Origin of the sequence: Rhizobium mesoamericanum STM3625 (assembly GCF_000312665.1) — a bacterium.
Classification (GTDB): Bacteria; Pseudomonadota; Alphaproteobacteria; order Rhizobiales; family Rhizobiaceae; genus Rhizobium; species Rhizobium mesoamericanum.
This window is the reverse complement of sequence record NZ_HF536772.1, coordinates 446,986-498,697: the sequence shown is the minus strand read 5'-3', so window position 1 is coordinate 498,697 and position 51,712 is coordinate 446,986. Positions and strand designations below refer to the sequence as shown.

The window sequence follows — 51,712 nt, the reverse complement described above, 5'->3', positions numbered from 1 at the left end:
CATCGAGCATCTCGTCGACGCCCTGCATTCGCTCTGGTCACGCTGCGCGCTCGCCCGGCACGTGGCCTAAAGAGCCGCTATTCGGGAATAGTGAGGGCCGCCGTCAGGCGGCCTTTTCGTTGAGGGTTACCAGTTCGGCGGCGAGCCTGCGGGCTTCCGTATCGGCAGCAAAGACGTCGTCCATCGTCGTCGCTTCGCTAGTTGCGATCATCTTATCCATTACTGCTTCGGCAATGTCTGCCATGGCCAGGAAGCCGATCCGTTCTTCCACGAAGGCGTGAAACGCAACTTCCTCGGCCGCATTCATGATTGCGCCCTGAAGGCCGCCCCGTTCCAACGCGGTGCGCGCCAGTCTCAGCGCGGGGAAGCGTTCTTCATCCGGCGCCTCGAAGTCGAGGCGCGAGAGCTTGGCGAAATTGAGCCGCTCGACGTTCAGCTTCGGCCGGCGCGGATAGTCGAGTGCGTAGCCGATCGCCGTGCGCATATCAGGGCTGCCGAGCTGGGCGATGATCGAACCGTCCGTGTAGCCGACCATGGAATGAATGATCGATTGCGGATGCACGATCACTTCGATCTGGTCCGGGCGAACATCGAAGAGGTGCTTCGCCTCGATCATCTCCAGCGCCTTGTTGAACATCGAGGCACTGCCGACCGAGATCTTCAGCCCCATCGACCAGTTGGGATGTGCACGCGCCGTCGCCGCGGTCACGTTTGCCATGTCGGCGCGCGACCAGGTACGGAAGGGGCCACCCGAGGCCGTTAGGATGATCCGTTCAACAGCGTGCCGCTGGTCTTCGTCGAGTGATTGGAAGATTGCGCTGTGTTCGCTGTCGACCGGGATCAGCCGTCCGCCGCCTTTCGCCACGGCATCGACGAAGAGATCGCCGGCGGAAACCAGACATTCCTTATTGGCGAGCGCGATCGTGGCGCCCTTGCGGGCAGCGGCAAGCGTCGGCGCCAGGCCGGCCGTGCCGACAATCGCGGCCATGACCCAATCCGCATCAAGGTCAGCTGCTTCCGCCAGGCCCGATACCCCGGCGGCGACCGCAATGCCGCTGCCGGACAGTTCTTCCTTCAGCGAGTGATACTTAGCGTCGCTTGCCGTGACCGCAAGCTTGGCGCCGGCGGACTTCGCCTGCTGCGCCAGAAGCTGGACGTTCTCGTTGCCGGTTACGACGGAGATGTCGTAGCAGTTTCGTCCACCCAACTGTTCGACAACGTCGAGCGTGTTTTGTCCGATCGAGCCGGTTGAGCCAAAAATACTGAGGCGCCTGGGCGCGCTTTCGCCTGCCATCATCGCTGATTTCGCCAAAACTCTTGCATTGGCTCTGGCTGTACAGGGGATTGAAATGAGCGGCAAGTGTGCGGCGCAGCAGAAATCGGGCCGCCGTCTCAGTCGCAGCAGCTTTCGCCAGTCGGGTGGTTCGGAGCGAAACCAACTGCCCAATCGCTGCGTTTTGTAGCCAGACAGGAGGAAGAAAATGGTTTTCAAGCAACCGACGTTTTATGGCGAGCCGTTCGAACCGGAGGCTGGGAAGGATAAGGATGCGGCACTCGAGGAGGCCGTGGCGAATGCTCTGGCTATAGCTGGTGGAGTTGATGCTGCGGATGTGAAGGTGACTGTAGACGATCATGCCGTTGTACTGACGGGCATGGTGGCCACGGTTAACGAGAGTGAGCGTGCAACAGCCGTCGCCCGGGCTGTCGCTGGAACCAGACCCGTGCGCAATGAGATAAAGATAGATAGTTAGCCCTCAGCCGGCGAAGCGTTCCATCTGGAAAACGGCAACCCTGTCCGTCTTCGGCGTGGTGATCGGCCCCGTCGATTTATAGGCGGTTGCAAGTAGCAAGCCGCTGACGATGAGATATGCGAATGCAAGCAACGTCAATTTCATGCGCATGGCAAGCACTCCTCTTTGCCGCCAAAACGTCTTTTGGATCGGAAAGTTCCGCCATCCGATCGCCGGTAGAAAATGTGATCGGCAATGGCTTTCACTGGTTGCGGTGCCGGTCTTGTCGTAAAGGAGAGATGACCGTTTCGACGGTTCGGTGTCGGCAAGGGAGATGCTTATGCGCAAAGCGATCATCGTCTGGGGCGGCTGGATCGGCCACGAACCCGAGGACTGTGCTCACCGCGTTGCGGAGTTGTTGCGAGCGGATGATTTTGTCGTCGAGGTGACGGGCGATCTTGGCATCTTCGGCTCGCCTGCGATCGCCAATGCGGATCTTCTCGTGCCCATCATAACCGGCGAGAAAATCGAGAAGGCGCATGCGGACGCTTTGGTGGCGGCGGTTCGTGGCGGCCTCGGTCTTGGGGGGCATCATGGCGCGCTTGCCACCTCATTCAAAGAGAGCGCACCATTCCGATATGTCTGCGGGGTCACATGGGTTGCCCATCCTGGCAATATCATCGATTTTCGCGTCAACGTTACCCGCCAATATGATCCTGTAATGGAGGGTATTCCCGACTTCGACTATCGGTCCGAGCAGTACTATCTCCACTACGATCCTTCCGTCGAAATCCTGGCGACGACGAGTTTTTCCGGAGACTGTGATGCGGCTACCCGCAACGTCACAATGCCGGTCGCCTTCAAGCGCCAATTCGGTAACGGGCGTGTCTTCTACTCCGCTCTTGGTCACGTCGCGAGCGAGTTCGATCATCCCTATATGCGCCTCATTCTTCGCCGCGGCCTTTGCTGGGCAGCGCGCTCTGAACGCTAAGAGCTTCAGAGGGAAAGACGTCAAGCCTGCGGTCGCGGGCGAACGTTGAGACAAGTCGGCGTGCCGGGCGTCAGATGTTCTCTGAGGTGTAAATGTCGAAGGGCAGGAACGACTGCCCCGGGACGGCGTCGCCCTCTGATCCGATGGACGTGGTCATCAGTGTGATCAGCTCGTTGCAGAGGCTCTTGACAGGTGTTGCGATCGCCATCGTCACCACATCGTCGGCGAGTGCTGCGCGAGAGTCCGGTGTTAGTTCATTGACGACCACGGCAAGCTTGCCCGCGAGGCCCTCTTCGCGGACAGCGGAGATCGCGCCTTCCATGCCACCGCCGGAAACATAGAAGCCGACGAGGTCGGGATGCTGCTTGAGCAGGTTGATGGTGGCCTCATGCGTGATCTCCGGGGTCTCAAGGTTTATCAGCGTTTCGAGGACCTCGAAATCTGGCGCATTCTCGCGAAAATACGAACGGAAGCCGATCTCGCGCAGCTCATGCCCGAGATAGCGGTGGCTGCCCACGAAGCAGGCGACCTTGCCGGATCTCTTGGCGGCCTTCGCGATCATCCACGCGGCCGTGCGGCCGACCTTTCGATTGTTCAACCCGACATAGCCCTGGCGGACGCCACTGGCGAGATCGGACAGAATGGAAAAGGCGGCGATGCCCTTGGCTTTCAGGTCTTCGACCTCGGCCGTGACGGCCGGATAGTCCGGACCGACCAATGCAATCGCTTGATTGCGGCTGGCAAGCAGCTTCAGCTTTTCAATGATCGCTGCAGGAGTTGACGCGGTCGCATATTCGATTTGGGCGGTGACGCGAGATGATGTGTTGGCGTTGGCCGCCTGCTCGATTTCTCGGGCGAGCGTTTGATAGAACGACTGCGTCGGACGCTGCAGAAGAAAGCCCAACCGATGATGCGGGAGGTCCTGAAACACTCTCTGCCTGAGCAGGCCAACTGCATGGTAGCCGATCGAGGCGGCCGCGTTATAGACGCGCCGGGCCGTCTCCTCGCGAACGCGGTGACGACCATTCAGCACACGATCGACCGTTGCGACGCTGACGCCGGAAGCATCCGCCAGATCCTGTATCGTTGGTCGCTTCACCATTTTATCCTTGCAAGAATCCATCATTGTTGTGTCGCGGCAATGATGGGTTTTGATAGAATACATCAAGGCTGCATTGTCGCTCGATGAAAGTCAACTTATTCTCGCTTGAACAGGCCGGCAGGACGGCATGCGGGAGGTTGCGATGGCGGACCAGACGAAAAAGCGAGACTACAGCCTGCTCGGTGAAAACGGCCGGACGGCCGTGGAGACCGGGCTGGCAGCCGCGGAGTGGTATCACACCGAGGTTCCGCGCAAGGAGATGAAGGCGCTGATGCAGCGTTTTGATGCGCCGGCAATTCGCGACACGATCATCTGGCTCGGGGCAATGATTGTCCTTGGCGGACTTGGCGTCTACTTCTGGGGCTCCTGGCTCTGCCTACCGTTCTTTCTTGCCTATGGGGTACTTTACGGTTCGGCATCCGATAGCCGTTGGCACGAGTGCGGTCATGGCACGGCCTTCAAGACACGCTGGATGAACGACGCCGTCTATCAGATCGCATCCTTCATGATCATGCGCAATCCGGTGACCTGGCGCTGGAGCCATGCGCGCCATCACACCGACACGGTGGTCGTCGGCCGCGATCCCGAGATTGCCGTAATGCGGCCGCCGGATCTGCTGCGGCTGATTCTGAACTTCTTCGGCGTGCTCGATGTCTGGCATGCAATGGTCGATATGCAGCGCAATGCCTTCGGTGTCATCAGCGCCGAAGAGAAGACCTTCATCCCCGAGATGGAGCAGCCGCGCGCAGTCTTCATTTCTCGTATCTGGCTTGCCATCTATGTGGTCACGATCGCCGCTGCGATTACGATTGGGTCCATCCTGCCGCTTGTGCTGATTGGTCTGCCGCGGCTCTATGGCGCGTGGCATCACGTCCTGACCGGCTTGCTGCAGCATGGCGGCCTTGCCGACAATGTCATCGACCATCGCCTGAACAGTCGCACGGTTCACATGAACCCGGTCAGCCGCTTCATCTACTGGAACATGAATTACCACGTCGAGCATCACATGTTTCCGATGGTGCCTTATCACGCACTGCCGCGCCTGCACGCTATGATCAAACACGATCTGCCGGCGGCAAATCCGTCGATGTGGTCCGGCTATCGCGAGATGATTCCGGCGTTCCTGCGGCAACTGCGCAATGAGGACTATTTTCTGAAACGCGAGTTGCCGGCGACGGCGCGGCCCTATCGCGAGGAATTCCACGCCGAATTTGCGCCGGCAGCCCAATAGGGAGCACCAAACACGACGTTCTGGGAGGATACAATGAGCGGAAATTGGATCGAAGTCTGTGCGGTCGAGGACATCGACGAGGAAGACGTCATGCGGTTCGACCATCAAGGCAGGACGTTTGCGGTCTATCGCAGCCCCGATGACGAGTTTTTCGCGACGGACGGGCTTTGCACGCACGAGCAGGTCCATCTGGCCGACGGCCTTGTCATGGACGAGATCATCGAATGTCCAAAACACAATGGCCGTTTCAACTACAAGACGGGGCAGGCCAAGGGGGCGCCGGTCTGTGTCAACCTCGCCACCTATCGCGTGAAGGTCGAAGACGGCGCCGTCTTCATCTCGATCTGAGGAGCCTGTCATGGCCCATTTCGTAATCATCGGAGCAGGGGAATGCGGCGCACGCGCGGCGTTTGCCCTGCGCGGAAAGCGGTTTGACGGCGAGATAACGCTTATCGGAAACGAGGCTCTCGCACCCTACGAGCGGCCGCCGCTTTCGAAGACGGCGGAGGAAGGGGCGGGGCCGAAATTCATTGCCGAGCCGGAGAGATATGCTGCCGGCAGCGTCAGCCTAATGACAAGCGTGACAGTTCAGGGCGTTGATCCCGATGCAAAGGTCGTTGCGCTTTCCGGTGGCCGTACTATTGCCTATGACAAGCTTTTGTTCGCGACCGGCGCCCGCGCGCGAGCGTTTCCCGGGATTGCCGGGGATAGCCAGCATATACGTCTGCTGCGTACCTATGCCGATGCAGTCGCTCTCCGCAAGGCGATGGTCCCCGGAAACCATATTGTGATCATTGGCGGCGGCTTTATCGGCCTGGAGCTTGCCGCGACGGCACGGGTGCTCGGAACCGGTGTGACGGTTCTCGAAGGCCTGGAACGCGTGTTGAAGCGCGGCGTGCCGGAGGAGGTCGCAGGGGTGATCTGCGAACGGCATTCGCTCGAGGGCGTCGATATCCGCTGCGGCGTGGCAATCACTGCGATTGCGGAAGACAACGACAGAGCCACCATTCAACTGGCGGACGGCAACTCGATCAGCGCAGATCTCGTGCTCGTCGGAATTGGCGCCACGCCCAATACGGAGCTTGCCGTTCTTGCCGGTCTTCAAATCGACAATGGTATTGCGGTCGATGAGTTCCTCCGCACTTCGGCGCCTGATATCTACGCGGCTGGCGATTGCTGTTCCTTCCCGCTCGCGATCTATGGCGGCCGGCGTGTCAGGCTCGAATCCTGGCGAAATGCGCAGGAGCAAGGGACTCTGGCCGCAGCCAACATGATGGGACTTGGCGAAGCTGTTTCCGCCGTACCCTGGTTCTGGTCCGACCAGTATGATTTAACACTGCAGATCGCCGGCCTAGTGGAGGGCGCCGTCCAGCACTTGCGCCGGGACCTCGGCGATGGCGCTTTCATTCTCTTTCATCTCGATCAGGCGGGCCGGCTGCTTGCGGCGAGCGGCATAGGTCGAGACACCGCCGTTGCCCGTGATATCCGCCTTGCCGAAATGCTGATAGCGGCGCGGGCGCATCCGGATCCGGCGGCGCTGGTTGAAAGCAGCGTCAAATTGAAATCTCTCCTGGCCGCCTGACCGGCAGCCCTGTTCTCAAGGCATTAACGATGGGCAAACAAGTGCGTCCGACTGTTTATGACCTGCTGGCGATGAAAGGCAAGCGGCAGCTCAGCATGCTGCGGGTGGTCTCGCTCGAAGAGGCCGAGGCGGCCGAGGCTGCCGGCATCGACCTGATTTCCGTTCCGCCCGCACTCCTCTGCAATCCGCGATTTCGCGATGCCGCGCCGGGGCGTTTCGCCATCCCCGGTGGCGAATACGGCCAGAGCGGCGCCACCACGGATGAGATCCTGCGATGGGCCGTGAAAATGCGGGCAGCTTCCGCCGACGCCGTCTACTGCGCCGCCAGTCTGCAGACGATCCGGCGGCTGCGTGACGAGCATATTCCGGTGTGCGGACACACGGGGCTCATTCCTTCGCACGCCACCTGGACCGGCGGCTTTCGCGCCGTCGGCAAGTCGGCTGCAACCGCGGTTCTCGTCTATAAGCAGGTGAAGGATCTGGAGGCCGCAGGCGCATTTAGCGCGGAGATCGAGGTCGTGCCGGCCGAAGTGGCCACGGCGATTTCGGAGCGCACTTCGATGCTGATGATCTCAATGGGCGCCGGCGGCGGATGCGATGCCCAATATCTCTTCTCCGAGGATGTGCTGGGCCTCAACCGTGGGCACTATCCGCGTCATGCCAAGGTCTATCGCAAGCTTGCGGCGGAATACGACCGCATCCAGGCCGAGCGGATCGCCGCATTCCGCGAATACGCCGCCGACATCGAAAGCGGCGCCTATCCGGAGGAGCGTCATCGCGTACCCATGGATGCCGAGGAACTGAAGACGTTTCTGACGAGGCTTTAGGTGGACGCATGGGCCGGGAATGGTTCCCGGCCGAGCGACTAGCTGCAGACTCGAACGCTTTCCGTGTGCCAGCCGCCGTCATACTCGTTACGGACGTCGCGGTCCTCAAACCAGCAGCGTGGCGGCGGTGGAGGCGGAGGATCGATGTAGCGCGGCCCGCTGTTGTTATTGACAATCGCGCCACCGATAAGGCCGCCGATCACACCGGCAGCCAACCCGCCTGCAATCGCTGCGCCGTTGTTGTGGTGGTGATGTCTGTGTGGGGGCGGCGGATTGTCGTAATATCGTTGACGCCATTCTTGAGCCGCCGCCGTTTCGGCTACGGCAAGGACGCTGCTGGCCGCTATCGCTGCGGCGACCACGGACAAGACCAGTTTCTTCATTATGCCTCCGTCGAGGTTAAACCCCCCGCCGACAGCACGAATTGCATGCCCAAGCTTAACGTCCGATGAACGGATGTTCCACGGAGCAGCACCAGCGGGCACGCTGCTTCGATCATGATTTTTGAATGGCTGGTGTTCTGGTGATCCCGACGCGATTCGAACGCGTGACCCTCAGATTAGGAATCTGATGCTCTATCCTGCTGAGCTACGGGACCACTTGAGCGTCATGCATACAAAAGGCTAGCCCGGAAGCCAAGTCCTTTTGCAGCCTGTATGACGTCGGATTTCAGGCGCCGAGACGTTGTTCGGCGAGCCGCACCCAGTAGGAAATGCCGTGGGCGATCGTTTCGTCGTTGAAATCGTAGGCAGGGTTGTGCAAGCCCGCCGTGTCGCCGTTGCCAATGAAGATGAAGGCGCCGGGGCGGGCATTCAGCATGTAGGAGAAATCCTCGCCACCCATCATCGGGTCGATCTCGGCGTTCACGTTGGCCGCGCCGGCGATCTCGGCGGCGATGCGCACCGCATGGCCGGTTTCCGTCAGGTGGTTGTAGGTGACGGGGTAGTTCCGGTTGAAATTGATATCAACTTCGGCGCCGTGGGCGTCGGCCAGGCCGTTGACGATCTGCTTCAATCGGGTTTCGGCAAGGTCGCGTACTTCCTCGTCGAGTGTTCGCACCGTGCCGGCGATCGTTGCGTCGTTCGGAATGATATTGTGCGCGAAGCCCGCGTTGAATTTGGTGACGGATGCGACGACCGAGCGTAGCGGATCGACACTTCGCGAGGCGATGAGCTGCAGGTTGCTGACGATCTGCGCTCCGATTGCGATCGGGTCGATCGTGCGGTGCGGCTGTGCAGCGTGGCCGCCGCGGCCCTTGATGGTGATGGTGAATTCGTCGGTGGCCGCCATAATCGCGCCGCTGCGGATGGCGAAGTGCCCAACCGGAAGGCCCGGCAGGTTGTGCATTCCGTAGACCTCTTCGATTCCGAAGCGTTCCATCATGCCGTCCTTGACCATGAGATTGCCGCCGCCGCCGCCTTCTTCGGCCGGCTGGAAGATGACCGCGATATTGCCATTGAAGTTGCGCGTCTCCGCTAGATACTTCGCGGCGCCGAGCAACATGGCCGTGTGGCCGTCGTGGCCGCAGGCATGCATCTTGCCAGGTGTCGTCGATGCCCAGGGCTTGCCGGTGACTTCGGTGAGCGGCAGCGCGTCCATGTCGGCGCGCAGGCCGATTGTGCGGGTGCCTTCACCCTTGCCCTTGATGAGGCCGACAACGCCCGTCCTGCCGATGCCGGTGACAATCTCATCGACACCGAATTCCTTGAGTTTTTCGGACACGAAGGCAGCGGTGTTCTCGACGGCGAACAGAAGTTCGGGGCGTGCGTGGATATGCCGGCGCCACTCCGTCACCTCGTCCTGAAGTTCGGCGGCTCTGTTCAAAATCGGCATGTCAGCTTCCTATCGTGAATCGAAACGGGGACGACACCAGTGCGCCAAGACGCGATGCCGCGGAAATAACTTAATCAAGGCCCTTTGCCATGTCATGGCCATATACGTTAAATAGGGGAAACTTTCGAGACTTCCGGACATCTTTAAGGACGACCTGTGTCGACGCGCCAAAACCGTTTGCTTGCCGCTCTGCGGCCGCTTTCAATCGCAGCTTCGGCCGCCATTGCCCTCTCGGCCTCCGCGCAAGCCTATGCGAATCCGCACATCCTGGTGGATGTGCAGAGCGGCCGAGTGCTGGAGCATGAGGAAGCTTTCCGCAAATGGTATCCGGCGTCGCTCACCAAGCTGATGACCGTCTACACGGTCTTCGATGCGGTGCGCGCCGGCCAGATCAGCCTCGATACCCCGATCGTCATGAGCAAGCGGGCGGCCGCCCAGCCGCCGGCGAAGATGTATTTCAAGCCGGGACAGAAGCTGACGCTCGATAGCGCGCTGAAGATCCTGATGGTCAAGTCGGCAAACGACATAGCGGTTGCCGTTGCTGAAGCCGTCGGCGGCACGCAGGAAGCCTTCGTCTTAAAGATGAACGCCGAGGCGGCGAAGCTTGGCATGACGGACTCGCATTTCGTCAATCCGAACGGTCTGCCCGGTAAGGGCCAGTATACAACGGCACGCGATCTTGCGGTCCTTTCCGTCGCGCTGCGCCGCGAGTTCCCACAATATGCCGGATATTTCTCGCTTGAAGGTATCACGACGGGCAGCAAGAACGTGCCGAGCATTAACGTCCTGATTGGTCGATTCGCGGGCGCCGATGGCATGAAGACCGGCTTCATCTGCGCCTCGGGCTTCAACCAGATCGCCTCGGCGACGCGCAATGGCCGTACCTTGATCTCCGTCGTGCTCGGGACCGACAGTCTCGCGGCCCGCGCGGATGCCTCCGCCGACCTGCTGCAGAAAGGCTTCACCTCGCAGTTTGCCGCACCTGATACGCTCGCGTCATTGCGACCCTATGGGCCGGGTCAGGACCAGGTTGCCGACATCACGGCCGATATCTGCAGCGCCAAGGGTGCCAAGGTCCGCAGCGAGACACGCGACGAAGTCGGCCGGATGAAGGTTCAGTCGCCTTACATTCAAGAGATGGATCACGAGCCGAATTTCGTCTTCGCCGGGCTCATTCCGGGCCAGAACGAACCGCAGCCGGATAAACTGGCGACTGCAGATACCGCGGGAGCGGTCGCTAACGTACCTGTGCCGCTGCCGCGTCCAGCCACCTCCTTTTAAGGTCAGTTTGCGATGAGCGCTGCTTCCGATCGGATCCCGGTCACCATCCTCACCGGCTTTCTTGGTGCCGGCAAATCGACGCTGCTGAACCGTATCCTCAAGGATCCGGCGATGAAAGATGCCGCTGTGATCATCAACGAGTTTGGCGACGTCGGCATCGATCATTTGCTAGTGGAAAGGTCCGGTGACGCGATCATCGAGCTGTCGGACGGCTGCCTCTGCTGCACCGTGCGCGGCGAACTGGTCGATACGCTGGCCAATCTGATGGACGCAGTGCAGACTGGCCGCGTCAATTCGGTGAAGCGTGTTGTGATCGAAACCACCGGTCTTGCCGATCCGGCGCCCGTTATGCAGGCGATCATGGGCAACCCGATCATTGCCACCAATTTCGAGCTCGACGGCGTCGTAACCGTGGTTGATGCGGTCAACGGTGCGCAGAGCCTCGACAACCACGATGAGGCGGTGAAGCAGGCAGCAGTGGCCGATCGGCTTATTCTTTCCAAAAAGACGATGGCTTCGCAGGAGGTGTTGCGGACGCTGGAAGCGCGTCTTGATGCGCTCAATCCGCGTGCTGCAGTGATAGATGCCGACAGCACTGAGGCAGGACAGGTGGGCGTGCTCGTCAACGGCCTCTACGATCCGGCAAGCAAGATTGCCGATGTCGACCGCTGGCTAAAGGATGAGGATGCGCACGACGCGCATCATCACCATGACCATCATCACGGGCACGATCATCAGGATCCCCATGAGGTAAACCGCCACGATAGCTCGATCCGGTCCTTCTCCATCATCGACGACACGCCAATCGATCCTATGGCGCTTGATATGTTCATCGACCTCCTGCGTTCGGCGCACGGCGACAAGCTGCTGCGGATGAAGGCGATCGTTGCGGTATCGGACCGTCCGGATCGCCCGCTGGTGCTTCACGGTGTGCAGACCATCTTCCATCCGCCGTCACGCCTGCCGGCCTGGCCGGACCCTAAGGACCGCCGCACGCGCATGGTGCTGATCACCAAGGATTTGCCGGAAGCCTTCGTCAAGGATCTATTCGATGCGTTCCTGGGAAAGCCGCGTATTGATACGCCGGACCGGGCAGCGCTGAACGATAATCCGCTCGCCGTGCCGGGCATGCGGTTCTGATCTATCCTTTACGGATGAGGAAGCGGTGGCCGCTTTCCGTCCTCTCGGCCTCGATCAGTTCGTGGCCGTCTTCATTGCAGAAATGAGGGATGTCGATGCCAGCGAGCGGATCAGTCGTTTCGACCTGGATCAGTGACCCGCTTGGCAAGGAGGACATCTTGCGGCGGGTTTTTAGCACCGGAAGCGGGCATTTGAGCCCGCGCAAATCGTAGAGAATGGCACTCACGCCATTAGTCCTTGGCCCAGAACTTCCAGAACGGCTTCTTTGAGGCGACTTCCACCGGTTCCTGTTGCTCTTCTGATGCGAATGCGAGCGGGCTCGGCGTGGGGACCGGAATCTGAGCCGGAACGGCAGCGGCGATGGCGATTTCCTTGGCTTCGGGCGTGGCCGGAGCTGCACCGGGCGCAGCATTTGCGGTAACCGCGGATGCGGTCTTGCTCGCCATCATCTCTTCGAGCTCGGCGACCTTGACCATCTTGCCGGCTTCGAGTGAGGTGCCCGTTGGCGCGTATGCCAGCTCTCGGCCTTTCCTGAGCTTTGCAACCACAGCCTTGCGCTCGGCTTCGCTCGGATCGTACCAGGCCATGCCATCGTATTTCTTCATGGCTTTTGCGTAGTCGGCATCGTAGGTCTTGCCGTAGGAGGCAAGGGCGGCCGTCAGGGCCGGGGGCGTCGACATTGCCGGGCACTTTCCGGCTGCGTCGAATTCGCCGTTGTCGGTTGCCTGCTGGTTGAAGACGTACTTCTTCTCGCAGACATCCACCTCAGGAGGACGCTTGGTAACCTCGAAGTTGTCGTAGCCAACCTTCAGCATGTTCCAGAACTCGATGTTCGGGTTCAAGCGATGGCGTACCATGTTCTCCGCTGTCATGTGAAAGGGGAACGCTTGGAGTTGGACCGTCGATTGGCCGCCGGCAAAGGCATCGCGGGCGAAGGCGTAGATCTCCAGCACCTGCTGGTCGGTCATCGAGTAACAGCCTGACGAAGAGCAGGCTCCATGGATCATCAGATTGGTGCCACTACGGCCGTTGACGGCGTCGTAGCGGTTCGGGAAGCCAGTATTAATCGCGAGATAATACTTCGAGTTCGGATTGAGGTTCGCGCGCGTCAGGTTGTAGAAGCCTTCCGGCGCCTGCCGGTCACCCTCTTTCACCTTCGGGCCAAGGCGGCCCGACCAGGCGCAGATCTTGTATTCGGCGATCTTGTCGAAGCGGTTGTCGGTCTTCGCCTTCCAGATCTCCAGCGCGCCTTCCTCCTTGAAGATGCGGATCATGATCGGCGAATTGCGCTGCATGCCCTTGGCGGACATCTCGGAGAGGATATGCGGTGGCAGCGGCTGCTCGACCTTGTTCTTGACCTTGGAGAGGTCGACCTGGGCTGTTTCCAATGCATCGTTGCAGCCGGTGAGGGCCAGAGCGATTAGGGAAACATATGCAAAATGACGAATGCGCATTCAAAATAGCCCATCAACAGTATGCAACCCGGCCTCAACGAGCGCGGAGCGAATCATAGGCTGACTATGGTTCACAAACTCTTAGCAGCCTATGAATCGCGCTCGCGTCCCCCGCAAGTAGAAATGTCATTGATAACATTATTGTGGCCAAGGTTTGGCCTCATTCATCGCGCATGCGCGCCACTATCTACTATAAAGTGCGTCCCATGTTGAGGAATTTCTGCCGACGGTCGTTGCGAAGTTGCTCCCCAGTGCGGTTCGACAACTCGCCCAGCGCTTTGGCGATGACATCTCCGGTGGAGGCAATGACAGCGTCGGGATCGCGGTGTGCGCCGCCAAGCGGCTCGCTGATGATGCCGTCGATGATGCCAAGCGCCTTCAGATCTTCGGACGTGATCTTCATGTTGGTGGCGGCTTCCTTGGCGCGAGCGGAATCGCGCCAGAGGATCGAGGCCGCACCTTCCGGCGAGATGACGCTGTAGATTGCGTGCTCCAGCATGTAGACGCGGTTGCCGGTGGCGATCGCAATCGCGCCGCCCGATCCGCCTTCGCCGATGACAACCGAGACGATGGGCACTTTCACCGAAAGGCACATCTCCGTCGAGCGGGCGATGGCTTCGGCCTGACCACGTTCTTCGGCGCCCACGCCCGGATAGGCGCCTGCCGTATCGACAAGGGTGATGACGGGAAGGCCGAAGCGGTCAGCCATCTCCAAAATACGGATCGCTTTGCGGTAACCTTCGGGACGGGCGCTGCCGAAATTGTGCTTCAGGCGGCTCTTCGTGTCGTTGCCCTTTTCCTGGCCGAGAACGGCGACGGCTTGACCGCGGAAGCGGGCAAGTCCTGCCTGGATCGCGGCATCCTCGGAGAACTTGCGGTCGCCGGCGAGCGGCGTGAATTCCTGAAACAGCGTCTTGGCATAGTCAACGAAATGCGGTCGCTGCGGATGGCGCGCGACCTGCGTCTTCTGCCAGGCGTTGAGCTTCGAATAGATGTCGACCATCGCTTCGCGAACGCGAACTTCGAGCCTGCCGATTTCATCGGACGTGTCGATGCTCTGGTCTTCCGAGGCGAGCTTCTTCAGTTCGATGATCTTGCCTTCGAGGTCGGAGATCGGCTTTTCGAAGTCGAGATAGTTGTGCATGAGGTGCGTTTCCGTTCCTTTTGCCGGGGCTGCTTTTATGAGCACGCCTTCGTTGCCGGTCCTATTCCTGCTTTTTGGCCTGTTTGGCAAGGGGGTGGTGCGTTTGGACCAGTTGTTGAAGCCGTTCCTCCAACACATGCGTATAAATTTGCGTGGTCGAAATGTCCGAGTGTCCGAGCAGTTCCTGGACGACGCGAAGATCGGCGCCGTTGGCGAGAAGATGGCTTGCAAATGCATGCCGCATGACGTGCGGCGAGATCATAGATGGGGTGAGACCTGCCCGGATCGCAAGATTTTTCAAGTCACGTGCGAATACCTGGCGCGGCAGGTAGCCTTCCCTGGAGGCTGCGGGAAACAGCCAGGGGCTTTCGTGCGGCACCTTGTTGGCGGTGTTTTCGACGGCGAGCATGCGGCCGTAGAGCTTCAGCGCCACGATCGCCGATGGTGACAACGGCACAAGGCGGTCCTTGTTGCCCTTGCCGCGGATCATCAGAAAGCGTCCGTCCTGATCGAGCACGCGGGCTGGAAGCGAGACGAGTTCGCTGACGCGCATCCCGGTTGCATAGAGCAGTTCTAGAAGGGCCAGCATCCGAAGCCGCTGCAGTTGGCCGGGCGCAGGGTCCTGCGCTTCTGTTTCCGCCTGCTCCAGCAGCCGCCCGACTTCGTCCACTCCCATCGTTTTCGGTAGTGCGCGGCCCTTCTTTGGTGCGTCGAGAACGCCTGTCGGATCGTCGGTGCGCAGGCCTTCGGCGTAGAGAAACTTATAGAACTGGCGCATCGCCGCCAACCGCCGCGCCTGGGACGATGGCTTGAACCCTTGAGCGGCAAGGGAAGAGAGATAGGCCGAAAGGTCCGCCGGTGCCGCCTCCAGCAGGCGCACACCCTTACCGTTCAGGAAGCCGTGGAGATCGCCAAGATCGCGCTCATAGGAAGAAAGCGTATTGGCGGCTGCGCCCCGCTCCGCGCTCATCATTTCCAGAAAGGCTTCGACGTGAACCCAGCCGAGATTCTTCATCGGCTTACTTCTTAGACGGGTTGATGGCGCCGGTGGAAGGAGGGTTGATCCGCTCGGAAGGAATGCGGATCGTCACGTCACGCTCCTGCGGCTCGACGAAAACAACCAGTGCCCACATCGTTCCGTATATCGCACCGGCGATGATTGCCACAATGGCGAGAAAACGGAACAAACTCGGCATTCAGCAACTCCGTGGCTCTGCTTCTTTATGAACAAGCATGTTTGCAAGTGCAAGAAGATGCATTTGAACTACGTTTCCCTTGCGCGCGACTTGACGCTACACCTTCATTTGTCGATACCGTTCGCAAACAAAGTGTGAATGGACCAATGAGCGACCCAGTTCTGACCGTTGCCGAAAGCTTGAAAGACAGGGCTCGTGCTGCGCTCGGTTCTCGTAATCTGATCCTGGTCGGATTGATGGGCGCAGGCAAATCCTCGGTTGGCCGGATCGTCGCGCATCAGTTGGGCATCCCCTTCGTCGACAGCGATGCCGAGATCGAAAAGGTTTCGCGCATGTCCATCACTGAACTCTTCGCCACTTACGGCGAGGAAGAGTTCCGCGCGCTCGAAGGCCGTGTCATGAAACGCCTCTTGAAGAACGGGCCGCGCGTGGTCTCCACCGGCGGCGGGGCTTTCATCAACGACCGGACGCGCAAACATATCAAGAAGGGCGGCCTCTCCATCTGGCTGAAGGCGGACCTCGATGTTCTCTGGGAGCGGGTCAGCAAGCGTGATACGCGCCCGCTGCTCAAAACAGAGAACCCCAAGCAAACCCTCGAAAATTTGATGAACGCGCGTTATCCGATCTACGAGCTCGCCGACCTTACTGTCCTGTCGCGCGATGTACGCAAGGAGCTGATGGCAGAGGAGGTTCTCAAAGCCGTGATCGACACCCGAACCGAAAGTGCAGCCCGATGAATGCGATTGTTTCTGCCTCCGAACGCAAGGTTCATGTGCCGCTCGGAGAGCGCGCCTACGATATCCTGATAGGGCCTGGCCTGATCGCGCGCGCCGGCGCTGAGATTGCTGCACGCCTGATGGGCCGGAAGGCGGCTGTCATTACCGACGCCCATGTCGCGCCCCTTTATCTTGACGCGCTGGTTCATAGCTTGGAGCAGGCTGGCGTCGCGGCCGCAACCCTCGTGCTGCCGGCTGGTGAGAAGACCAAGAGCTTTGAGCATCTGATGGCCGTTTGCGATAAGATTCTTGAAGCGCGGATCGAGCGCAATGATTGCGTCATCGCGCTTGGCGGTGGTGTCATCGGTGACCTCTCCGGCTTTGCCGCCGGCATCGTGCGCCGTGGTGTGCGTTTCGTGCAGGTGCCGACCTCGCTGCTGTCGCAAGTCGATTCATCGGTCGGCGGCAAGACTGGCATCAATAGCCGCCACGGCAAGAATCTGATCGGTGTCTTCCATCAGCCGGACCTGGTGCTCGCAGATACCGACGTCCTGAATTCGCTGAGCGCGCGTGAGTTTCGCGCCGGCTATGCCGAGGTTGCGAAATACGGCCTGATCGACAAGCCTGACTTCTTCGCCTGGCTGGAAGCCAACTGGCAGGCAGTTTTTGCTGGCGGTGCCGCCCGGATTGAGGCGATCGCCGCGAGCTGTCAGGCAAAGGCCGACGTCGTCGTTGCCGACGAGCGGGAGACCGGACAGCGCGCGCTCCTCAATCTCGGCCATACTTTTGGCCACGCGCTGGAGGCGGCGACCGCCTATGATAGCCAGCGTCTCGTCCACGGTGAGGGTGTTTCGATCGGGATGGTTCTGGCGCATGAATTCTCGGCGCGGATGAACCTCGCAAGCCCCGATGATGCCCACCGCGTCGAAGGTCACCTGAAGGCCGTCGGTCTTCCGACCCGCATGTCGGAAATCCCAGGTATACTGCCGCCCGCCGAGGTGTTGATGGACGTGATTGCTCAGGACAAAAAGGTGAAGGGCGGCAGGCTCACCTTCATCCTCACCCGCGGCATCGGGCAGTCCTTCGTCGCCAATGATGTTTCCGCTTCGGAAGTGCTGAGTTTCCTCAAGGAGAAGCACCCGCAATGACCCTCGACGGCACGCTGGCATTTCTTTCCGTATACTGGCCGGAAATTGTCTCTATCGTGGCCCTCGTTCTGATGTCGGCGTTCTTTTCCGGTTCGGAAACGGCGCTGACAGCGGTTTCCCGTAGCCGGATTCACACACTCGAAGCCAATGGCGAGAAACGCGCGGGGATCGTACGCCAGCTTATCGAGCGCCGCGATCGGCTGATCGGCGCGCTGCTCATCGGCAACAACCTTGCCAATATCCTGTCCTCGTCGCTGGCGACCAGTTTGTTTCTCGGGCTGTTCGGCAACTCGGGCGTTGCGCTCGCGACTCTCGCAATGACCGTTATTCTGGTCATCTTCGCCGAAGTGCTCCCGAAGAGCTGGGCGATTTCCACGCCGGATCGGTTTGCGCTGAATACGGCCTATGCGGTCAAGATGTTTGTCGCGGTCGTTGGTCCGTTGTCGTCTTTCGTCAATGCGATCGTTCGCTGGATCCTGTCGCTCTTTGGCATCAATCTCTCGCGCGAGGTCTCGATGCTCTCTGCGCATGAAGAACTGCGCGGCGCTGTCGATCTCCTGCATCGCGAGGGCTCAGTCGTGAAGGCCGACCGCGACCGATTGGGCGGCGTCCTCGATCTCGGTGAACTCGAACTCTCCGATATCATGGTCCATCGTACCGCGATGCGGGCGATCAATGCCGATGATCCGCCGGAGGTCGTCGTGCGTACGATCCTGGAAAGCCCGTTCACGCGCATGCCGCTATGGCGGGGGACGACGGATAACATAATCGGTGTGGTTCACTCCAAGGATCTGCTGCGCGCTCTTGCCGAGCGCGACGCCGAGCCGGAGCACCTCGATATCATCAAGATCGCCCAGAAGCCGTGGTTCGTACCCGATAGCACCAGTCTTGAAGCCCAGCTGAACGCATTTCTTCGCCGCAAGCAGCATTTCGCCGTCGTTGTCGACGAGTATGGCGAGGTGCAGGGAATTGTTACACTGGAGGACATTCTCGAGGAGATCGTCGGCGACATTGCCGATGAGCATGACATCGACATCCAGGGCGTGCGACAGGAAGCGGACGGTTCCATCGTGGTGGACGGCAACGTCCCCATCCGCGATCTCAACCGGGCGCTGGATTGGCACCTGCCGGATGAGGAAGCGACGACGATCGCAGGCCTTGTCATTCATGAGTCGATGACAATCCCGGAAGAGCGACAGGCCTTCACATTCTACGAAAAACGCTTCATCGTCATGAAGCGAGAGAAGAACCGCATCACCAAACTTCGAATCCGGCCGGCTGAGGAAAACGAGGCAGGTCCGGCCTGAGGGGAGCATCCTACCATGGTCGCAGTGGAGAGGAGTCCGCTGCGACATCATCATTATGGATTTGATATGTTCGATATATTCTGGCGGGCTGTCCTAATCGGCATCGGGGCGACCGTTCTCATGGACATCTGGGCAATCGTGTATGCAAAAGCCACCGGCAGCGCACTGCCGAATTGGGCGCCGGTCGGTCGCTGGTTCTGGCACCTGAAGGACGGCAAGTTTTTCCACGATGACATCAGCGCCGCCGCACCTTATAAGCACGAACGTGCGCTCGGCTGGATCGGCCATTACGCCGTCGGCATTCTCTACGGTATTTTGCTTGTGTTGGTGGTCGGTCCTGGCTGGCTGGCGGCGCCGACCTTCCTGTCGGCGTGGATCTGGGCGATTGTCACCGTCGGCGCCGGATGGTTCCTGCTGCAGCCGGGCCTCGGCATCGGCTGGGCGGCATCGAAGACGCCGAATCCGAACAAGGTTCGCTTCCTCAATTTGGTGGCGCACACGATCTTCGGCTTCGGGCTCTACGCGACGGCGATGCTGATCCGCTGACAATGTGGCATGATAGTCTAGCCGCATTGGAAAGTGTGGCCTTGTCACCCATATACGGGCAGCCTTCTACCAGCGCACCGGTTCGCCGGGGGCTGCCGGTTCAACGGCAAGCGCATGCAATCCGGCATCGAGTTCTGGCTTCAGAAGCTCCGTGATCGCCCGGTGCCGCGCAAGTCGTGGCATGCCGGCGAACTTGGCGGATACGATGCGCACCCGCATGTGGGTCTCGCCGGTCCCCGTCATGTCAGGAAGATGGCCCGCATGTAGATGGCTTTCATTGATGACGCTGAGGCGCTCCGGGGCGAACGCGGCGGTCAGCTTTTCTTCGATGCGGGTCTGCAGAGTCATGGTCTCGTTGCTTTGCGAAAAAGGTTCCCACCAAGCCAGCAACATTCCCGTTTGTCAATTCTTGTTGTCGCCTCTTCGCGGGCCCATAATTAGAGCCGTCATGAGACTCGATTCCAAATATTTCGACCGCATTCGCACCCGCCGCAAACGCGAGCAGGAAACCGAACAGGCTCCCCCTTCCTGTCAGTGGGACGGCTGCGACAAGAAAGGCGTGCATCGCGCTCCCGTCGGACGCAACGCCGAGGGGCAGTTCTTTCTGTTCTGCTTCGAACACGTGAAGGAATACAACAAAGGCTACAACTATTTTTCCGGCCTCTCCGACGGCGAGATCGCGCGCTATCAGAAGGAAGCGATCACCGGTCATCGTCCGACCTGGACGGTCGGCGTCAACAAGGCCGCCAAGAATAGCCCACTGCATTCAGATCTGCGCTCCGGTTCCTACCGCGTGCGTGATCCCTTTGGCTTCGTCAACGGCACCAAGGGAAGCGGCCCCCGCTTTCCCGAACAGCGCAAGCTGAAAAGCCTGGAAGCCAAGGCCTTCGACACAATGGGCCTTGACGCCAGTGCGACCTCGTCGGAGATCAAGAGCCGGTACAAGGAACTGGTCAAGAAGCACCACCCTGACGCCAATGGCGGCGACCGCGGTTCGGAAGAGCGGTTCCGCGCCGTCATCCAGGCCTATCAATTATTGAAGCAGAACGGTTTTTGTTAATTCCCGTCCTTGCTCTTGGTTTTCAATCAGGTATGGTCCCAAATCGGCTGAGGCCGCAGGCAATCGCGGCATAGGTTTCTGCGTTTGTCCCCCAGGCGCCTCGGCCACTTCCGGGCGCGGCGTTTCTTGTCCGGGACTTTGTTCAAGAATGCTCGCTAGCGGTAGATTATCGCCCCCGAGGTTTCGTTTCAGTCCCGGAGAAGCATCGCCGACGTTCCGACATGAACGAGCGCGGGTACACTGCGGCGTCATGGTTGCGAATGGGCTGAGACAGTATGGCCGGGTGTCGGGCACCCGCCTTGGAGACATGATGAGCAAGATTGACCTTGATATTTCGGAGCTTCCGGACACCACAGTTTCGGTCAGGGAGGTCTTTGGTATCGATTCCGACATCCGCGTGCCGGCCTACAGTCAGGGCAGCGCCTATGTTCCGGACCTCGACCCCGACTATCTCTTCGACCGCGAGACGACGCTCGCCATTCTCGCAGGCTTCGCCCATAACCGCCGCGTGATGATCTCCGGCTATCACGGCACCGGCAAGTCCTCCCACATCGAACAGGTCGCCGCCCGCCTCAACTGGCCGTGCGTGCGTATCAACCTCGACAGCCACGTCAGCCGTATCGATCTCGTCGGCAAGGACGCGATCGTGCTCAAGGATGGTCTGCAGGTCACGGAATTCAAAGACGGCATCCTGCCCTGGGCCTACCAGCACAATGTCGCGCTCGTCTTCGACGAATACGATGCCGGTCGCCCCGATGTTATGTTCGTCATTCAGCGCGTGCTGGAATCGTCCGGCCGCCTGACGCTGCTCGACCAGAGCCGCGTCATCCGTCCGCACCCGGCGTTCCGTCTGTTTGCGACCGCAAACACGATCGGTCTCGGCGATACGACGGGCCTCTATCACGGCACGCAGCAGATCAACCAGGCGCAGATGGACCGCTGGTCGATCGTCACGACGCTGAACTACCTGCCGCACGACCATGAAGTGAACATCGTTGCTTCCAAGGTGAAGAGCTTTGGGAAGGACAAGGAAGGCCGCGATACCGTCTCCAAGATGGTGCGCGTTGCCGATCTGACTCGTGCCTCCTTCATGAACGGCGATCTGTCGACTGTCATGAGCCCGCGTACGGTTATCACCTGGGCGGAGAACGCCGAGATTTTCGGTGACATCGCGTTCGCCTTCCGCACCACGTTCCTCAACAAGTGCGACGAGCTGGAGCGTCCGCTAGTCGCCGAGCATTACCAGCGTGCTTTCGGCGTTGAGCTGAAAGAAAGTGCTGCCAATATCGTTCTGGAGGCCTAGGCCGACCAATCATGGCTGCTCGCGGTGACAATTCGAAAGCAAAGCCCGGCTCGCCCGTCGACGTCGAACCGTTGCGCCGGGCGATCACCGGCAGCGTGCGCGCGATTGCCGGTGACGGCGAGGTCGAGGTGACCTTCGCCAATGAACGCCCTGGAATGACGGCCGAGCGGATCCGTCTGCCGGAGCTTTCCAAGCGTCCGACGCTGCATGAGCTCGCCGTGACACGCGGACTTGGCGACTCAATGGCGCTGCGGCTCGCCTGCCACGACGACAAGGTGCACGCGACGATGGCGCCGCAAGGCTCCGACGCGCGAGCGATCTTTGATGCCGTTGAGCAGGCGCGCGTGGAATCGATCGGCGCGCTACGCATGGAAGGGGTGGCCGCCAACTTGCGTTCGATGACCGATGAGAAATACGCCAAGGCGAATTTCTCCGGTATCGAGCGGCAGGAGGACGCGCCGATTGGCGAAGCAATGGCCATGATGGTCCGCGAGAAGCTGACCGGCCAGAAACCGCCGGCATCTGCGGGCAAGGTGCTCGACCTCTGGCGCTCGTTCATCGAGGAGAGGGCCGGATCCGACCTCGACGGCCTTCCAAGTGTCATCAGCGACCAGCAGGCCTTTTCCAAGGTCATCCGCCATATGCTCTCCGCCATGGAAATGGCCGAGGAGTATGGCGACGACGATAGCGAGCCAGAGTCCGATGATGAATCGGAGCAGGAAGACCAGCCGAACGGCGACGAGCAGGATCAGGAAGAGGTCGACGACGACGCCGGTTCCGACGCTGCGCCCGTAGAGGACAGCGAAGTCGCCGACGAGCAGATGGAGGACGGCGAGACCGAAGGCGCCGAAATCTCCGACGACGACATGCAGGAGGACGGCGAGGAAGATTCCGAGACGCCGGGTGAAACCCGCCGTCCCAACACGCCATTCGACGACTTCAACGAGAAGGTCGACTACCGCGTCTTCACCGAGGAGTTCGACGAGACAATCACTGCCGAAGAGCTCTGCGACGCAGCGGAGTTGGAACGCTTGCGTGCCTTCCTTGACAAGCAGCTCGCACATCTTCAGGGCGCGGTCGGGCGATTGGCAAACCGACTGCAACGCCGTCTGATGGCGCAGCAGAACCGTTCCTGGGATTTCGATCTCGAGGAAGGCTATCTCGATCCGGCGCGTCTGACGCGTCTGGTGATCGACCCGATGCAGGCGCTGTCCTTCAAGATGGAGCGCGACACGCAGTTCCGCGATACGGTCGTGACGCTTCTGATCGACAACTCCGGCTCGATGCGCGGCCGCCCGATCACGGTCGCGGCCACCTGCGCCGACATCCTAGCCCGCACGCTGGAGCGTTGCGGCGTCAAGGTCGAGATCCTCGGCTTCACGACGAAGGCTTGGAAGGGCGGACAAGCGCGCGAGAAGTGGCTCGGCAGCGGCAAGCCACAGACGCCCGGCCGTCTCAACGATCTGCGCCATATCATCTACAAGTCGGCCGACGCGCCGTGGCGGCGCGCGCGTGCCAATCTCGGCTTGATGATGCGTGAAGGCCTGCTCAAGGAAAACATCGACGGCGAGGCGCTGATCTGGGCGCATAACCGCCTGCTGGCCCGGCGCGAGCAGCGCCGCATCCTGATGATGATCTCCGACGGTGCGCCGGTCGACGACTCGACGCTGTCGGTCAATCCCGGCAATTATCTGGAACGGCATCTCCGTGCCGTCATCGACAGGATCGAGACGCGCTCGCCGGTCGAGCTGTTGGCGATCGGCATCGGCCACGACGTGACGCGCTATTATCGGCGCGCCGTGACGATCGTCGATGCGGACGAATTGGCCGGTGCCATGACCGAGCAACTTGCGTCGCTTTTCGAAGATAAGGCTGTCCAGCCGCGCGGCGGTCGTCTCCGCCGCGCCAGCTAACCGCGAAGGACGCTTTCTGGATGATCCGAAAGCCCGCCGCCAACCTGATCTCGATGGCTCTCGGGCTGACAGCTCTCATGCCGCCGGCGTTCGCTGATGGCGACGTCGAGGTCCGCAGCCACGTTATCACCGATTTCAAGATCGGCACCAATGAGACCAAGTTCGGCTCTCTCGAATTTGTTGGTGGGCTGGAAATGGTCTCGCCGCAGCGCCTGTTCGGCTCACTATCGTCGATTCGGTTTCGCTCGGATAAGAGACATTTCGTCGGCGTGCTCGATACGGGTCACTGGATGACCGGCCGTGTCGAGCGCGATCCGCAGGGGCACCTGTCCGGCCTCACCGATGTCGTGATCACACCGATGAAGAACCGGATTGGGCGCAGCTTCGAAGGCAAGGGATATATGGATGCCGAGGGCCTGACGCTGCACGGGGACCAGATTCTCGTCTCCTTCGAGCAGGACCACCGCGTCGATGCCTATCCCGATCCGGGCTTCGAGGCGTCGCGTGCAATTGACACGATCCCCATACCGTTTGCCATGAAATCGCTCAGGGCCAATCGGGGCTTCGAGACGATCGCCGTAGCACCGGCCGATAGCGCGCTGAGAGGCGGCACGCTGATCGTCGCAGAACGCAGCTTGGACACGGACGGGAACGCCTATGCGGCAATCCTCGATGGACCGCTGAAGGGACGCCTGTCGCTTGCTCACTATGGCGATTTCGACGCGACGGACGGAGCCTTCCTGCCGAATGGCGACCTCCTGCTTCTGGAACGCCGCTTCAATATGGCGGAAGGCATCGGAATGCGCCTCCGCCGCATCAAGGCCGCCGACATCCGTCAAGGGACCGTCATGGACGGCGAAATATTGCTGCAAGGAGACTTCGGCTACCAGATCGACAACATGGAAGGCCTGGATACCTTTACCGCCGAGGATGGCACCACGCACGTCGTCATCGTCTCCGACGACAACCATTCGATCCTGCAGCGCAATCTGATGCTGGAATTCCGGCTGGTCGAGCCGCGAACCGGCGATACGGCACGCCTGCAAAATTGAGTGTAGCTCAACGGCCGGAATGGGATGGCTGATTGATACCCGGGATCAATCCGAGGGCAGGCGTTCCAACCTAATCACTTCTCCGTGCGCTTGGCTGAAGTAAAACCGCCCATCCCGCGGGGAAGCGAGAGTGCCCTATGGTTAAAGCGTCGCCATACGGGAGCGCGAACCGGTCAGCTGATGCGGGCCCTGCGCGCCTTGGGGCCCGCGCACCGTATCAGCACGGCTTAGAAATTGCGCTGGAAGCGCAGGAAGCCTTCAACATAATCGTCGGCGCTATAAGGATCGTCGTATTGGACGCTGAGTTTGGTCGTCAGGTTCGTGGCGATTTTGTAGTCGGCCGTGAGACCCGCGCGCCACTCATCGCCGCCGGTGAACTCGCCATCGCTATTGAACGAGGTCTTGCTGAAATACTGATAGCCGGGGGTAACCGACCACGTGTCGTTTAGCTTTACATAGTACTGCGCACCGACGGTCCATTCGGACTTTTCCCAGTAGTAGTTGGCGCCACTTGCCCAGATGCCCCAGAGTCCGAGCTGGCCCGGTCCGAGATCCGCAAACAGAATAACGCGAATGGCGCCTTCGTCAGCGTCGGTGTCATAGCTTCCCAGAAGGTAGCCGCTGACAACACCGACCTTGCCGTAAAGCTGAGCTTCAATGCCGACATTGTTCGGCTGCTCGCCAGGTATGGCAGGCTTGGGCGAGTCTTCGAGCTCATCCACCAGGACTCCGGCGCTGAAGTCCGGTGTTTCGTACATATAGCGGATAGCGTTGTGGATCGTCTGATTGCTGGAGATGATGTCCGTTTCGCCTGTACCGATACTGCGGTCGTTGTCCCACCAGGAGTACTGCATGCCGACACGAAGGTGAGCGATGCCGACATACCCTTCCTGCAGAAGTGCAGTCTGGTTCGTCGCGTTCTCGGCGTTGATGCGGAGCGTGATGACGCCGGTCAGCGTGCCATATTCGGTTTCGCTCTTGGACGAAATAGACGTCTGTCCGCGCGTCCAGGAGGACCAATCGGACGTGCCGGAGCGGTTGGGACCGAAACGCTCTTCAACGCGGATGTAGCCGCCGATCGAAAGACAGGTTTCCGTTTCCGGAATATAGAAGTAACCGGAGCCATAAGCGTCGCAGACGCGCACATACTCGACGGGCTCGGGCTCGGCAGCGACGATCGCGTCTGCTGCGGAGGCACTGGATGCCAATGAGACCAGCGCTATGGAGCTTAAGAGGGCAGTGCGAATATTCATGGGAAATCCCTGTCCATACGAGATGGGCAATGGTTTACGAGCGGCCCTTAAAGTTCCCGGACAATATCAATGTGGCGATTGGATCCATCTGTCCACTTCGTAGACGGTATTGTGCATACGCAACATTATAACTGGCTGAACGCCTTCACGTGGCGCTGAACTGTTCGCCGTTCAGAAGGCTTCGCGTAGCTCAGGCGTGGCGGCGCGCCTCTTCTTCAACTTCCGCAGCTTTGTTCGCGACAAGGCCGAATGGGTTAGCTGACACGGGCCGCCTGCATCGGGCGCAGCACGTTCATCAGAGCGCCGTAGGGCAGCAGCATTACGAGACCGACAATCATCTTTACGGCGAAGTCGCCGATTGCCCAGGAAATCCATCGAGGTGCCTGCGCCGTCAAAACGCCGAGGATCGGCGCGGATTCGAGCGCGAACGGGTCGTTCGGGCCGAAAACGACGAAGAAGGCCGCAAAGGCGAAGGAGAAGAAGATCACCGTGTCCAGCATCGAACCGATCAGAGAGCCGACGAGCGGCGCGCGCCACCAGGCCTGACGGCGCAGGCGGTTGAAGACCGAGATATCGAGCAGTTGGCCTGCGAGATAGGCCGAGCCGGAGGCGATCGCTATGCGCGGGACCGACGTGTAGAATGACAGGGCCACGCCGACGACGAAGCCGGCGAAGACGACCTTGCGGGCGGCCTGCGGGCCGAACTGGCGGTTGGTCAGGTCGGTGATGAGGAAGGCGACCGGATAGGTGAATGCGCCCCACGTCAGGATGTCGGCCAGATTGATGCCGGCGAACGCACCGTTCAACGGGAACTGAACGAGGAAGTTCGAGGCGACGACGACCAACGTCATCAGTGCGACATAGATTAGCGTAGAGCGCGTCGTCAGCATTTTTTTATCCTGGGGTATGCCACCAGTTCGAGGAACCGGCAAAGCAAAAGGCTTGTCCGGAGATCATCCGTGCAAGCCTTTTTAAGCCGTATGCAGAAGAAGCAGGCGAAGCTTACGCAGCAGCGGCCTCGGCAGTCTTCTTGACGATTTGGCGACGCAGCAGACGGGCGCGCATCGACAGTTCATTTTCGCTGGCCTTGAGCAGGAAGGCATCGAGGCCGCCACGATGCTCAACGGAACGAAGAGCAGAAGCCGAAACGCGAAGACGGTAACGCTGGCCGAGCGCGTCGGAGATCAGCGTAACCTGGCACAGGTTCGGGAGGAACCGGCGCTTGGTCTTGTTGTTGGCATGGCTGACATTGTTGCCAACGAGGACTGCCTTGCCGGTCAATTCGCACATGCGGGACATGGAACACCTATTCTTGTTTTTCTCGGCCATCAGTTGCATGCCCGCGCAAAACCGGGTTGCAATCCAACAGGCCATGATTGGAAAGTTGCGGTTCTATAGTCAGACAGGCCGTGCGCGTCAAGCCAAACCTTGGCATTTCCCGCAATTCTGTCAAAAAGCTTGTGTTTGCTTCATCGTAAGACAGGCGTATAGACCTTGATCAAAGGCACCTAACAGCCGCCTGAACAGGGTTCACTACATGGCTCATTGGAGCAAACGAATTCTTATTTCCACGCTCGCTGCGATTATGGCGATTCCCGCCAGCGCAAGCGAGATCGTGCATCGCACGGAATACAGGGTGTCCCTTGGCATCCTGACGATTGCCCGCGCCGCCTTCCTGACGAAGATCGAAGACGACAAGAGCTACCAGGTGTCCGGCGATATCAGCTCGGCTGGCCTTGCCGATCTCGTCACCAATATTTCGGCCAAAACAAGCGTCGACGGCGTGCTGCGTGGCGACCGGCTGCAGGCCTCTCGCTACTTTCTGTACTACAAGAGCGGCAAGCGCGCCCGCACTTACGAGGTGCGCTACAACAACGGCAACATCACCTCGACAACCGTCAAGCCGCCGCGCCGCCTGCCGCAGAACTGGGTCAATGTCCCGGCAAGCGATATGCGCTCGGTGCTCGATCCGATCTCGGGTCTGATTTTCCCTGCCGATGCCAATGTCTGTGCGCAGAGGCTGCCGATCTATGATGGCGAGATGCGCATGGACCTGGTGCTTTCACCCAAGGGCTCGCAGGATTTCTCGACAGCGGGCTTTAATGGCAAGGCGACCGTCTGCAATGTCCGGTTTGTCCCTCGCTCCGGCTATAAGAAGGGCCGCAGCGACATCGATTATCTAAGCAAGAGCAGCCGGATGGAAATCTGGTTTGCCAAGTCGGATGCGGCGAATGTATATGCTCCGGTCTATGTCCGGATTCCAACACAATACGGAACGGTGACGATCACTGCGGTGAAATATGGCGCGAGCTGACGGAGCAAGGTTCTCCGTAAGGAGGACATGTGAGGCTTCGGGCAACGCTGATTGGCTTTACGGCCATTCTCATGTGGTCGTTTTTGGCGCTGTTCACGGCAGCCTCCGGGACAATGCCGCCGTTCCAGCTCTCGGCCATCTGCTTTGCCATCGGCAGCATTCCCGGCGCCGTTGCGCTGATCATCAATCCGTTGCGGCTGGCTCTCCTCAAGCAGCCGGCCAAGGTCTGGATTACAGGAATTGCCGGCCTGTTCGGCTATCACTTTCTCTATTTCACCGCGTTGCGCAACGCGCCCGCTGTCGAGGCAGGGCTGATTGCCTATCTCTGGCCACTGTTGATCGTCGTTGGATCGGCGCTGCTGCCGGGCGAGCGGCTGCGCTGGTATCACGTGGCGGGGGCACTGGCTGGTCTCTCCGGCACTTTCCTGATTGTCGGGCGCAACGGCATCAATTTCGACGGGGCCTACACGATCGGCTACGGCGCGGCCTTCCTCTGCGCCTTTACATGGTCCGGCTATTCGCTGCTGACGCGTCGCTTCGATGCGGTTTCGACCGATGTCGTTACCGGTTTTTGCATGGCGACCTCGATCCTGTCGCTCGTCTGCCACCTCGGCCTTGAGACAACCGTCTGGCCGCAAGCAGTATCTCAGTGGATTGCCGTGGCCGGCCTCGGGCTTTTTCCCGTCGGCGCGGCCTTCTACGCCTGGGATTTCGGTGTCAAGAATGGCGACATCCAGATCCTCGGCGCCGCAAGCTACGCCGCCCCGCTCCTATCGACCTTGAACCTCACGCTTTTCGGCTTTGCCGAGCCGAGCTGGCGCGTAGCACTTGCCTGTGTCCTGGTCACCGGTGGTGCCGTGCTGGCAGCAAACGAGATGTTCCGGCGGAAGGCCGCGACGGTCGAGCAACGCGCCGCCGCGGAATAGCTATCAGCCGACCGGCTTCCAGTCAGGCGGCGCCATCTCGAAGGACGTGAATTGGAAGCCCGGCGCTACGGTGCACCCGACCAGCGTATAGTCTCCGCGCGTTTCGGCAGATTGCCACCAGTTTGCGGGAATAATCCCTTGCGGGCGCTCGCCCTTGAGGATGTCACTCCCAAGCACCAGCGTCTCGCTCTTTCTCCCATCCTGTGAGCGATGGAGCGCAAGCGGAGCCCCGGCATAGTAGTGCCAGACCTCGGCTGCGTCATGCACACGGTGCCAGTGGGATCGCTGTCCCGCCTTCAGGAGATAGTAGATCGCCGTCGAGTATCCGCGCGAACCACCGTCGGTGTCGCGGAACGTCTGAACATACCACCCGCCTTCAGGATGAGACTGCATCCCAAGCACTCGAATGATATCGTCCGGCGACATCAGAAATTGTCCTTGCGCCGGCGGATTTCCGCGAAGACTTCCTCGTTGGACTTGTTTTCCATCAGCAAGTTGCGGCGGATGATAGGATCGGCAGCGCGAAGGAAGGGGTTGGTTTCCTTCTCTAGTGCCAGCGTCGTCGGAATTGTGAACTTGTTTTCGGCCCGCAGGGCCTCGATTTCTTCCGCACGGAGTATCAGGCGCTGATTGTCTGGATCGATAGTCAGCGCGAAACGGGCATTTGAGAGCGTGTATTCATGGCCGAAGTAGATGGCCGTTTCATCCGGCAGCACGGCAAGCTTCTGCAGCGAGTGCCACATATCGGCTGCCGGACGCTCGAAGAGGCGGCCGCAGCCGAGTGCAAACAACGTATCGGCCGCAAACAGCAGCTTGTCATCGACGAAGTGATAACAGATGTGCCCCGCCGTATGTCCGGGTGTCTCGATCACCTGTACCGTGTGGTCGCCAAACAGGAAAGTATCGCCGTCGGCCATCGTCTTGTCGAGACCGGGGATCGCCACTGCCTCGTTGACTGGGCCGATGATCTCACAGCCATATTGCTCCTTCAGCGCGAGGTTGCCTTCGACGTGGTCGGTATGGTGGTGGGTGGTGAGGATATGCGTGATCGTCCAGCCGCGGCGGACTGCCGCCTTCTCGACCGCGCTTGCATCGGGAGCGTCTATTGAGGCGGTCAAACTGGTCTCCGGATCGTGGACAAGCACGCCGAAATTGTCAGTGCGGCAGAGAAAAACGTCTAAATCCAAAGGTTTCATAGTCTCAGGCAGCCTCTTTGTCGCGAGTATACCGGGAATGTAGAGGGTCGCGGCTTGAAGTCCAACCGCTCACTGATAACATTTGCCTCGATGCACGCTGATATCGTCGACTTACGCCAGTTCTATCATTCCGACCTCGGACGCATTGCCGAGCAGTCGATCGCCATGGCGCTTTCCTCGCTTTGGGTCCGGCTGCCGCAGGAGCGCCTCGTTGGTCTCGGCTATGTCGTGCCCTTCCTCGATCGTTTCCAGCCCGACACAGAGCGAACCTTTGCCTTCATGCCGGCAGGGCAGGGCGCGGTGAACTGGCCGGTAGGCGCGCTTTCCTCGACGGCCCTTATCTTCGACGAGGAATTGCCGCTGCCCGATTCCTCGATCGACCGGGTGCTGATGGTCCATTCCCTCGAATTTGCCGAGAGCCCGCGGGAGACCCTGAAGGAGCTGTGGCGGATCTTGGCGCCAGGTGGGCGTCTGGTGATCGTCGTTCCCAACCGCCGCGGCGTATGGGCACGCATGGAACATACGCCGTTCGGCTCCGGGCGACCCTATTCGCGTGGGCAGCTGACAAGTCTCTTGCGGGAAACGAACTTCACGCCTGGCGCGACAGCCGAGGCATTGTTCTTTCCTCCCTCGAAGCTTCGCACCATGATGAGACTGCGCAGCCTCTTCGATCGCGTAGGACGCACCCTGTGGCCAGCATTTTCCGGTGTGATCGTCGTCGAGGCGCAGAAGCGGCTCTATCAGGGCCTGCCGGTAGCCGCCCGAGCCTCGCGGCGCGTCTTCGTGCCTGTGCTGGCGCCCCATGGCGTTCCGACCACGCGCAGTCGCTAGGGCCAGGACCTGGGCCTGCCGGCACTCGACAAGGCCGCCTTTCCGTTCTATTGCCACAGGGCAGTTTTCAGCCGAATTTCTCCCAGTATTTTCCAAGGTCGATCTCATGAGCGAAGAGAAGAGCAAGCCCGTTCCGCGTCCCGGCATTCTGGATATTGCAGCCTATGTGCCTGGTAAGGAACATGCGCCGGGTGTCGCCCGCGTCTACAAGCTCTCCTCTAATGAAACACCACTCGGCGCGAGCCCGAAGGCGATCGAAGCTTTCCGCAATGCCGCAGGCAGTCTCGAGCGCTATCCGGACGGCCAGGCAACGGAATTGCGTGAGGCAATTGCTGCCGTACATGGACTGAACCCTGCCAATATCATGTGCGGCAATGGCTCGGACGAGCTGCTGGGCTTGCTCTGCCATGTCTACCTCGGACCGGGCGACGAAGGCATCATCACCGAGCACGGCTTCCTCGTCTACAAAATCCAGATCATGGGCGCCGGCGCGACCCCGGTTGTCGTCAGAGAAAAGGATCACACCGTCGATGTCGATGCCATTCTGGCCGCCGTCACGCCGAAGACCAAGATCGTCTTCATCGCCAATCCCGGCAATCCGACCGGCACCTATGTTTCGGTCAGTGAAATCCGCCGCCTGCAGGCAGCGCTGCCGAAGCATGTCGTTCTGGTGCTCGATGCCGCTTACGCGGAATATGTTCGCCGCAACGACTATGAAGCGGGCATCGAGATCGTCTCATCGAACGCGAATGTTGTTATGACGCGCACCTTCTCCAAGGTCTATGGTCTGGCCGCGCTTCGTGTCGGTTGGATGTACGCGCCGGTGGATATCATCGATGCGGTCAATCGCGTCCGGGGCCCATTCAACATGAATGCGGCAGCGATTGCCGCCGGTGCTGCGGCCATTCGCGACCAGGCGTTCACGCAGGAGGCCGCGTCCTTCAACCAGACGTGGATCGAGAAAATGACGGGCGGGCTCGAGGCTATCGGTCTCAAGGTGACGCCGTCAGTCGCAAACTTCGTGCTTATCCATTTCCCCGATGTCGATGGCAAGCGCGCGCCCGATGCCGATGAGTTCCTGACCAGCCGCGGTTATATCCTGCGCGCGGTGAAGGGCTACGGATTCCCAAATGCGCTGCGCATGAGCATCGGTCCCGAAGAGGCGAACCGCGGCGTTATCGAAGCGCTCGGCGAGTTTATGGGACGCAAGTCATGACCATGCAGTTCGATCGCATCGCGCTAATCGGGATTGGCCTGATCGGTTCCTCCATTGCGCATGACATCAAACGCCTTGGCCTCGCAAAAGAAGTCATTGTCGCCACGCGTAGCGCAGACACCCTGAAGAGGGCCGAGGAACTGCGGCTCGGCGATCGCTACACGACGTCGTCGTCCGAGGCGGTAAAGGATGCGGACCTGGTCATCGTCTCGGTGCCCGTTGGTGCGTCGGAGAGTGTGGCGAAAGAAGTCGCGAGCAACCTGAAAGTCGGCGCGATCGTCACCGATGTCGGTTCGACCAAGGCTTCGGTCATAGCGCAGATGCAGCCCCACATGCCACCACATGTCCATTTCATCCCTGGCCATCCGCTGGCCGGTACGGAGAAATCAGGACCGGACGCGGGCTTCGCCGGGCTCTTTGAAGGGCGCTGGTGTATCTTTACACCGATTGCGGGCACGGACGAGACGGCGTTGAAGCGGCTGCGGCGGTTCTGGGAAGCGCTCGGCTCCAAGGTCGACGAAATGGATCCGGAGCATCATGACAAGGTGCTCGCCATCGTCTCACACCTACCGCATATTATCGCCTACAACATCGTCGGCACGGCGGATGACCTCGAGGCGGTCACCGAATCGGAAGTCATCAAGTATTCCGCCTCCGGCTTCCGCGACTTCACGCGTCTAGCGGCCTCCGATCCGACGATGTGGCGCGACGTTTGCCTGCACAACAAGGATGCGATCCTCGAAATGCTGGCGCGCTTTTCTGAGGATCTCGCCTATCTGCAGCGGGCCATTCGGTGGGGCGAGGGCGACAAGATTTTTGATCTTTTCACTCGTACCCGTGCCATCCGCCGCTCCATCATCCAGGCCGGCCAGGATGTCGACGCACCGGATTTCGGGCGCCCGCATCCACTCGAAAAGAAAGCTTGAAAGGCTCTCATCTCAGATCGGCGGGATCGAACCCAACGGAATGAAGCCGCCGACCGTGGCGTTACCACGCGCGACCACGAGATCGACGGAAACCTTGTCGCCGCCGCCGGCCAGCGCCTTCAGCAGTTTGGCCGCGGTATCGACGGTCTTGGCGATCCCGGGGAAAGTTTGTTTGACGCTGTCGCGCCAGGGGCCAAGCTGTTCGATCTCCAGCTTGAATTTGCCCGACAGGTAGCCCTCCTCATCGAAGGAGAAGGGCCCGCTCAGCGTCATGACCTTGCCGTCACCGATGTCGGCCACGACTTTTCGCAGTTCGCCGCTGGCGCCGTAGAGCCCCTTCTGATCGCTGCCGTCGATCATGCCGGCCTTGCCGGCCACCGTCACGTCAGCACTCACTGAAAGCTTGGGAATGGCGGGCCAATCCTTGATCGCTGTATTGACCTCCGTCGCGGAAATTGCGCCGTCGAGGTCGCTATTGTTCTGGCGCAGGTGGATTTCCGTATGGGCGGCGTCGAAATTGATCGTCTGACCTGTCTGCGCGGAGACGGCGGTGCCCTTGAGCCCGTCAATGACGGTCGATGAGCGATCGATCCCCTTCAACTTGGTGATCAGGCTGGATTGCAGGCTTGCCCATTCGGCGTTCAGCGTCAAGCCATGGGCGCTGCGGATCTCTGCGGGCGAATCGAGCTCCCAGACGATATGGCCAGGCGCATAGACCTGGGCTGCGGAGCGCAGCTCGCCGAAGCTTGCCGAGACGCCATTGACGGTATCGTCCACGTCGACCTTGGAGCAGAACAGGCCAATCCGGAACGGATAGCCGCGGAAGTTGATATCTGTGCACTCGCCACTGACGCCTGCCGTATTGCCGGGCGCAATTGCCTTCAGCACGGTCGCCTTCAGTTGCGAGGCGGCATAGAACCAGCCAGCGGTGTAGAGCACGATCACCAAGACAATACCGCCCCCGAGCATCCAGAATTTTCTGCCGCTGGGGGATGGGCTTGACGCTGTCATGATGTTCTCCAATGGTGACTCATACGAGTGGGAATGTCGGTCTGGCGCGTGATATGGACGAATTTTGGGTATTTGGCTACGGATCACTGATGTGGAATCCGGGCTTCGAGTTTTTGGAGCGTTCTCAGGCTCTTGTCCGTGGCTATCGGCGTTCGCTCTGCGTGCATTCCTGGGTGCATCGCGGTACCGAGCAGAATCCGGGCTTGGTGCTCGGCCTTGATCGTGGGGGGTCCTGCCGTGGCATGGCCTTTCGGATTGCGCCGGATCAGTGGGACGAAACAATCGACTACCTCAGGGAGCGCGAGCTCGTAACGAACGTCTATCTCGAGCGCTGCCTGCCGCTACAACTGGCCGATGGCAGAACAAGCAAGGCTATCGCCTATGTCGTTGATCGCAAGCACATGCAATACGCTGGTGGGCTCGACGCGATCGCGGCGGCGCACGTCGTCCACGCAGCAAAGGGCAAATCTGGACCGAACGACGCCTATGTCTTCAACACGCTGGCGCATCTGCAGGAGATGGGCATTCGGGATCACTGGCTGGAGCAGGTGGTCGGTGAAGTGGAACGGCTGAGAAACGGGGGCTGAGCTCAGGCCGTCGCTGCCTTCGTCTTCTGCAATTCGGCGAGCCGTTGAACGGCGGTGGGGGGAAGCGGCAGGTTTGGATTGCGCTTGACGGTATCGACCAGCAGTTCGTCGCTCGCCGCCTCGGTCACGTTGATCAGATGCGCAAAGAAGGCATCCGGATCCATGCCGGGCTGGATCGGCGGCAGTATCCGCACCTTGAAATGGCCGGGATAGCGCATCGTGCTGCGTCGCGGCCAGAAGAGGCCGGGCTGCATGGCGACCGGCACGACCGGCAGCTGCAGATCGCGGTACATACGGGCAATCCCGTATTTGTAAACCGGCTCGGCGCCGGGGGGTCGGCGGGTCCCCTCGGGATAGATGATCAGCTGGCGGCCGGTTGCCAGTTCTTCCTTCGTGCGCCGCAACGCCTCGACCATCACCTTGCCGCGCGCACCGCGGTTAATCGGTATCATTCGCTGCTTCTTGGCATACCAGCCGAAGAGCGGGATCCACATCAGTTCACGTTTCAGAATGTAGACCGGATCCTTCAGCCACGGCAGCAGGGCATAGGTATCCCAAAAGGACTGATGCTTCGGCGCCAGGATATAGCCGCCATCCGGCAGGTTCTCCAGGCCCTCTATATCGAAAGTCGTGCCGACGATCTTTTCCATCAACCAGTGGCTCGACAATGCCCAGTTCTTCGGTATCTGATAGGCGACCTTGCGCGGCACCACGAAGTAATAGGGCGAGAGCACGATCATGCGAACGATGAGGTTGGCGTAAAAGATCGTGTTGAAGAGGACGGAACGCAGGGCGATCATAAACTTTCCCAAGGCCAAAGTCCGCACGAGGCGGTTGCGCCCTCCTACACGATATTGGCCGCCAGAAAAAGGTTTCCTTCGGCTTCAGCCCGAGAGGTCGGCCGAACGCAGCCCGGGATGACGACCGAGACCGGTCAAATTGCGCGCGCCAGCGAAGAGCACTTTCGCATATTCCGCGAGCATGACCCGCATGGCGTTTGGATCGGTAAACCAGTTACTGGTCTTCAGATCCGTGTTCACAACAGGATAGGGAATGAACTGGGTTTCGGAATCGACATAGGCGAGTTCCGCCAGGCTGCGCGGCATATGATAGTTGTTGGTGACGACAAGGACGCTCTTGTAGCCACGTTGGTGAATCCAGTTCGATGCTTCCTGGGCATTGCCGATCGTGTCGAGTGCATCGTAGCCGACGTCGACGCAGCAGGAAAAAAGCTCCGGCGAAGCCTGGGTCATCCTGCGGATCTGCTTCGGTGTCGTTGTCGGGTGCACTCCCGAAATCAGCAGGCGCTTGCCCGCGCCTTTCTGCAGCAGTTCGACGGCCTGGTCGATACGCTGGTAGCCGCCAGTCAGGACGACGATCGCATCCGCGCGTGGCTCAATCGGAGGCTTCAGGGTCGTGACGGAATCGGCAAAGCGAAGAAAGCCGCCGAAGATGAGGGCGACGCCAAGGACGAAAGTAACGCCGCCCCAGCGCAGCATACGCCGTACGGGACCCCGGCGCGCGGGTCCTCCCTCGGAGCGTGCAAGCTCCGTTTCAGGGCTAATCGGGGTGCGCGACATGTTGCCCATGCTCATGAATCGGAAAATATATGCAGATTGCGGCGGCGAACAGACGCTTTCATGGCAAAAAAGGCATGTAAAGCTCAATTCACGAGCCCATCGGCTCGTGTTGGGTCGGAACGCAGCGTATCAATCTCGTAAATCGTCCGCATGACCGTCAACCGGGCGGTGACGGTGGTGAGCAAGGCGATGACAATCATGGTGGCAAAAATACCGGCATAGCCAAGCGCGCCAACCGAAAACGTGCCGAAGAGAGCCGTTGCCTGGTCTGTCTGCGGGGTGGCCAGCGTGCGGCTCTGCAGGAAGCCGGCGGTCAGAAAGAAGAGTGCGGCAAGGGCGCTGCCGACTGCCGAACCCTTCAGGCTGATCTTCAGAAAATGCTTCTGGAATTCGGTTGCCACGAAGGAGCTTTCTGCGCCAACGAAATGAAGTACCTCGACGATATGGCGATTGCCGGAAAGGGCGCCACGGGTCGCGAAGACGACGGTCAGAACCATCGCCGAAAAGACGAGCAGCAGGACGCCGGTGCCGATCATCACGGTGGTATGTGCCATCGAAACCAGTCGGTCGACCCAGGTGCGGTGGTCGTCGAGCGAGGCTTGCGGAATGCTTTCCTTTAGTAGCGAGCGCATCGCCTCGAAATCGGGCGGGTTGTTCTCATCGATGGTGACGATCACCAGCCGGGGCACGGGAAGCTCCTTGATGTCGAGCCCCGTTCCGAGCCAAGGCTCGAGGAGGCGGGCCGTTGCGGCCTCGTCGACGATCTGGCCGGTTTTCGTGCCGACGAAGGTGAGCGCGAGATCCTTCGCCTGTGCCAGGGCCTTGTCCATGTCCAGTCCGTCATCGGGCTTGATCTGGATGGTGATCTCGCGGGAAATCTGGCTTTCCCAGCTGGCCGCCGTAGAACGGACCATGCTGACGCCGCCGAGCGTCAGGCATGCGAGGAAAGCCATGATGGCAATGACCACCATCAGCGCATTTCCCTGAATATTGGCGGAAGGCAGGATCGGCGCCGTTGGGCGCACCTTGAGCTCCGGCCGTTTCCGGGTTTTCTGGGCGGTCTCCGTCTCTGGTTTGGGCGCAGCTTTAGTCATGGATATCGAGGTGCCCTTCCGAGAGAATCATGCGGCGGGCCTCCACCTGATCCATCAGCGCCAGATCGTGAGTCGCGATGACAACCGCAGTCCCGAGACGGTTGAGCTCAAGGAAGAGATTGAGCAGACGGCGGGCCATCGGGGGATCGACGTTGGCGGTCGGCTCGTCGGCGAGAAGGATTTCGGGACGGTCGATCAATGCACGCGCGATGGCGGCGCGCTGCTTTTCGCCGCCTGACAGGACCGGCGGCAGGACATTGATGCGTTCGCCAAGACCCACCCACTTCAGAAGTTCGAGCACGTCAGTCTTGTAGGAGCTCTCGTCCTTGCCACGAACGCGCAGCGGCAGCGCCACGTTTTCGTATGTGGTCAGATGGTCCAGCAGACGGAATTCCTGAAAGATGATGCCGACGCGGCGACGGAGCAGGGGCAGTTCAGGGCGCGGAATATCAGAAATATCGCGGCCAAACATGCGGATCAGCCCACGGGTCGGTTGCAGCGAAAGGAACAGCAGTCGCAATAGCGTGGTCTTGCCAGCGCCCGAAGGGCCAGTCAGGAACTGGAACGATTTCTTCGGAATGTCGAATGTCAGGTCCCGAAGAATTTCCGGACCCATCCCATAGCGCAAACCGACATTTTCGAAGTGGATCAACGGTAGATCAGTCTTTTGTTTGTTCACCGCACGACTTGTTAACCAACACCATTAACAACCAGTAAATTTACCGGAAAGACGCCCCTTTGATGGCGGGCTTTGCGAAACATTAACCATTGAAATTTACGATTGAGCAGGATTCGTTTCAATGCCGGATTTTCATCCGGCCAGAAACCATGTGGACACCGGAAAGGCCGTCATCATGACCTCCTCCTCGTTCAGACGCCAGGCGCCTGGCCGCGCCTATGATTTTCTGCCGCCGGAGCCGATCAAGCGCGAGGCCCGCCGAACTCGACCGGTCGATGTGGCCGATGCCGAATTCGTGGTGATAACGAACAATCGCGCCGCAACCTTTGACGCCCGAAGCTTCAACGTCAATTCCCGGCGGCCCTCCGCACAGCCAACGATCCAGCCTTCTTTCCTGCGCTCGTCTCTGGAAACATCCATTCGGACCGGCGAAGCTTGGCTGCAGCAGGCATCGCTCAGGACCTTTGCGGCGCTCGTACTGGCACTTTCGGTGCTCGTGTTCGGTCTCTTCGGGGGCTTTTCAGGTCTGTCTCAAGGCGAGGCTGCATCAACGGACTCGCTGCTGCGTTTTTCGCATGTGACAGTGACGTCGCGTGATGCGAACGGAATGAGGGTATTACAGATTAACGGCATTATCGACAATCAGAGCGGTACCACGCAGGTCGTACGTCCCATTCGCGCCGATCTATTTGCTGGCGAGCAGCTGACCGCAAGCGTTGTCATCAGCCCGCCTGTGGACGTCGTCTACGGCGGTCAAAGCCGCGGATTTTCAATGAGAATCCAGCACGCGGGTGCAAAAATGCCGGAAGTCCGGCTCTCCTTCATGCCTTAGAGTCTTTCAGGGGTGTTTCGTCCGGTCGTTTGTGGTAACGGCTTGTGCTTGAATTCATGGAGCAAGCCTTCCTATGCCCGTCGTGCGCGGAAAAAACATCGAACCACTCTTCACCGCAGAGCAGATTGCAGAACGCAACCATGCAATGGCGAAGCAAATTGCAGCCGGACCGACGAAGGACTTGCTGGTCATTGCCGTGTTGAAGGGCTCGTTCATCTTTGCAGCTGACCTTATTCGCGCTTTGCATGACAGCGGCCTCGCGCCCGAAGTCGAGTTCATCACGCTCTCGAGCTATGGTACCGGCACGGTGTCCCAGGGCGTTCGGATCGTCAAGGACATCGACAGTGACGTGAAGGATCGCGACGTTCTCCTGATCGACGATATTCTGGAATCCGGCCGCACGCTGCTGTTTGCCAAGGAACTGCTCTACGAGCGCGGCGCGCGCAACGTCACCATTGCCGTGCTCCTCGACAAGAGCGTCAAGCGCAAGGAAAAACTGGAAGCCGATTATGTCGGCTTTGAATGCCCCGACTATTTCGTCGTTGGCTACGGAATGGATGTCGCCTACGCGTTCCGCGAACTTCCATTTGTCGGCGTCGTCACCGGCGACGCCTGACTGTGCTGGGATAAGACGGGTTATTAACCATCACGTCCATCCCTTCCCGCCGTTTACCGATCGCAAAGGAAAGTCGTGTGATTTCGGTTGCGGGGCATGAAACGGAGTGATGCACACCATGGCAAAAATTCTGATTACGGAAGACGAGGATTCTCTGCGCTCTTTCGTAGCCCGCGCTTTGCGTCTTGACGGTCATGAGACCGAGGAAGCCGCCGACGGTGCGGAAGGACTGGAAAAACTCAGGGACGGCGCCTACGACCTGCTGCTTTCGGATATCCGCATGCCGGTCATGGACGGCATCGAGTTGGCGCATCAGGCAAAGTCCGCCTTCCCGGCGCTGAAAATCCTACTGATGACCGGCTATGCGGAACAGCGCGAGCGCGCAGACGATTTGGCGGAAAAGATCGTCGATGTCGTCTCGAAGCCCTTTGCCCTGCCGGACATTCGCAAGGCTGTGGCGCGTGCGTTGGCCGCCTGAGGCGGCTGACGGCATTCCACCGCCACTCAGCCGTCATCCGGGATGAATTTTCCCTCGTATCGCACGCGAAAGTTGCGTCGCTGAAAGTCTTGCTGAAAACACACAAAGATTAGTTCGATATCGGCCAGACTGTCGCGCTTGTGAAGCAGGCTGAGCGTCACGACGGTGACACCGGCGTAGCCGCGCGTCAGCCTGAACGCCGCATTGCGGATAGCGTTGGCCTCGGCATCCTGTCGATCGTCCCGCCGCTCGTAGATCACCCAGAACCGGCAGGCGTCCCAGATTGACCGGAGGATCTCTGTGATCTCCGCTTGGAATTGCTCGGCATGCATGCCTGGGGACCAGGAAAGAGTCCGCTCGCCTTCGTCAGCCACGACGTTGAGGTAGCCATCGTATTCGCCGGTTCGGGAGAGCGCATTCTCGATCAACTCAAATGCTGCGTTTTCGCCGATTACGGTCTTGAAAAGAATTGCCATCGAATCGCTATCGTTATTCACCTGCATGGTGACATACGAGGCTTTTGCCGGGCAAGGCTAGCCTCGCCGATGAAATTTGGAGCTTGGCGTTGATCATCGCATGAACAAAACCGTGTCATCCCTTTGCTGAACGGAGGCGATGTCATCGTCCGCAAGAACCGTCAGCGGCTTCTCAATAGTCGGGGCATGCCGGGTTTATGGTCGTTCCGCTATTGCCGCCCTGTGTCTGCAGCGTACCAGGAACCGGCCTTGGCGGGCAATTTGTCGGCCGCCTTACCCTAGAGCCTTTGGGCGAGATGCTCCCCGTCGTTTCCATGCTGTAGGGAGCCGGGCGATAGGCATTCGATCCCGGCCCGCTTCGGCTCGATTCATAGTTATCGGAGGCGAGGGTCCTGCCCCCGCTGTTCGTTGTGGCAAAACCACCGATATCCAATGCGCTTGCCGTGCCAGCAGCCATGCCGATTCCAAGGGCGACAGCTGCGATCAGCCTCAATTCCGCTTTCATGGAAGTACCCTCAACTCGTGCCAAACGACGCGATCTCGCGTCATAGTAAACACATAGGTATCCACGGAGTGGGGGCGGCGAACTTCACGGGATTGTGACCCGAATTGGCGCAGCTGGGACTATCGGATATCCAGCAGGCGCTCCAGATAGCGTCGTTCGATTTCCTGCGGTGGGTTGTTCCCAAGCTTTTCGCGAATGGCGTCCAGGATTTCGCGGGCGCGCTGTACGTCGATTTCGTCAGGAACCTTCACTTCGTTGTTGAAATCGGGGCCGATGGCCGGGCGTGGACGGCCAAGCGGATCGCGGCCGGTCTGGTTGCCCTGCCCAACCTGACCCTGGCCTTGTTGGCCCTGCATTGCCTGCATCATCTGGTTCATCATGTCGCGCGCCCCCTGGCGCAGCGCTTCCAGCGCGCGGCCCTGGCCCTGGATGGCAGGTTCGCTGTGGCCCTGCCCGAGTTCGCGCCCGGCGCCTTCCATCTCGCGCTGGGCCTGGCCGAAGCCGGGGCCAGGCTTGATCCCCATATCGCCAAGCCCCTTCTGCAGCTCGCCGAGCTGCTTGCCGAGTTCGTCCTGGCGCGACCGCAGCTGCTTCAGGGCTTCGCGCAACTGCTCGGCCGTCATCTGATCGGAAGGCGACTGCCCCTCTTTGTTCTGCCCTTGCTGGTTCTGATCCTGTCCCTGGTCCTGCTGGCCCTGTTGCTGATCCTGTGGGATCGGCATGCCATCATTGTCCATCGGCATGTCGTCGAGCAACGGGTCGTTCATGCCCATATTGGGATCCCCGCGCTGCATGCGGTCCTTCAGCTGCTGGTCAAGCTTGAATGTTTCTTCCATCAATTTTTGCTGGTCGCGCAGGATCTGCCCGAGCTTGTCCATCTGCTTGCGCATCTCGCTGTTGTCCTGACCCTGCTGCCCTTGTTGCGGCCTGCCGGCCTGAAGGTTGTTCATCATCCGCTGCAGCTCGGAGAGCATCTGCTGGGCAGCGTCCCGATTCCCCGAACGGGCCAGGTTTTCGATCTGGTCCATCATTCGCTCCAGATCCTGCTGGCGGATGATATTCTGGGCGCTCTGGTTCGGCTGCATAGGCGTATTCTGCATACGCTGGGCAAGCTCCTTCATATAGTCCTGCATCGCCTTGCGCAGCTCGTCCATGAGCTTCTTGATCTCCGCATCAGGTGCATTGCGCTGCAGGGCATCGGCCAGGTTTTGCTGGGCATTGCGCAGGTTGCGCTCCGCCTGTGAAAGATCGCCATCCTCAATGCCGACTGCGATGTCCCAGAGGTAGTCGGCGGTGTCCTTCATCGCCTCTTCGCCCTTGGTGAGCTTCATGCGCGTCAGTGCTGATTCCAGCAGCAGGTAGTTCGTCAGCTTCGGAATCGTCTCTTCCGGGCGGAGCGTTAGCGCCTCATTGAGCGCGATAGCCTCCGGCATCTTCCGCGTATCAAGCGAGAAGGCCTGCCGTTCCTCGGCGACAGCGGCGGCGAGGGGCTCATTGAACGGGCGGGCGGGTAGCGTCATCTCATAGGGCGGACTGCGACCAGTCTGGCCGGCTGCGTCCTTGGCAACGAGGGTAATGCGAACGCGCTTGCCGGAGAGAGGGTGCTCGGTGAGGTTCTTGCTGGTCACCCCTTTGGCGTCGCGCGAATTGCGACGAGGAATGTCCAGGCGGAACTCCGGTAACGGGTAGAGCGGTGTTGCGGTCGGGTCGGTATCGACTGGAACGATTTCGGCCCGCGCTTCCTGCACACCGTAGTCGTCCTTGATGGTAAAACCAATTTCGAGCGCGCCGTTGACGGTTGGCTTCGGCATGCCATTGAAGGCAATCTCGGGGGCCTTGTCGGAAATGACGTCGAAGCTCCACATACGTCCGTTGACCTCGAGCCTGCCGTTTTCCTCGAGTTTCATCAAATGCGTGCTGGCCGACAGAGCAGGGCCGGTTGCAGCTGCGCCTTCCGCCTGCTGCGCTGTCACCGACGGTTTGGCCGCCTCCTGAGGCGCGATATCCTGCGTTTCGCCATTCTCGTGCCGGAAGACGACCTTCTCGGCCGTCTTGCCTCCGCTAACACGGACTGTCAGGTTCGAGAGTTGCGGAACGCGGATCGGTCCCTGCTCGGTTCCGTTTGCCGTCAGGTAGATCGGGGCGCGGCCGGTATAGGAGGGCGGTGTGACCCAGGCATCGATGCGCACGGCAGGATCGATTGTCTGTGATGCCGGTCGTGGCTGCAGCGCATCCGAAATCGAGCCGCCGCTCGCCGATAGCGAATAGGCAAAAGCCGTTGCTACTAGCAAGGCCGGAACGACGCGGAGAGCTAGCCGGTCGTGGGATGCGATGTCGGGGCGGGGAAAGCCGGTATCGAGAGCGGCGATCTTCTCCGCCATGCGCGTCTGGTGCTCACGCCAGAGAGCGCGAGCGAAAGGAGTATCGGTTGCGGGCTCATCTTCCTGAACGGCCACCGGCTGATGCTGCAGGCCGTTGTGCCGTTCGAGCAACCGATCGGCGGCCGCCACATCTGGCCAATAAAGCCGGCGAAGAGGAAGGAGCGCGGCAACGAAGGCCACCGCGAAACCAATCAGTAACGCGATGCGGACCCAATCGGGCGCAAAGCGGAAAATGCCGAACCAGGACGCCGCCAGATAAAGAGCCACCACCGACAGGATCGGCAACAATAGGGGCAGGATCTGTTCGCACAGCAGGACCAGGCGCGCTAGAAAGCGCTTCGCCGCAACCAGCCGCGCCAAGGACGGCCTGAGGGCAAATGCACCGTGTTTCTCCCCGCTGGAACTCTTGTTCAATCCGTTCTCCGCGCGCTGGCGTTCAAGGGCAGAGGGCGCTTCCGGCGATTGCCGGGGCAATTCGCTCTCGGTCAAGGATAACATTCTTTGTGGCGAAGGCGAGGGCAAGCGCCGGTCAATGCCGGTTTTTCACGGTTCTTCGCCAAAAAGTGATGCTTTCCGGGAGGGGGATCAATCCAACCAGGCGGGGGTGGAATCGAGGCCGATCAGCTCTTCATAGGTGCCGCGCGGACGAATCACGTGGAAATCGCTGCCTTTGACGAGCACTTCGGGCACGAGAAGACGGCTGTTGTAGGTGCCGGCCTGGACCGCCCCATAGGCACCGGCGGACGAGATGGCGAAGAGATCGCCGGGTTTCGGCATCGCCATCTCGCGGTCGAGCGCCAGGAAATCGCCTGTTTCGCAGACGGGACCGACCACATCAGCCTTGATGCGCGGTGCGTTCGCCGCCGAGATCACGACGGGGCGGATTTCGTGGTGTGCATCGTAAAGGGTCGGGCGGATGAGGTCGTTCATCGCCCCGTCGACGATGACGAAGGTCTTCTCACCACCATCCTTCACGTAGATGACTTCGGTCACCAGAATGCCGGCGTTGCCGACGATCAGCCGGCCAGGCTCGGTAACGATTTTGCAATTGAGCTCGCGCAACTGGCTCTTGACGATGTTGGCGTAAGCATCGGGCAGCGGTGGCGGGTTGTTATCCTCCTTGTAGGGGATACCCAGTCCGCCGCCGATATCGACGTGATGGATGTTGTGACCGTCGGCGCGCAGCGTGCCGACCAGCTCGCGAAGCAGCTTGAAGGCGTCTTCAAATGGCTGCAGTTCGGTGATCTGGCTGCCGATATGCATGTCGATGCCCGTTACTTCGATGCCGGGCAGGGTCGCGGCGCGGGCATAGACGGCGCGGGCACGCTCCCAGGAAATGCCGAACTTGTTTTCCTTCTTGCCGGTCGAGATCTTCGCATGCGTCCTGGCGTCGACATCGGGATTGATGCGGAAGGAGACGGGTGCTCGTTTGCCCACCTTGATGGCGCGGTGGTTAAGAATCTCGAGTTCCGGTTCGGACTCGACGTTGAAGCAATAAATGCCGGCCTCAAGCGCAAAATCCATTTCCCGCGGTGTCTTGCCGACGCCGGAGAACATGATGCGCGATGCCGGGATGCCGGCGGCGAGCGCGCGGCGCAGCTCGCCTTCGGAGACGACGTCGATGCCGGCGCCGAGATTGCCGAGCGTCTTCAGCACGGCCTGATTGGAATTCGCCTTCATGGCGTAGCAGACCATCGCGTCGACATCGTTGAACGCCGCGGCGAAAACCCGATAGTGGCGCTCGAGCGTCGCCGTCGAATAGACGTAGAACGGAGTGCCGACGGCCTTGGCGATCTCGGGAACGGGAACGTCTTCGGCGTAGAGGACGCCATCGCGGTACTCGAAATGGTTCACGTCAGTGGCCTCTTAAAGCATGTCTCCCAAACGTGAGAGCCGGTTTCGGACAGGACATGCGCAAAAACAATGGACTAAAGCGCTGCTCGCGAATCTGAAAGACCGTCGCGCGCCTTAGAGAAGCGGATCAAGGATGAAGGGCCTATTTGCCGTGCCAGGCTGTGGCGTCGGCTTCGACGAATCGCCGGTCTTCGTGGCGTTCGCACTCGGCGGATCGAGATCGCCTTTGCGCCCGCATCCGACAACGGCGAGGCCGATCACGGCGAAAACAACCGTCAGGCGGACGATCTGCGGCAAGCTCTTCTGCATGGAATTCCTCTTGGGAAGCGGCACTGGTGGACACCTTCATAGCGAAGTTTCTCCGCCTTGTGCACCCTGATTGTTGAGGTCAGTTGCGGGTGCGCCAGTAGGCGATCTGCTTGCGCACTTCCGAAGGCGCCGTGCCGCCGAAGCTCTTGCGGCTGGCAACCGATGCCTCGACCGTCAGCACGTCGTAGACCTTGTCTGTGATACCCGCGTTGATTGCCTGCAGATCGGCAAGCGAGAGCTCGGCAAGATTGCAGCCCTTGCTCTCGGCAAGCGCGACGGCGCGGCCGGTGACGTGATGGGCGTCGCGGAAGGGAAGGCCGGCTTCGCGGACCAGCCAGTCGGCAAGATCGGTTGCCGTCGAATAGCCCGAACCGGCGGCAGCTTTCATGCGCGCGGTGTTAACAGTCATGTCGCGGACCATGCCAGTCATCGCCGATATTGCCAGTTCCAGGCTCTCGGCGGCATCGAAGACCTGCTCCTTGTCTTCCTGCATGTCCTTGGAGTAGGCGAGCGGCAGGCCCTTCATGATGGTCAGCAGCGCGATCAGCGAGCCGTTGATGCGGCCGGTCTTGGCGCGCACCAGCTCGGCAGCGTCCGGGTTCTTCTTCTGCGGCATGATCGAGGAGCCGGTCGAGAAGGCATCCGAAAGGCGCACGAAGCCGAACTGCGGCGTCGACCAGATGACGATTTCCTCGGCCAGGCGCGACAGGTGCATGCCTGCGATGGCGGCGATCGAAAGGAATTCGATGGCGAAGTCGCGGTCGGAAACGGTGTCGATCGAGTTGCGGGTCGGCTCGCGGAAGCCGAGCGCCTTGGCGGTCATGTGGCGGTCGATCGGATAGCCGGTGCCGGCAAGGGCCGCCGCTCCGATCGGGCTCTCGTCCAGATGTTCGATCGCGTGGCGCACGCGCGATCGGTCGCGGCTGAACATTTCGACATAGGCCATGCAATGGTGGCCGAAGGTGACGGGCTGCGCCGTTTGCAGATGCGTGAAGCCCGGCATGACGGTGTCTGCGTGCTCTTCGGCGCGGTCGAGGAAGGCTGCGATCAGGTTGGTTAGCAGCTGCTCGGTCTTCTGCAGCTCCTCCTTGACCCAGAGGCGGAAATCGAGTGCGACCTGATCATTGCGCGAGCGTGCAGTGTGCAGTCGACCCGCGGCTGGACCGATCAGCGTCGCAAGGCGGGCCTCGACGTTCATGTGAATGTCTTCGAGCTTGCGGGAGAACTCGAAATTGCCGCTTTCGATCTCTGACAGGATCGTGTTTAGCCCTTGGACGATCTTGTCCTTATCATCGACCTGGATGATGCCCTGGTGGGCGAGCATTGTGGCGTGAGCGATCGAACCGCGGATGTCCTGCGCAAACAGCTTCTTGTCGAAACCGATTGAGGCATTTATCTCCTCCATAATCGCATCTGGGCCGGAAGCGAAACGTCCGCCCCACATCTGGTTGGAGGATTTGGTGTCCGTGCTGTCGGCCATGACGATGCCTGCCTTGAAGAACGCGTGTCTCGGAGAATAAAATGACGACAAGAACGCCCCTGCGCCTGCCATCCCTGAAGCTGATCGGGATCGCGGCCGTCGCAGGCATTATTGCCGGTGCGGCAGCGGTTTACATCAGGGAAGCCGGGTCTGGCAATGGCGGGACGCAAACAGCTTCGGGCGAATGCGGGACGACAAAGGAGATCGCCGCGAGAATTGCGCCACTGCTCAAGGGACAGGTGGCGGCAATGGTTGCTCCCGACGAGCACCGCAGGCTCACCACCGTTTCCTTCAAAGGCGCGGAGGGTAAGCCGATAACGCTCGACAATTTTGCCGGCAAGACCGTGCTCTTCAATCTCTGGGCAACTTGGTGCGTTCCCTGCCGCGAGGAAATGCCGGCGCTGAACGCGCTGGAGAAAGAGTTGGGCAACGACAGATTCCAGGTCGTACCGGTCAACATCGACACCGGCGACGACGAGAAGCCGAAGGCCTTCCTCAGAGAAATCGGTGTCGATGCGCTGCAGCTTTACCGCGACAACACGATCGAGGTGTTCAATAGCCTGAAAAAGGAGGGCCTCGCCTTCGGTCTGCCGGTCACGCTCCTGATCGACGGCAAGGGCTGCCTGATCTCAGCCATGAACGGCCCGGCCGCGTGGGACAGCGACGACGCCAAGGCGCTGATCAGGGGTGCGGTGGGGTCGTAGCCGGCAAGGCAGGATTTGCCGCGATCGATGCGGTCGTTGCTAATGTGCAATTTGGGAAGCTGCCGACAGCAATTCTTCGGGGTTGAGCGCCTGGCATACGTATCGCCCCTCGTCTTCGACTTCCGTGAAGCTCCAGCGCACCACCCCTTCTCGATCGAGCAAGAAGTGACCGACAAGCTGCATATGTCCGGTCAGGCTCACCTGCCGATCGGCTTCTGTCATTTCGTATTGGTCCTTCTCGTTGAGAAGATCACCCGCTTTGGGCGGGGCCATGGGTTCGGGCAACTCTCCCGGTCGCTCGATGCGCATTGCCATGACCACGTCCATTCCGACCTTGTATGGCCAGTCAGTTTTATTGTGCGTGAACTCGAGGACGGGCAAGCCGAAGGCGCGATGCAAACCCCGCTCCGGGTCGGAAGCGGCAAGAAGATTGGCTATCGGCTGGTAACGGAAATAGAGGCGGGCGCGTTCTACCGGGGTGTTTACAACGACCAGGGATTCGATGCCTTTCTCGTGCAGGGTCGGGTTGAGTTGTGCCATCGCCGCGACATGGCGACGGCAGAATGGACAGTGCAGGCCCCGAAACAGACCGATCAATAGCGGGCTATGGCCGCGAAAGTCATCAAGCGCGATCTTCCCTTCACGTGAGATCGCATCGAGCACGAAGTTCGGGGCTTGGTCTCCCGGTTGCAACAAATGTTCGACATGGCACGCAGACATGGACAACCTCCTCGCCGCGGGGATCAGTCAAGAAAAGGCGCCACGACAAGTGTTTTGAAGTCGAGACCGCGTTAGGCGCTGCCGAGCTCCAGAATAAGCTTTGCAGACCTGACCTCGTCTTGGCGAACCACCAGGATCGGCCCTAAGAATGGTCCCACATCGGCCCACGCGCAAGCGTAAACACGAAAAGCGATCTAGCTCCCCCGCCGGTCGCCTGTGGCCGTTTTGCCAGTGAGTTCCTCGACAGATACTGTTTTGGGAAATCCGCGAGCAGAGGTCTCGCGTGAATGGTTGAAAATTGCGAGAGATTGGGGGTTTCACAAAATAGGTCAGTTGTCCTAGGGTGGTTTTACAATCGGTGCTGCAACGCTGGTCAGGCTCCCATAGCCGATAGCCGGCCGCTTCGGGGAGCCCGACCCCAATTCCCAATTCCGATAAAGCCGGACGGCGCGAGTGCCAATGCCCGCACTCGCCGATCAAAAGGGAGTGTACCCATGAGAACTCGTCGCGCAGCGTGCAGTTGTGGGAGGCTGGAGATCGTTTGCAAAGGTGAACCGGTCCGGATCTCGATGTGCCACTGCCTTGAGTGCCAACGGCGGACCGGGGCTGTTTTCGCCAGTCAAGCCTGGTTTGCCAGGCAGCAAACGACAATCTCCGGCAACTCAACCCAATTCACTCGCCAATCCGATGCCAATCGTTCGGTGTCGTTCCGATTCTGCCCTATGTGCGGATCGACTGTGTATTGGGAAGCAGACGCAATTCCCGGCCACATCGCTGTCGCCGTGGGGGCATTTGCCGATCCCGTCTTTCCGGCTCCCACCTATTCCGGCTTTGAAGCGCGACGGCATCGCTGGGTTGACCCGCTTCTCGCTGTGGCAATCCATCATTCGGATTGAGAACGACATGGCTAAGCGGGCCGGGTCGGACACTACGCTCGGGTCTGGATGCTCGGACGTGAACCCGATCCAAACCCGAGCATTCCCAAGTGGTCTCCACCGCTCCTCATATGCCTACCGCCTGCCAGCACAGGGCTCACTCCAACGCAATCGAGAAATTAGCCCATTCGATTTCCCCACGCCAAATGCCCGTAATCGTCCTGCTGTCGTTGCCTGGGTATTTCGCGCGACGGTAGCGTACAGGCGGGAGCCGGCGGCCGGTCGGAGGCTCTAACGTGCAGCCAAAGGCCCGGAGGCGAAAGCCGGATCGCTGGGTCAAAGCCGCTGCCCTCACAAAGTCTCCCCTGAATGTTCCAGCATCGGTTCAGCCATGGCCGCCCGGGGCTTAAGTATCGACAACCGGGGGTGTTTCCTCGAAAGAGATCGTGCGACCAGCGATATTGAAGACGCATTGCCGACCTCGTCGCACGGCGCTAAGTTGTGAAGGAGACGCAGTCGCGCACTTAGTGAAAATTGAAGCCTTGACCAAATGGGCGCCGAAGGAGACCGCGTCTCCCAAGATTTTGAAGCTTCAACTCGCTCCGGCCGGGGAGCCGGCGAGCCTTACAGAAGCAATTCAGTTTATTGCTGTGACAACGTAGGAGGCGTTAATGGCAATTTCGCGCAAACAGGCGGAGCGTTTGCTCACGGCGGACGAATGGCAGCTCGTTCAGAAAACCCACCATCCGGCAATGCAGGACCTGTCCGATGCCGATCTCTCGGATCTCGCCAAGCGAGTACGCGAAAGGCGCGATCGGGCGCAAAGCGAGGCGCACAGGCAGCGCCGGGAAATCAGGGGCAAGGCGCAACCCAAAGGGGCGACGCCAGTGCGCAAGGACACGGGTACGCAAGCCAAACTTGAAGTTCTGGCCATGAGCGTGCGCAGCGTGAATGCCGAACAGGCCCGTCGGCGCAGAATGCTCGCCAAAGTTCGGATGGTCGAGAATTTGCGGGGAGCGCTGGCGCGAAAAAAAGAAGCGAAAGGAGAGAAGGACGAAGCATTCAACACACGGCAGGCCCATGCGGGCATGCATTCGATCGAAAGCTCAAAGCACAAGACTCTCATCCGTCCGATGGAGCGGGGCAGATTGAGGAAGGCCGGCGCGGTCTCGCAGGCGAAGCGGGACGCGCGGGGCGCATAAGCGTTGATGGTTTGCTAGCAAGGTTGCCGTCTTACCGGGTCGGGATCGGCGTATCGCCCCGGTAGTCGTAGAAGCCCCGGCCGGATTTACGGCCGAGCCAGCCGGCTTCGACATATTTCACCAGCAGTGGGCATGGACGATATTTCGAGTCGGCCAGGCCGTCATGCAGCACCTGCATGATCGACAGGCAGGTGTCGAGGCCGATGAAGTCCGCAAGCTGCAGAGGTCCCATCGGATGGTTGGCGCCGAGCTTCATGGCCGTGTCGATGGCATCGACGGTGCCAACACCTTCGTAAAGCGTGTAGATCGCTTCGTTGATCATCGGTAGCAGGATTCGGTTGACGATGAAGGCCGGGAAGTCCTCGGCAACCGTCACCGTTTTCTCCAGCGAGGCGACGAATTCCTTGGCGGTGGTGAAGGTGCTCTCTTCTGTGGCTATGCCGCGCACGAGTTCGACCAGCTTCATGACCGGTACCGGGTTCATAAAATGAATGCCCATGAAGTGCTCGGGGCGGTCGGTGGCGGAGGCAAGCCGGGTGATCGAGAGCGAGGACGTGTTGGTGGCGAGGATCGCTTCCGGCTTCAGGATGGGACAAACCTGAGCGTAGATCTTGCGCTTGACGCTTTCGTCCTCCGTCGCAGCCTCGATCACGAGATCGGAAGCGGCGAGATCGTTGATGTCGGCGGAGCCGGATATCAGGGCGAGGGTGGCGGAGCGTTTGTCGTCTGTCATCTTGCCGCTCGTCACATGGCGGGCAAGATTGCCGTTGATGGTGGCGAGGCCATGCTGGACCCGTTCGTCGGAGAGATCGTAGAGCTGGACTTTGTAGCCTGCATCTGCCGAGACCTGTGCGATGCCGCAACCCATCTGGCCCGCGCCGATGATACCAATCGTCTTCAACACCGCGCTCATCTCCAACCCCCCGGCATGCGCCCCCGCGCTGCCGCATTTTCTAACAGAACTGCCGGGCAAATGATCGCCCGGCAGAAGTAGTAGCCCTTAAAATGATAATTTTCCAGTCATTCGCAAGTGCGAAATGAGTGCATCTGATCCATTCAAAGCGACTTCTGCAATTCCGGCAGGACGTCGAACAGATCGGCGACGAGACCG

The 51,712-nt window shown here is 60.1% G+C and carries 57 protein-coding genes and 1 tRNA gene; 28 read left to right on the top strand and 30 right to left on the bottom strand.

What is annotated here, in order from left to right; genetic code table 11:
- Positions 1-103: 103 nt before the first annotated feature.
- Positions 104-1,297 (bottom strand): 1-deoxy-D-xylulose-5-phosphate reductoisomerase, encoded by a 1,194-nt coding sequence (gene dxr, locus BN77_RS02455; RefSeq protein WP_007528091.1) that lies wholly within the window; start codon positions 1,295-1,297, stop codon positions 104-106.
- Between the two features lie 184 nt (positions 1,298-1,481).
- Between dxr and BN77_RS02450 the strand changes: the two genes are divergently transcribed.
- Positions 1,482-1,751 (top strand): BON domain-containing protein, encoded by a 270-nt coding sequence (locus tag BN77_RS02450; RefSeq protein WP_007528090.1) that lies wholly within the window; start codon positions 1,482-1,484, stop codon positions 1,749-1,751.
- Positions 1,752-1,754: 3 nt separating this feature from the next.
- On the opposite strand, the gene BN77_RS34025 is transcribed toward BN77_RS02450, so the two are convergent.
- Positions 1,755-1,901 carry a hypothetical protein gene (locus BN77_RS34025; RefSeq protein WP_007528089.1) on the bottom strand — a complete coding sequence of 49 codons (147 nt, stop codon included), beginning with the start codon at positions 1,899-1,901 and terminating at the stop codon, positions 1,755-1,757.
- Positions 1,902-2,070: 169 nt separating this feature from the next.
- On the opposite strand from BN77_RS34025, the gene BN77_RS02445 reads away from it, so the two are divergent.
- Complete coding sequence (locus tag BN77_RS02445; protein ID WP_007528088.1) at positions 2,071-2,721, top strand: ThuA domain-containing protein; 651 nt, start codon at positions 2,071-2,073, stop codon at positions 2,719-2,721.
- A 70-nt stretch (positions 2,722-2,791) separates the two neighbouring features.
- On the opposite strand, the gene BN77_RS02440 is transcribed toward BN77_RS02445, so the two are convergent.
- The gene (locus BN77_RS02440; protein ID WP_081593515.1) at positions 2,792-3,823 is read right to left on the bottom strand and encodes a LacI family DNA-binding transcriptional regulator; all 1,032 of its coding nucleotides are present in this window, start codon (positions 3,821-3,823) and stop codon (positions 2,792-2,794) included.
- A 142-nt stretch (positions 3,824-3,965) separates the two neighbouring features.
- Between BN77_RS02440 and BN77_RS02435 the strand changes: the two genes are divergently transcribed.
- From BN77_RS02435 to BN77_RS02420, 4 genes are read left to right on the top strand one after another with little or no spacing between them, the layout of a single operon-like run.
- Positions 3,966-5,054 carry a fatty acid desaturase family protein gene (locus BN77_RS02435; protein WP_007528086.1) on the top strand — a complete coding sequence of 363 codons (1,089 nt, stop codon included), beginning with the start codon at positions 3,966-3,968 and terminating at the stop codon, positions 5,052-5,054.
- A gap of 33 nt (positions 5,055-5,087) precedes the next feature.
- Positions 5,088-5,402 (top strand): MocE family 2Fe-2S type ferredoxin, encoded by a 315-nt coding sequence (locus tag BN77_RS02430; RefSeq protein ID WP_007528085.1) that lies wholly within the window; start codon positions 5,088-5,090, stop codon positions 5,400-5,402.
- Between the two features lie 10 nt (positions 5,403-5,412).
- Positions 5,413-6,636 (top strand): NAD(P)/FAD-dependent oxidoreductase, encoded by a 1,224-nt coding sequence (locus BN77_RS02425; RefSeq protein WP_007528084.1) that lies wholly within the window; start codon positions 5,413-5,415, stop codon positions 6,634-6,636.
- A 29-nt stretch (positions 6,637-6,665) separates the two neighbouring features.
- Complete coding sequence (locus tag BN77_RS02420; RefSeq protein ID WP_007528082.1) at positions 6,666-7,463, top strand: 3-methyl-2-oxobutanoate hydroxymethyltransferase; 798 nt, start codon at positions 6,666-6,668, stop codon at positions 7,461-7,463.
- Positions 7,464-7,501: 38 nt separating this feature from the next.
- On the opposite strand, the gene BN77_RS02415 is transcribed toward BN77_RS02420, so the two are convergent.
- The 3 genes from BN77_RS02415 to BN77_RS02405 all read right to left on the bottom strand — a co-directional run bounded on the left by BN77_RS02415 (position 7,502) and on the right by BN77_RS02405 (position 9,296).
- Positions 7,502-7,846 carry a hypothetical protein gene (locus BN77_RS02415; protein WP_007528080.1) on the bottom strand — a complete coding sequence of 115 codons (345 nt, stop codon included), beginning with the start codon at positions 7,844-7,846 and terminating at the stop codon, positions 7,502-7,504.
- A gap of 138 nt (positions 7,847-7,984) precedes the next feature.
- Positions 7,985-8,061 (bottom strand) — tRNA-Arg (locus tag BN77_RS02410).
- A gap of 71 nt (positions 8,062-8,132) precedes the next feature.
- Positions 8,133-9,296, bottom strand: a complete 1,164-nt coding sequence (locus BN77_RS02405) for a M20 aminoacylase family protein (RefSeq protein ID WP_007528079.1) — start codon at positions 9,294-9,296, stop codon at positions 8,133-8,135.
- Between the two features lie 156 nt (positions 9,297-9,452).
- On the opposite strand from BN77_RS02405, the gene BN77_RS02400 reads away from it, so the two are divergent.
- Positions 9,453-10,577 carry a D-alanyl-D-alanine carboxypeptidase family protein gene (locus BN77_RS02400; RefSeq protein ID WP_007528078.1) on the top strand — a complete coding sequence of 375 codons (1,125 nt, stop codon included), beginning with the start codon at positions 9,453-9,455 and terminating at the stop codon, positions 10,575-10,577.
- 12 nt (positions 10,578-10,589) lie between these two features.
- On the top strand, positions 10,590-11,717 hold the full coding sequence (locus BN77_RS02395; RefSeq protein ID WP_007528077.1) for a CobW family GTP-binding protein: 1,128 nt from the start codon (positions 10,590-10,592) through the stop codon (positions 11,715-11,717).
- Between the two features lies 1 nt (position 11,718).
- Here the strand turns inward: BN77_RS02395 and BN77_RS02390 are convergent, their stop codons facing one another.
- The 5 genes from BN77_RS02390 to BN77_RS34020 form a co-directional block, all read right to left on the bottom strand.
- On the bottom strand, positions 11,719-11,943 hold the full coding sequence (locus tag BN77_RS02390; protein ID WP_007528076.1) for a sulfurtransferase TusA family protein: 225 nt from the start codon (positions 11,941-11,943) through the stop codon (positions 11,719-11,721).
- Positions 11,944-11,947: 4 nt separating this feature from the next.
- Positions 11,948-13,171, bottom strand: a complete 1,224-nt coding sequence (locus tag BN77_RS02385; RefSeq protein WP_007528075.1) for a L,D-transpeptidase family protein — start codon at positions 13,169-13,171, stop codon at positions 11,948-11,950.
- A 190-nt stretch (positions 13,172-13,361) separates the two neighbouring features.
- Complete coding sequence (locus BN77_RS02380; RefSeq protein WP_007528074.1) at positions 13,362-14,315, bottom strand: acetyl-CoA carboxylase carboxyltransferase subunit alpha; 954 nt, start codon at positions 14,313-14,315, stop codon at positions 13,362-13,364.
- A gap of 61 nt (positions 14,316-14,376) precedes the next feature.
- A complete protein-coding gene (locus BN77_RS02375) occupies positions 14,377-15,330 on the bottom strand; it encodes a site-specific tyrosine recombinase XerD (RefSeq protein WP_007528073.1) in 954 nt (317 codons plus the stop codon).
- 4 nt (positions 15,331-15,334) lie between these two features.
- Positions 15,335-15,511 (bottom strand): hypothetical protein, encoded by a 177-nt coding sequence (locus BN77_RS34020; protein WP_007528071.1) that lies wholly within the window; start codon positions 15,509-15,511, stop codon positions 15,335-15,337.
- 146 nt (positions 15,512-15,657) lie between these two features.
- Between BN77_RS34020 and BN77_RS02365 the strand changes: the two genes are divergently transcribed.
- The 4 genes from BN77_RS02365 (at position 15,658) to BN77_RS02350 (ending at position 19,228) form a co-directional block, all read left to right on the top strand.
- Positions 15,658-16,248 carry a shikimate kinase gene (locus BN77_RS02365; RefSeq protein ID WP_040676629.1) on the top strand — a complete coding sequence of 197 codons (591 nt, stop codon included), beginning with the start codon at positions 15,658-15,660 and terminating at the stop codon, positions 16,246-16,248.
- Positions 16,245-17,375 (top strand): 3-dehydroquinate synthase, encoded by a 1,131-nt coding sequence (gene aroB, locus BN77_RS02360; protein WP_040676625.1) that lies wholly within the window; start codon positions 16,245-16,247, stop codon positions 17,373-17,375. Before BN77_RS02365 ends, aroB begins: the two co-directional genes overlap by 4 nt.
- The gene (locus BN77_RS02355) at positions 17,372-18,682 is read left to right on the top strand and encodes an HlyC/CorC family transporter (protein WP_007528070.1); all 1,311 of its coding nucleotides are present in this window, start codon (positions 17,372-17,374) and stop codon (positions 18,680-18,682) included. Before aroB ends, BN77_RS02355 begins: the two co-directional genes overlap by 4 nt.
- A gap of 66 nt (positions 18,683-18,748) precedes the next feature.
- Positions 18,749-19,228: a DUF2938 domain-containing protein gene (locus BN77_RS02350; protein ID WP_007528069.1), complete on the top strand. Its 480-nt coding sequence runs from the start codon at positions 18,749-18,751 to the stop codon at positions 19,226-19,228.
- A 66-nt stretch (positions 19,229-19,294) separates the two neighbouring features.
- On the opposite strand, the gene BN77_RS02345 is transcribed toward BN77_RS02350, so the two are convergent.
- Entirely contained in the window at positions 19,295-19,576 is a 282-nt protein-coding gene (locus BN77_RS02345) for a BolA family protein (RefSeq protein ID WP_007528068.1), read from the bottom strand.
- 100 nt (positions 19,577-19,676) lie between these two features.
- Between BN77_RS02345 and BN77_RS02340 the strand changes: the two genes are divergently transcribed.
- The 4 genes from BN77_RS02340 (at position 19,677) to BN77_RS02325 (ending at position 24,556) form a co-directional block, all read left to right on the top strand.
- Positions 19,677-20,288, top strand: a complete 612-nt coding sequence (locus tag BN77_RS02340; protein ID WP_007528067.1) for a J domain-containing protein — start codon at positions 19,677-19,679, stop codon at positions 20,286-20,288.
- A 310-nt stretch (positions 20,289-20,598) separates the two neighbouring features.
- Entirely contained in the window at positions 20,599-21,591 is a 993-nt protein-coding gene (cobS, locus tag BN77_RS02335; RefSeq protein ID WP_007528066.1) for a cobaltochelatase subunit CobS, read from the top strand.
- A gap of 11 nt (positions 21,592-21,602) precedes the next feature.
- On the top strand, positions 21,603-23,504 hold the full coding sequence (gene cobT, locus BN77_RS02330; RefSeq protein ID WP_007528065.1) for a cobaltochelatase subunit CobT: 1,902 nt from the start codon (positions 21,603-21,605) through the stop codon (positions 23,502-23,504).
- A gap of 20 nt (positions 23,505-23,524) precedes the next feature.
- Positions 23,525-24,556: an esterase-like activity of phytase family protein gene (locus tag BN77_RS02325; RefSeq protein WP_007528064.1), complete on the top strand. Its 1,032-nt coding sequence runs from the start codon at positions 23,525-23,527 to the stop codon at positions 24,554-24,556.
- A gap of 227 nt (positions 24,557-24,783) precedes the next feature.
- On the opposite strand, the gene BN77_RS02320 is transcribed toward BN77_RS02325, so the two are convergent.
- The 3 genes from BN77_RS02320 to rpmB form a co-directional block, all read right to left on the bottom strand.
- A complete protein-coding gene (locus BN77_RS02320; RefSeq protein ID WP_007528063.1) occupies positions 24,784-25,809 on the bottom strand; it encodes a porin in 1,026 nt (341 codons plus the stop codon).
- Positions 25,810-26,063: 254 nt separating this feature from the next.
- Positions 26,064-26,699, bottom strand: a complete 636-nt coding sequence (locus tag BN77_RS02315; RefSeq protein WP_007528061.1) for a queuosine precursor transporter — start codon at positions 26,697-26,699, stop codon at positions 26,064-26,066.
- A 112-nt stretch (positions 26,700-26,811) separates the two neighbouring features.
- Entirely contained in the window at positions 26,812-27,108 is a 297-nt protein-coding gene (rpmB, locus tag BN77_RS02310; protein ID WP_007528060.1) for a 50S ribosomal protein L28, read from the bottom strand.
- A 238-nt stretch (positions 27,109-27,346) separates the two neighbouring features.
- Here rpmB and BN77_RS02305 point away from each other — a divergent pair, with 238 nt between their 5' ends.
- Both BN77_RS02305 and yddG read left to right on the top strand, forming a co-directional pair.
- Entirely contained in the window at positions 27,347-28,123 is a 777-nt protein-coding gene (locus tag BN77_RS02305; RefSeq protein ID WP_007528058.1) for a DUF3108 domain-containing protein, read from the top strand.
- A 29-nt stretch (positions 28,124-28,152) separates the two neighbouring features.
- A complete protein-coding gene (yddG, locus tag BN77_RS02300; RefSeq protein WP_007528057.1) occupies positions 28,153-29,049 on the top strand; it encodes an aromatic amino acid exporter YddG in 897 nt (298 codons plus the stop codon).
- Positions 29,050-29,052: 3 nt separating this feature from the next.
- On the opposite strand, the gene BN77_RS02295 is transcribed toward yddG, so the two are convergent.
- Entirely contained in the window at positions 29,053-29,475 is a 423-nt protein-coding gene (locus tag BN77_RS02295; RefSeq protein WP_007528054.1) for a cupin domain-containing protein, read from the bottom strand.
- Positions 29,475-30,245 carry a hydroxyacylglutathione hydrolase gene (gloB, locus tag BN77_RS02290; RefSeq protein ID WP_040676624.1) on the bottom strand — a complete coding sequence of 257 codons (771 nt, stop codon included), beginning with the start codon at positions 30,243-30,245 and terminating at the stop codon, positions 29,475-29,477. The genes BN77_RS02295 and gloB overlap by 1 nt, the downstream gene beginning before the upstream one ends.
- 54 nt (positions 30,246-30,299) lie before the next feature.
- On the opposite strand from gloB, the gene BN77_RS02285 reads away from it, so the two are divergent.
- The 3 genes from BN77_RS02285 to BN77_RS02275 all read left to right on the top strand — a co-directional run bounded on the left by BN77_RS02285 (position 30,300) and on the right by BN77_RS02275 (position 33,218).
- The gene (locus BN77_RS02285; RefSeq protein ID WP_007528050.1) at positions 30,300-31,076 is read left to right on the top strand and encodes a class I SAM-dependent methyltransferase; all 777 of its coding nucleotides are present in this window, start codon (positions 30,300-30,302) and stop codon (positions 31,074-31,076) included.
- A gap of 106 nt (positions 31,077-31,182) precedes the next feature.
- A complete protein-coding gene (hisC, locus tag BN77_RS02280; protein WP_007528048.1) occupies positions 31,183-32,292 on the top strand; it encodes a histidinol-phosphate transaminase in 1,110 nt (369 codons plus the stop codon).
- Complete coding sequence (locus tag BN77_RS02275; protein ID WP_007528044.1) at positions 32,289-33,218, top strand: prephenate/arogenate dehydrogenase family protein; 930 nt, start codon at positions 32,289-32,291, stop codon at positions 33,216-33,218. The genes hisC and BN77_RS02275 overlap by 4 nt, the downstream gene beginning before the upstream one ends.
- Before the next feature lie 12 nt (positions 33,219-33,230).
- Here the strand turns inward: BN77_RS02275 and BN77_RS02270 are convergent, their stop codons facing one another.
- Complete coding sequence (locus BN77_RS02270; protein ID WP_007528042.1) at positions 33,231-34,229, bottom strand: DUF2125 domain-containing protein; 999 nt, start codon at positions 34,227-34,229, stop codon at positions 33,231-33,233.
- 53 nt (positions 34,230-34,282) lie between these two features.
- On the opposite strand from BN77_RS02270, the gene BN77_RS02265 reads away from it, so the two are divergent.
- Positions 34,283-34,816 carry a gamma-glutamylcyclotransferase gene (locus BN77_RS02265; RefSeq protein ID WP_040676622.1) on the top strand — a complete coding sequence of 178 codons (534 nt, stop codon included), beginning with the start codon at positions 34,283-34,285 and terminating at the stop codon, positions 34,814-34,816.
- 2 nt (positions 34,817-34,818) lie between these two features.
- On the opposite strand, the gene BN77_RS02260 is transcribed toward BN77_RS02265, so the two are convergent.
- The 4 genes from BN77_RS02260 to ftsE form a co-directional block, all read right to left on the bottom strand.
- The gene (locus BN77_RS02260; protein WP_007528037.1) at positions 34,819-35,616 is read right to left on the bottom strand and encodes a lysophospholipid acyltransferase family protein; all 798 of its coding nucleotides are present in this window, start codon (positions 35,614-35,616) and stop codon (positions 34,819-34,821) included.
- A gap of 84 nt (positions 35,617-35,700) precedes the next feature.
- On the bottom strand, positions 35,701-36,411 hold the full coding sequence (locus BN77_RS02255) for a YdcF family protein (RefSeq protein WP_007528036.1): 711 nt from the start codon (positions 36,409-36,411) through the stop codon (positions 35,701-35,703).
- A gap of 68 nt (positions 36,412-36,479) precedes the next feature.
- Entirely contained in the window at positions 36,480-37,490 is a 1,011-nt protein-coding gene (locus BN77_RS02250) for a cell division protein FtsX (protein ID WP_007528033.1), read from the bottom strand.
- On the bottom strand, positions 37,483-38,142 hold the full coding sequence (gene ftsE, locus BN77_RS02245) for a cell division ATP-binding protein FtsE (RefSeq protein WP_007528031.1): 660 nt from the start codon (positions 38,140-38,142) through the stop codon (positions 37,483-37,485). Before ftsE ends, BN77_RS02250 begins: the two co-directional genes overlap by 8 nt.
- Positions 38,143-38,290: 148 nt before the next feature.
- Here ftsE and BN77_RS02240 point away from each other — a divergent pair, with 148 nt between their 5' ends.
- From BN77_RS02240 to BN77_RS02230, 3 genes are all read left to right on the top strand, one after another.
- Positions 38,291-39,001 carry a hypothetical protein gene (locus BN77_RS02240; protein ID WP_007528028.1) on the top strand — a complete coding sequence of 237 codons (711 nt, stop codon included), beginning with the start codon at positions 38,291-38,293 and terminating at the stop codon, positions 38,999-39,001.
- A gap of 73 nt (positions 39,002-39,074) precedes the next feature.
- A complete protein-coding gene (hpt, locus tag BN77_RS02235; RefSeq protein ID WP_007528026.1) occupies positions 39,075-39,617 on the top strand; it encodes a hypoxanthine phosphoribosyltransferase in 543 nt (180 codons plus the stop codon).
- 118 nt (positions 39,618-39,735) lie between these two features.
- On the top strand, positions 39,736-40,095 hold the full coding sequence (locus BN77_RS02230) for a response regulator (RefSeq protein WP_007528024.1): 360 nt from the start codon (positions 39,736-39,738) through the stop codon (positions 40,093-40,095).
- Between the two features lie 26 nt (positions 40,096-40,121).
- Here BN77_RS02230 and BN77_RS02225 read toward each other — a convergent pair whose 3' ends face one another.
- The 6 genes from BN77_RS02225 to argH all read right to left on the bottom strand — a co-directional run bounded on the left by BN77_RS02225 (position 40,122) and on the right by argH (position 47,100).
- Positions 40,122-40,571, bottom strand: a complete 450-nt coding sequence (locus BN77_RS02225; RefSeq protein ID WP_040677529.1) for a hypothetical protein — start codon at positions 40,569-40,571, stop codon at positions 40,122-40,124.
- Between the two features lie 172 nt (positions 40,572-40,743).
- The gene (locus tag BN77_RS02220; RefSeq protein ID WP_007528020.1) at positions 40,744-41,076 is read right to left on the bottom strand and encodes a hypothetical protein; all 333 of its coding nucleotides are present in this window, start codon (positions 41,074-41,076) and stop codon (positions 40,744-40,746) included.
- 119 nt (positions 41,077-41,195) lie between these two features.
- The gene (locus BN77_RS02215; RefSeq protein WP_425280230.1) at positions 41,196-43,817 is read right to left on the bottom strand and encodes a TIGR02302 family protein; all 2,622 of its coding nucleotides are present in this window, start codon (positions 43,815-43,817) and stop codon (positions 41,196-41,198) included.
- Positions 43,818-44,042: 225 nt separating this feature from the next.
- The gene (gene lysA / locus BN77_RS02210; RefSeq protein ID WP_007528016.1) at positions 44,043-45,311 is read right to left on the bottom strand and encodes a diaminopimelate decarboxylase; all 1,269 of its coding nucleotides are present in this window, start codon (positions 45,309-45,311) and stop codon (positions 44,043-44,045) included.
- A gap of 114 nt (positions 45,312-45,425) precedes the next feature.
- Positions 45,426-45,620, bottom strand: a complete 195-nt coding sequence (gene lptM / locus BN77_RS02205; protein ID WP_007528015.1) for an LPS translocon maturation chaperone LptM — start codon at positions 45,618-45,620, stop codon at positions 45,426-45,428.
- A gap of 79 nt (positions 45,621-45,699) precedes the next feature.
- A complete protein-coding gene (argH, locus tag BN77_RS02200; RefSeq protein ID WP_007528013.1) occupies positions 45,700-47,100 on the bottom strand; it encodes an argininosuccinate lyase in 1,401 nt (466 codons plus the stop codon).
- A gap of 41 nt (positions 47,101-47,141) precedes the next feature.
- Here argH and tlpA point away from each other — a divergent pair, with 41 nt between their 5' ends.
- Positions 47,142-47,804 carry a thiol:disulfide interchange protein TlpA gene (gene tlpA / locus BN77_RS02195; protein WP_007528011.1) on the top strand — a complete coding sequence of 221 codons (663 nt, stop codon included), beginning with the start codon at positions 47,142-47,144 and terminating at the stop codon, positions 47,802-47,804.
- Between the two features lie 39 nt (positions 47,805-47,843).
- On the opposite strand, the gene BN77_RS02190 is transcribed toward tlpA, so the two are convergent.
- The gene (locus BN77_RS02190) at positions 47,844-48,524 is read right to left on the bottom strand and encodes a redoxin domain-containing protein (protein ID WP_007528009.1); all 681 of its coding nucleotides are present in this window, start codon (positions 48,522-48,524) and stop codon (positions 47,844-47,846) included.
- A 287-nt stretch (positions 48,525-48,811) separates the two neighbouring features.
- Here BN77_RS02190 and BN77_RS35645 point away from each other — a divergent pair, with 287 nt between their 5' ends.
- Together BN77_RS35645 and BN77_RS02180 are read left to right on the top strand one after the other, a co-directional pair.
- Positions 48,812-49,420, top strand: coding sequence for a GFA family protein (locus BN77_RS35645; RefSeq protein WP_341872153.1), 609 nt, complete (start codon positions 48,812-48,814; stop codon positions 49,418-49,420).
- Positions 49,421-50,070: 650 nt separating this feature from the next.
- Entirely contained in the window at positions 50,071-50,601 is a 531-nt protein-coding gene (locus BN77_RS02180; protein ID WP_007528005.1) for a hypothetical protein, read from the top strand.
- A 31-nt stretch (positions 50,602-50,632) separates the two neighbouring features.
- Here the strand turns inward: BN77_RS02180 and BN77_RS02175 are convergent, their stop codons facing one another.
- Positions 50,633-51,514 (bottom strand): 3-hydroxybutyryl-CoA dehydrogenase, encoded by an 882-nt coding sequence (locus BN77_RS02175; protein ID WP_007528002.1) that lies wholly within the window; start codon positions 51,512-51,514, stop codon positions 50,633-50,635.
- Between the last annotated feature and the right edge of the window lie 198 nt (positions 51,515-51,712).

What these genes read in the sequence shown, in the direction of transcription:
- dxr (WP_007528091.1), bottom strand. Translation starts at nt 1,297, where the DNA reads ATGATGGCAGGCGAAAGCGCGCCCAGGCGCCTCAGTATTTTTGGCTCA.
- BN77_RS02450 (WP_007528090.1), top strand. Translation starts at nt 1,482, where the DNA reads ATGGTTTTCAAGCAACCGACGTTTTATGGCGAGCCGTTCGAACCGGAG.
- BN77_RS34025 (WP_007528089.1), bottom strand. Translation starts at nt 1,901, where the DNA reads ATGCGCATGAAATTGACGTTGCTTGCATTCGCATATCTCATCGTCAGC.
- BN77_RS02445 (WP_007528088.1), top strand. Translation starts at nt 2,071, where the DNA reads ATGCGCAAAGCGATCATCGTCTGGGGCGGCTGGATCGGCCACGAACCC.
- BN77_RS02440 (WP_081593515.1), bottom strand. Translation starts at nt 3,823, where the DNA reads ATGGTGAAGCGACCAACGATACAGGATCTGGCGGATGCTTCCGGCGTC.
- BN77_RS02435 (WP_007528086.1), top strand. Translation starts at nt 3,966, where the DNA reads ATGGCGGACCAGACGAAAAAGCGAGACTACAGCCTGCTCGGTGAAAAC.
- BN77_RS02430 (WP_007528085.1), top strand. Translation starts at nt 5,088, where the DNA reads ATGAGCGGAAATTGGATCGAAGTCTGTGCGGTCGAGGACATCGACGAG.
- BN77_RS02425 (WP_007528084.1), top strand. Translation starts at nt 5,413, where the DNA reads ATGGCCCATTTCGTAATCATCGGAGCAGGGGAATGCGGCGCACGCGCG.
- BN77_RS02420 (WP_007528082.1), top strand. Translation starts at nt 6,666, where the DNA reads ATGGGCAAACAAGTGCGTCCGACTGTTTATGACCTGCTGGCGATGAAA.
- BN77_RS02415 (WP_007528080.1), bottom strand. Translation starts at nt 7,846, where the DNA reads ATGAAGAAACTGGTCTTGTCCGTGGTCGCCGCAGCGATAGCGGCCAGC.
- BN77_RS02405 (WP_007528079.1), bottom strand. Translation starts at nt 9,296, where the DNA reads ATGCCGATTTTGAACAGAGCCGCCGAACTTCAGGACGAGGTGACGGAG.
- BN77_RS02395 (WP_007528077.1), top strand. Translation starts at nt 10,590, where the DNA reads ATGAGCGCTGCTTCCGATCGGATCCCGGTCACCATCCTCACCGGCTTT.
- BN77_RS02385 (WP_007528075.1), bottom strand. Translation starts at nt 13,171, where the DNA reads ATGCGCATTCGTCATTTTGCATATGTTTCCCTAATCGCTCTGGCCCTC.
- BN77_RS02380 (WP_007528074.1), bottom strand. Translation starts at nt 14,315, where the DNA reads ATGCACAACTATCTCGACTTCGAAAAGCCGATCTCCGACCTCGAAGGC.
- BN77_RS02375 (WP_007528073.1), bottom strand. Translation starts at nt 15,330, where the DNA reads ATGAAGAATCTCGGCTGGGTTCACGTCGAAGCCTTTCTGGAAATGATG.
- BN77_RS34020 (WP_007528071.1), bottom strand. Translation starts at nt 15,511, where the DNA reads ATGCCGAGTTTGTTCCGTTTTCTCGCCATTGTGGCAATCATCGCCGGT.
- BN77_RS02365 (WP_040676629.1), top strand. Translation starts at nt 15,658, where the DNA reads ATGAGCGACCCAGTTCTGACCGTTGCCGAAAGCTTGAAAGACAGGGCT.
- aroB (WP_040676625.1), top strand. Translation starts at nt 16,245, where the DNA reads ATGAATGCGATTGTTTCTGCCTCCGAACGCAAGGTTCATGTGCCGCTC.
- BN77_RS02355 (WP_007528070.1), top strand. Translation starts at nt 17,372, where the DNA reads ATGACCCTCGACGGCACGCTGGCATTTCTTTCCGTATACTGGCCGGAA.
- BN77_RS02350 (WP_007528069.1), top strand. Translation starts at nt 18,749, where the DNA reads ATGTTCGATATATTCTGGCGGGCTGTCCTAATCGGCATCGGGGCGACC.
- BN77_RS02345 (WP_007528068.1), bottom strand. Translation starts at nt 19,576, where the DNA reads ATGACTCTGCAGACCCGCATCGAAGAAAAGCTGACCGCCGCGTTCGCC.
- BN77_RS02340 (WP_007528067.1), top strand. Translation starts at nt 19,677, where the DNA reads ATGAGACTCGATTCCAAATATTTCGACCGCATTCGCACCCGCCGCAAA.
- cobS (WP_007528066.1), top strand. Translation starts at nt 20,599, where the DNA reads ATGAGCAAGATTGACCTTGATATTTCGGAGCTTCCGGACACCACAGTT.
- cobT (WP_007528065.1), top strand. Translation starts at nt 21,603, where the DNA reads ATGGCTGCTCGCGGTGACAATTCGAAAGCAAAGCCCGGCTCGCCCGTC.
- BN77_RS02325 (WP_007528064.1), top strand. Translation starts at nt 23,525, where the DNA reads ATGATCCGAAAGCCCGCCGCCAACCTGATCTCGATGGCTCTCGGGCTG.
- BN77_RS02320 (WP_007528063.1), bottom strand. Translation starts at nt 25,809, where the DNA reads ATGAATATTCGCACTGCCCTCTTAAGCTCCATAGCGCTGGTCTCATTG.
- BN77_RS02315 (WP_007528061.1), bottom strand. Translation starts at nt 26,699, where the DNA reads ATGCTGACGACGCGCTCTACGCTAATCTATGTCGCACTGATGACGTTG.
- rpmB (WP_007528060.1), bottom strand. Translation starts at nt 27,108, where the DNA reads ATGTCCCGCATGTGCGAATTGACCGGCAAGGCAGTCCTCGTTGGCAAC.
- BN77_RS02305 (WP_007528058.1), top strand. Translation starts at nt 27,347, where the DNA reads ATGGCTCATTGGAGCAAACGAATTCTTATTTCCACGCTCGCTGCGATT.
- BN77_RS02295 (WP_007528054.1), bottom strand. Translation starts at nt 29,475, where the DNA reads ATGTCGCCGGACGATATCATTCGAGTGCTTGGGATGCAGTCTCATCCT.
- gloB (WP_040676624.1), bottom strand. Translation starts at nt 30,245, where the DNA reads ATGAAACCTTTGGATTTAGACGTTTTTCTCTGCCGCACTGACAATTTC.
- hisC (WP_007528048.1), top strand. Translation starts at nt 31,183, where the DNA reads ATGAGCGAAGAGAAGAGCAAGCCCGTTCCGCGTCCCGGCATTCTGGAT.
- BN77_RS02275 (WP_007528044.1), top strand. Translation starts at nt 32,289, where the DNA reads ATGACCATGCAGTTCGATCGCATCGCGCTAATCGGGATTGGCCTGATC.
- BN77_RS02270 (WP_007528042.1), bottom strand. Translation starts at nt 34,229, where the DNA reads ATGACAGCGTCAAGCCCATCCCCCAGCGGCAGAAAATTCTGGATGCTC.
- BN77_RS02265 (WP_040676622.1), top strand. Translation starts at nt 34,283, where the DNA reads ATGGACGAATTTTGGGTATTTGGCTACGGATCACTGATGTGGAATCCG.
- BN77_RS02260 (WP_007528037.1), bottom strand. Translation starts at nt 35,616, where the DNA reads ATGATCGCCCTGCGTTCCGTCCTCTTCAACACGATCTTTTACGCCAAC.
- BN77_RS02255 (WP_007528036.1), bottom strand. Translation starts at nt 36,411, where the DNA reads ATGAGCATGGGCAACATGTCGCGCACCCCGATTAGCCCTGAAACGGAG.
- BN77_RS02250 (WP_007528033.1), bottom strand. Translation starts at nt 37,490, where the DNA reads ATGACTAAAGCTGCGCCCAAACCAGAGACGGAGACCGCCCAGAAAACC.
- BN77_RS02240 (WP_007528028.1), top strand. Translation starts at nt 38,291, where the DNA reads ATGCCGGATTTTCATCCGGCCAGAAACCATGTGGACACCGGAAAGGCC.
- hpt (WP_007528026.1), top strand. Translation starts at nt 39,075, where the DNA reads ATGCCCGTCGTGCGCGGAAAAAACATCGAACCACTCTTCACCGCAGAG.
- BN77_RS02230 (WP_007528024.1), top strand. Translation starts at nt 39,736, where the DNA reads ATGGCAAAAATTCTGATTACGGAAGACGAGGATTCTCTGCGCTCTTTC.
- BN77_RS02225 (WP_040677529.1), bottom strand. Translation starts at nt 40,571, where the DNA reads ATGGCAATTCTTTTCAAGACCGTAATCGGCGAAAACGCAGCATTTGAG.
- BN77_RS02220 (WP_007528020.1), bottom strand. Translation starts at nt 41,076, where the DNA reads ATGAAAGCGGAATTGAGGCTGATCGCAGCTGTCGCCCTTGGAATCGGC.
- lptM (WP_007528015.1), bottom strand. Translation starts at nt 45,620, where the DNA reads ATGCAGAAGAGCTTGCCGCAGATCGTCCGCCTGACGGTTGTTTTCGCC.
- argH (WP_007528013.1), bottom strand. Translation starts at nt 47,100, where the DNA reads ATGGCCGACAGCACGGACACCAAATCCTCCAACCAGATGTGGGGCGGA.
- tlpA (WP_007528011.1), top strand. Translation starts at nt 47,142, where the DNA reads ATGACGACAAGAACGCCCCTGCGCCTGCCATCCCTGAAGCTGATCGGG.
- BN77_RS02190 (WP_007528009.1), bottom strand. Translation starts at nt 48,524, where the DNA reads ATGTCTGCGTGCCATGTCGAACATTTGTTGCAACCGGGAGACCAAGCC.
- BN77_RS35645 (WP_341872153.1), top strand. Translation starts at nt 48,812, where the DNA reads ATGGTTGAAAATTGCGAGAGATTGGGGGTTTCACAAAATAGGTCAGTT.
- BN77_RS02180 (WP_007528005.1), top strand. Translation starts at nt 50,071, where the DNA reads ATGGCAATTTCGCGCAAACAGGCGGAGCGTTTGCTCACGGCGGACGAA.
- BN77_RS02175 (WP_007528002.1), bottom strand. Translation starts at nt 51,514, where the DNA reads ATGAGCGCGGTGTTGAAGACGATTGGTATCATCGGCGCGGGCCAGATG.